Below are 55,250 nucleotides of genomic sequence, written 5' to 3'. Positions count from 1 at the left end.
GATGGTGTCGCTGATCGCCAGGTCGTCCAGCCCGGCCGCGCGCAGCGCCGCGATGTGCTCGGGCCCGAACTCCACGGGCGTGGCGGTCAGCGCGACCGAGGCGTCGACGACCGCCCGCCAGGTGCCGTCCTGCGGCGCGTCCACCCCCTCGTCGAGCAGGCGCTGCACGTCCTGGGGGCGCTTGGAGTGGTGGGCGGCGAAGCGGGCGTGCACCGACGCGCAGAACACGCAGCCGTTGCGCCGCGAGGTCGCCGTCGCGGCCAGCTCGCGCTCGGCGCGCGGCAGCCCGCCGTCGGCGTTGTAGAAGATGTCGTTGTCGGTCTTGGTGCGCGCGTGCAGGATCTCGGGGTCGCGGGCCAGCAGCAGGAAGTACGGCGACGACGCCCGCGCCCGGTCCACCAGCGCCTCGTAGTGGGCCTCGGTCAGCTCCTCCGGCGCGAGCGGCGGCAGCCAGGGCCGCCAGCCGAGCTGTTCCTGGGTGAAGCCGGTGCTCACGCCGCCACCTCCGCGTTGAGCAGCCGCAGGCCGCCGACCACCCGGACCTGGAAGGCGAGGAAGGCGACGAGCTGCGACAACGTCACCACGCCCGTCGGGCTCCAGCCGGCCGCGGCCAGTGCCTCCAGGGCCTGCCCGCTGGCCTCGCGGGGCCGGAACACCAGCAGGTGCGCGTGCTCGAACGCGGCGGTGAGCCGGACGCCCAGCTCGTCCGGGTTGCGGACCCGGTAGCGCAGGCCCTCGTCGCTCTCGGCGGCCAGCGGCGCGGGGTAGACGCCGTACGGGCCGGTGGTGGCGCCCGCCTCGACCTCGGTCGCGACGGCCTTCAGCAGGCCGGGGGCCAGCTCGGCGAGCCGGTCGGCGTAGAAGCCGGCGACGACGGCGTCGCGGTGCAGCCCGGTCACGAAGGCCGCGACGGCGTCGCGTTCGACGAGGGTGACCTCGCCCTCCTCGTCGGGGGTGAAGAGCGCGTCGAAGCCGCGCTGGGCGTGCTCGCGGGCGGCGGGCCGCAGGTCGCGCAGCTTGTCGAGACGGGAGCCCGGTCTTATCCCGGCCAGGTGGTCGATGACGTCGTTGATCATGTGGAGCTCATTTCGGTGGAGGGGAGCCAGCCGAGCGCGGGTGCGACCTCGGTCGCCAGCAACTCGGTCGAACGCAGGATCAGCGGGTGCGGCGGGTCCACCGAGTGCACCTGGAAGACCAGGTCGGTGACCCGTTCGAGGGTGGGATCGGCGCGCAGGCTGTCGATGACGTCCTGCGGGGTGCCCACGTGCACGTCGAAGGCGGCGATGCGGCTGTCCAGGTCGCCGCCGGGCAGCTCCCACGGCAGCCGGCCGCGCCCGAGGCCCTGCTCGGCCCAGCGCAGCGCCTCGGCGCGGCTGTCGGCCACGAACGCGGTCCGCGAGGCCACGATGCGCGGGGCGACGCCCGCGGGCAGGTTCTCGAAGTAGGCGTCCACGATCGGCCGTTGCAGGTCGGCCAGCGTCGCCTGGGGGTCGTCGGCCGGCCGGGGCTGCGTGCGCGAGAGCATGAGCCCGTTGCCCGCCCGGCCGGCGCGCGCTCCGCCGGCGGCCGAGAACGTCGCCTCCCAGATCGCGCCGGGCAGCCGGGGCGCGGGCGGGTAGAGCCGGTTGCCGCCGCCCAGGTCCTCCCCCGACCAGGCCCTGAGCAGGATCGACAGGTGCTCGGCGTACAGGGCGGCGCGGTCGCCGCTGTCGTGCCCGAACGGCCCGAACGACGACGGCGTCCCGCCGCTGCCGACCCCGATCTCCAGCCGCCCGCCGGTGAGCAGGTCGAGCACGGCGGCGTCCTCGGCCACCCGCACCGGGTGCTCCAGCGGCAGCGTGATGATGCCGGTGCCGAGCCGGATGCGGCTGGTCCGGGCCGCCACGTGAGCGAGGAACACCAGCGGCGCGGGCAGCCCGCCCTCCTCGCCGTCGAAGTGGTGCTGGGCCACCCAGGCGGTGTCGAACCCGAGCGACTCGGCGTGCGCGATCTGCTCGGCGGCCAGCCGGTAGCGCTCCGCCGGGGGCGCCTCGTCCAGGACGCGGGTGAAGAAGCCGAGCCTCATCGCACCGGCTCCGGGATGGCGGCGAGCAGCTCGCGGGTGTAGTCGTCGGCCGGGTCGGTGAAGACCCGCCGGGTGGATCCTGATTCCACGATGCGTCCTTTGTTCATGACGGAGACGGTGTGCGAGATCTGCCGCACCACCGCCAGGTCGTGCGAGATGAAGAGGTAGGTCAGGCCGAGGTCGCGCTGGAGCTGCCCGAGCAGGTCGAGGATCTGCGCCTGGACCGTGACGTCGAGCGCCGAGACGGCCTCGTCGAGCACGAGCACCTCCGGCCCCGCGGCCAGCGCGCGGGCGATCGCCACCCGCTGCCGCTGCCCGCCCGACAGCTCGCGCGGCCGGCGCGACGACACGTCCGCGGGCAGCGCCACCCGGTCGAGGAGCTCGGCGACGCGGGCCTTGCGGGCGGCCCGGTCGCCGAGCCGGAAGTTGCGCAACGGCTCCTCCACGATGTCGGCGACCGGCTGCCGCGGGTCCAGCGACCCGTACGGGTTCTGGTGCACGAGCTGGACGTGCCGGCGGAAGCCGCGGCCGTCGGGCGCCCCGGCGACGGTGACCGTGCCCGACGTGGGCTCGGCGAAGCGCACCACCATGCGCGCGGTGGTGGTCTTGCCGGACCCCGACTCCCCGACGAGCGCGTGCGTGGTGCCGCGCGGCACCTCGAACGAGACGCCGTCCACGGCCCGGAAGGCCCGCCGCCCCGACCGGAACTCCTTGACCAGGTCGCGCACCACGATCGCGGGCTCGGCGGCCACCGGCTCGCGGAAGGGGCGGGCCGTCAGCGCGGGGGCGTCGTGCAGCAGCCTGCGGGTGTAGTCCGCGCCGGGCGCCGCCAGGATCTCCCTGGTCGGGCCCTGTTCCTCGACGCGGCCGTCCTTCATGACGACCAGCCGGTCCGAGCGGCTCGCGGCCACGCCGAGGTCGTGGGTGACCAGCAGCACGGCGGTGCCGAACTCGGCGCGCAGGTCGTCGATGAGGTCCAGGATGCGCCGCTGCACGGTGACGTCCAGGGCGCTGGTGGGCTCGTCGGCGATGATCAGCCGCGGTTCGAGCGCGACGGCGATGGCGATCAGCACGCGCTGGCGCATGCCGCCGGACAGCTCGTGCGGGTACTGGCGGGCCCGCGTCTCCGGGTCGGGCAGGCCGACGCGGGTGAGCAGCTCGACCACCCGGCGCCGGACGGCGGCCCGGTCGCCGCGCTTGTGGATGCGCAGCACCTCGGCGATCTGCGCCCCGACCGTCTTGACCGGGTCGAGCGAGTTGGACGGGTCCTGCGGGACCAGCCCGATCTGGGCCCCGCGGACGGACTCCATCCGCCGCGGCGACCAGGTCGCCAGGTCGTTCTCCCCCAGCAGGACGCTGCCGCGGTCGAGCGAGGCGTTGCGCGGCAGCAGGCCGATGATCGAGTGCGCGGTCGTGGTCTTGCCGGACCCCGACTCGCCGACCACCGCGACCACCTCGCCCGGCTCGACGGTGAAGGAGACGCCGTGCACCGCCGGGCGGCCGTCGTAGGAGACCGCGAGGTCGCGGACGTCGAGCAGGCTCACGAGGACTCCTTGGCGATGGACCGGCTGATCCGGCCGGCGGCGAGCACGACCGCGACCACCACGGCACCGGGCAGCGTGGTCAGCCACCAGGACGTGGCCAGGTAGTTGCGGCCCTCGGCGATGAGCAGCCCCCACTCGGGGGTCGGCGGCTCGGCGCCGTAGCCGAGGAAGCCGAGCGTCGAGATGGCCAGGATGGCCACGCCGAACTGCAGGGCGGCCAGCGCGACGACGGGGCCGAGCGAGTTGGGCAGCACGTGCCGCCACAACACGGCGGTGAACCGGCCGCCGCTGCCGAACGCGGCCTCGACGTAGTCGGTGCGGCGCACCCGGACGACCTCCGACCGCGACAGCCGGGCGAACGCGGCCACCGAGCCGACGCCGACCGCGACGGCCACGTTCACCGTCCCCGGGCCGAGCAGGATGATCACGACCAGGGCCAGGAGCAGGCCGGGGACCGACAGCAGCACGTCCACGACCCGCATGACGGCGGCGTCGGGCACCCCGCCGAGCGAGCCGGCCAGCAGCCCGAGCAGCGTGCCGAGCAGCAGCCCGACCGCGACGGCGACGAACGCCCCCGACAACGAGTGCACGGCCCCGTGCACCACCCGCGCGAACACGTCCCGCCCGACGGCGTCGGTGCCGAACAGGTGCTGGGCGCTCGGCGCCTGGAGCTTCTCGACCGGCACGCCGGCGATCGGGTCGTACCCGGTGAACAGCCCCGGGACGACCGCCCACAACAGCGCCACGGCGATCACCGTCCAGGACAGGATCAGGCCCGCCCTCACGACGCCGCCTTCAGCCGCGGGTCGAGCACCGGGAACAACACGTCCACCACCAAGTTGACCAGGACGAACACCGCCGCGGCGAGCACCACCACGGCCAGCATCACCGGCGTGTCCTGGGCGGTGACGGCCTGCTCGGTGAGCCGCCCGACGCCGTTGCGGCCGAAGACGGTCTCCGTCACGACCGAGCCCGCGATCAGCTCGCCGAACGTCAGGCCGGCCACGGTCAGCGTCGGCAGGACGGCGTTGCGCGCCACGTGCCGCCACAGGATCCACCAGCGGGTGGCGCCCTTGGCCGCGATCACCGGCACGAACGGCTGCGCGTACACCTGGTCGATGCCGCGCGCCAGCACCTGCGCGATGGGCGCCGAGATCGGCACGGCCAGCGTCACCACGGGCAGGACGAGCTGCTGCAACTCGCCGCCGCCGATGACCGGCACCAGCCGCAGCCGGAAGGAGAAGACCTGGATCAGCAGGATCCCCAGCCAGAACGCCGGGACCGAGATGAACAGCGACGGCACCGACAGCAGCGCCCCGCGCAGCCACGACGTCCTGCTGTAGCTCGCCACGAACGCGATCACCACGGCGAGCAGCACCGCCAGGACGAACGCCGCCGAGGCCAGCCGGGCCGTCTCGGGCAGCGCCTCGCCCAGGCGCTCGACCACCGGGGTGCCGGTGTCGATCGAGTAGCCGAAGCCGCCGGTCAGGAAGCCGGTCAGGGTGCGCAGGTACTCGCCGATCGGCGAGCCGCCGCTGTAGTACGCCCGGATGTCGGCGATCTGCTGCGGCGACAGGCCGAGCTCGGGGTTCTGGAACTTGATCAGGATCGAGTCGCCGGGCAGCAGTTGCAGCAGCACGTAGCTCGCGGTGAAGGCGGCCCACAGCACGAGCACCGCCTGCCCGGCCCGCGTCAGGAGATACCTGGTCATTGCTGGGCCTTCCACGCCGAGTAGAACCACGGCCGGGCGACCGCCTCGAAGGCCACGCCCTTGACGTACGGCGCGCCGCCGTACACCTGGGGCTCCTCGAACAGGGGGATGGCGTAGCCCTGGTCGATCACGTACCGCTGGATCTCGCCGACCTTGGCGTTGCGCTTGGCGTTGTCGGGCTCGGCGGACTCCTCCTCCAGCAGGGTGTCGAGCTTCTTGTCCTTGGACAGGATGACGTCGCGGTTCTGGCTGTGGAAGTGGCTCTTGATGACGTCCTGGTCGGCGCGGCCGACCATGCTGTGCGCGACGGCGGTCTTCTCGGCGTCCTTGATGTCCACGGCCTGGGTGCCGGCGTCGGCGGGACGGATCTCCAGCTGCACGCCGAGCTTGGCCCACTGCTGGCCGACGAGTTCGAGCGTCTGCTTGGACAGCGGCTGCGGGCCGGCGACGAACACGCCCAGCCGCAGCTTGACGCCGTCCTTCTCGCGCACGCCGTCGGCGCCCCTGGTCCAGCCGGCCTTGTCGAGCAGCGCGTTGGCCCTGGCCGGGTCGTAGGCCAGGTCCTTGGACAGGTCGAGGTAGCCCTGGGCGAGGTGGCTGAGCACGGAGGTGGCCCGCGGGTAGCTCGCGGTGAACAGGGTGTCCACCACCTCCTTGACGTCGGTGCCCGCCTGCAGCGCCTTGCGCACGTCGAGGTCCTTCAGGATGCTGTTGGACGGCCGCAGGTACAGGCCGTTGTTCACGCCCCTGGTCGGCTCGGCGTAGATCTGGAAGCCGGCGTCCTTGACGGTCTTCTCGTCGTACGCCTGGACGTAGCGCACGAAGTCGGCCTGGCCGGAGGTCAGCGCGCCGACCCGGACGTTGTCCTCGGGCGTCACGATGATCTTGATCTCGTCCAGGTACGCCCGCCCCTGGTGCTTCGACGACGGCGGCGCCCAGTCGTAGTCCTTGCGGGCGGCCAGGTCCACCTCCTTGTCGACGATCTGCTTCTTCAGTGTGAAGGGGCCCGAGCCGACGATGTTCTTCAGCTGGCACTGCTGCTCGTACGGCAGCGAGATCGTCTTCTTCGACACCAGCCCGGCCCCGATGACCGAGGTGCCCTGGAGGAAGCCGGGAGAGGGCTTCTTGAAGTGGAACCTCACGGTCAGCGGGTCGACGACCTCGCTGCGCTCGTAGTTGTTGACGAACTCGGCGACCGGCAGCTTGAGCTCGGTGTTCCCGAGGCCGTACACGTCGAAGTTGGCGGCGACGGCGGCGGCGTCGAGCGGGCTGCCGTCGCTGAAGGTCACGCCCTGGCGCAGGTGGAAGGTGTACTCGGTGGCGTCCTCGTTCACCTCCCACTTGGTGGCGATCCAGGGCTCGATCTCCAGGGTCTGCGGGTTCTGCCAGGTCAGCTTGTCGGTGATCTGGTTGAGGATGCCGCCGTTGGGATAGAAGCCGGCGGCCGGCAGGTAGAGGCAGGTGGGCGGCTGGTGTTCCAGGTAGGTCAGCGTGCCGCCGTAGACCGGCTGACCGCTGGACGGCGCCGCGCCGGCAGCACCCCCTTGGCCGCCACAGGCGCCGAGGAGCCCAACGACGGCGAGCATGACGGCTGCGGTGCGCAGGCTGGATGAGGACATGGGGGTACTGCCTTTCAGACAAAACATACCTAAAAAGTAGGAAAAGGCTACAGCAAACGCGCGACCGAAGCCACCAGGGGCTTCGGCCGCAACGTCAGAGGCGTTTCCGGGTCACGGGCGGTCCCAGGCCTCGGCGAGCAGTTCGTAGGAGCGCACGCGGTCGGCAGGGTCGTGGGTGATGGTGGTGACCAGCAGCTCGTCGGCCCCGGTGACCCGGCGCAGCACGCGCAGCCCCTCGGCCACGGCCCGCGGCGTGCCGACGAACTGGGTGTCGATCCGGTCCTTGACCAGCGCGCGGTCGGCCTCGGTCCAGACGTGCCGGGCCGCCTCCCGCGGCGTCGGGTACGGCATCGCGCCCGCCCCCGTCCTGATGCTGCGCACCCACAACCCGTACGGCGAGGCCAGCTCGCGCGCCCTGGCCTCGTTCTCGGCCACCACCGCGTCGGCCGACACGATCACGTACGGCTCGGCCAGCTCGTCCGACGGCTTGAAGGCCTCGCGGTACGCCTCCACGGCCTCCAGCACACTCGACGGGCTGACGTGGTAGTTGGCCGCGAACGGCAACCCGCGCTCGCCCGCGACCCGGGCGCTCTGCCCGCCGCTGCTGCCCAGGATCCACACCTGGACGTCGGCCCCCTCGCCGGGCGTCACGTGCGCCTCGTGGGTGCCGCCGAGCAGCGCGAGCACCTCGTCGACCTGGTCGGCGAAGTCGGGCGTCACCGCTCCGGGCTGCTGCAGCAGGCTCGCCTGGAAGGCCAGGCGGGGGATCTTCGCCAGCCGCGACCAGTCGAAGGGCGGCGGGATGAGCAGCCCGTCCACCACCCTGGCCTCCGTGCTCGCGGGACGTGCGGGAGCCGGCTCGGCCCCGCGCCGCCCCGAGCGCCCGATGCCCAGATCGAGCCGGCCCGGATGCAGCGCGTCGATGATCCCGAACTCCTCGACCACGGACACCGGCGTCCGGTGGCCGAGCTGCACGGCTCCCGAGCCGACCCTGATCGTCGAGGTGGCCGCCGCCACCAGGCCGATCAGCACGGCGGGGGCCGAGCCGGCCACGCCCGGGGCGAAGTGGTGCTCGGCCAGCCAGTAGCGGGCGTAGCCGAACTCCTCCGCGCGCCGGGCGAGCTCGATCGTGTCGCGTAACGCCTGACCCGCGGTGCCGCCCGAGCTGATGGGGGCCAGGTCGAGGATGGACAGGGTCATGACGCGCTCCCCGGGAACGGACGGCTGGGGATCTCCGCGCGCAGCGCCGGCGCGATCTCGGTCTGGAAGAGCTCCAGCGTCTCCCGGTGCTGCCCCGGCGTCAGGCCGTCGGCGTCGGCGGGCAGGTGCATGACCTCGTGCCCGAACCGCTTGTGGTAGCGCAGCACCTTGTCGATGATCTGCTGCGGGCTGCCGACCAGGATCGAGCCGCGCTCGACGGCGTCCTCCAGGGTGGGGAAGACCGGCTGCACGCCGGCCCGCCGGAACGTCTCCAGGCGGGCCTGGTAGATCGGCCGGTACTCGGCCAGGGCCCGTTGCGAGGTGCGGGCCGCGTAGTAGCCCGCGCTGCCCGCCCCGACCAGGGCGTCGGCGGGGTCGTGGCCGTGATGGGCCCAGCGTTCGCGGTAGTGGTCGATCAGCTCGGCGTAGGGCTCGATGGGGTTGGTGACGTTGGCCGAGAAGAGCGGGTCGCCGTGGCGGGCGGCCAGCTCGACCGACTCCTTGCTGGTGGCGCTGCCGTGCCAGACCCTGATCGGCCGTTGCAGCGGGCGCGGCCAGGTCTCGGCGTCGGTCAGCGCGGGGCGGAAGCGGCCCTGCCAGGTGACCCGGTCCTCCCGCCACAGGCGGCGGAACAGCTCGTACGACTCGCGGTTGCGCTCCCACTGGTCCGCGGCGGTGACGTGGAAGAGCCTGGCCTGCGCCGCGCCGTTGCCCTTGCCGACGATCAGTTCGAGCCGGCCGCCGGACAGGTGGTCGAGCGTGGCGTAGTCCTCGTAGGCGCGCACCGGGTCGAGCAGGCTCAGCGTGGTGACCGCGGTGAACAGCCTGATCCTGGACGTTCTGGCGGCGATGTGGCTGAGCACGACCGGGGGCGAGGAGGAGATGAAGGGCCGCTCGTGCCGCTCGCCCACGCCGTAGCCGTCGAAGCCCAGTTCCTCGAAGAGCACGGCGGTCTCGACGACCTCGCGGAATCGTTCCGTGGGTGACCGGCCGTCGCTGTGGACGATCAATGTGATGCCCAGAAATTTCATGACACCTCCGCGTACCTGCTCGCCGGGCGCGGCAGGCCGAGCAGCCCGCGTAACGTCCGGGCTTCGTACCCGCTCCTGAAGGCCCCGCGCCCGCGCAGCTCGGCCGTCAGCTCCCGGCTGATCCGCTCCAGGTCGTACGGCAGCGCCCCCGGCCGCAGCCGGAAGCCCTCGATCCCGGCCCGCCGCCACTCCAGCAGCAGGCCGGCCAGCTGCCCGGCGTCGCCGGTGAAGATCGCCGCGTCGGAGGTCAGTTCGGCCCCGTCCAGCTCGTCGAGCCGCGCCTTGCGCCGGGCCGCGTCCGGGCCCAGGAAGACCAGCAGGTCGGCGAAGATCCGCAGGCCGCCGGAGAGCCCCCGGACCTCCTGGACGATCTCCCGCGCGTGCTCGGCCGAGCGCGGCGTGACGAAGACGACGTCCGCGCCGCCCGCCGCGAACTCGTACGGCAGCCGCGCGTGGGCCAGCGCGGCCACCACCGGCTGCCCCTGCGGCGACCTGGGCGTGATGGACGGCCCCCGCACCGAGAAGAACCCGCCCTCGAAGTCGATGTGGTGGAGTTTGCCGCGGTCGACGAACCGGCCGGTGGCCACGTCCCTGATCTCGGCGTCGTCCTCCCAGCTGTCCCAGAGCCGCCGGGCCACCTCCACGGCGTCGGCGGCCTCGGCGAACAGGGCGCGGACGTGCGGGTCGGCCGACAGGTCCACCCCGCCGGGCCGGTTCAGCACCTGGTCGAGCGGGGCGAACCGGCGGCGGCCGAAGTGGGCCGCCTCGCTCGCCCGCGCCGAGACCTGCGGCCGCCAGCCCGCCCGGCCGCCGCTGACGTGGTCGAGCGTGGCGATGCCGATGGCCACGTGGAACGGCTCGGTGTGCGTGGTGGTGGCCGTCGGCACCAGGCCGATCCGGGTGGTCAGCGGCGCCAGCCGGGCCGCGAGCAGCACCGCGTCGAACCGGCCGCGTACCTGGTCGGTGCGGTCGTCGGGGCCGTCGGGCCGGGTGGACTGCAGGCCCAGGGCGTCCTCGATGGTGACGAAGTCGAGCAGCCCGCGCTCGGCCTCGGCGACCAGCCCCGCCCAGTGACCGGCCGAGAAGAGCCGCGTGCCGGGGGCCGCGCGCCAGGCGGCGGGGTGCCAGCCGGCGCCGTCCAGGGCCACGGCCAGGTGCAGCGTCATGACAGCTCCAGGTGCTCGCGCAGGGTGGTGCCGGTGTACTCCGTGCGGAAGACGCCGCGTTCGCGCAGCGCCGGCACCACCCGGTCGACGAACTCGTCCAGCCCGCCGGGGGTCAGGTGCGGGACGAGGATGAAGCCGTCGGCCGCGCCGGCCTGCACGTGCTCGTCCATCTGCCGGGCCACGCCCTCGGGGGTGCCGACGAACGTCTGCCGCCCGGTGACCTCGATCACCAGCTCGCGGATGCTCAACCCCTTCTCCGCGGCCAGCGCCCGCCATTTGGCCGCCACCGCGGCGCGGTCCTTGATCGGCACCCGCCCCTGGGAGACGCCTTGGGACAGGTCCGGCTCGACGTCGGGGAACGGTCCATCGGGGTCGAAGGCCGACATGTCCCGCCCCCACACCTGCTCCAGGAACGCGATCGCGGTCTGCGGCCCGACCTGCTGCCGCCGGATCCTGGCCGCGTTCTCGGCGGCCTCCTCGTCGGTGTCGCCCAGCGCGAACGTCACGCCGGGCATGATCTTGAGCTGGTGCGGCCGGCGGCCGTACCGGGCCAGGCGGCCCTTGACGTCGGCGGAGAAGCGCCTGCCGTCCTCCAGCCCGCCGTGCGGGGTGAAGACCACGTCTGCGTGGGCGGCGGCGAACTCGCGGCCGTCGTCCGAGTCGCCGGCCTGGATGATCACCGGGTGTCCCTGCGGGGAGCGCGGCAGCGTGAACCGGCCCTCGACGGTGAAGTGCCTGCCCCGGTGGCTGACCGTGCCGATCGCGCCCTCCCGCAGGAAGCGGCCCGCGCCCTGGTCGGCGAGCACGGCGTCCGGCTGCCAGGAGTTCCACAACTCGCGCGACAGCCGGACGAACTCCTCGGCCCGGCGGTACCGGTCGGCGGGGTCGAGGAAGCCGCCGCGGCGGAAGTTCTCGCCGGTGAAGGCGTCGGAGGTGGTCACCACGTTCCAGGCGGCCCGGCCCTCGCTCAGGTGGTCGAGCGTGGACAGCCGCCTGGCCAGCTCGTACGGCTCGTTGAAGGTGGCGTTGACCGTGCCGGCGAGCCCGAGCCGCGAGGTCACCGCGGCCAGGGCGCTGAGCACGGTCAGCGCCTCGGGCCTGCCGACCACGTCCAGGTCGTGGATGCGGCCCTTGAGCTCGCGCAGCCGCAGCCCCTCGGCCAGGAAGAAGAAGTCGAACGTGCCGCGCTCGGCCGTCCTGGCGAGGTGGACGAACGAGGCGAAGTCGATCTGGCTGCCCGACCGGGGGTCGGCCCAGACGGTGGTGTTGTTCACGCCGGGGAAGTGCGCGGCGAGGTGCACCTGCCTCTTGCGCGTCACCGGCCCCGCCCGTGCGGCGTGCCCCAGGCAGCGGGCAGGCCCTCGATGGTCTCGCCGAACGCCGGGCGCTGGTAGAGGTCGCGGGCGTAGCCCCAGAGGTGCTCGAAGTCGGGCAGCTCGCGCTCGCTGATGAGGTGCTCGTGGTTGTGCAGCGCGTCGAACCTGACCAGCGTCACCCACAGCCGCACGTCCGCCTCGGTGATCGTGTCGCCGGTCAGGAACCGCTGCTCGGCCAGGCGTTCGTCCAGGCGTTCCAGGGCCGCGACGACGCGGTGGCGCTCCTCCTCGCGGGCGGCCTCGGTGCCGGCCGGGGCCACCCGGGTGACGCCGGTGTTGACGTCGTGGTAGATCCACGCGTTCAGCTTGTCGATCTCGCCGCGCAGGTGCTCGGGATAGAGGTCGACCGAGGTGTCGGCCCACTTCTCGAACTGGGTGGCCAGGTCGATCGTGATGTCGGGGAAGTTGTTGCTGACGATCCTGCGCCGCGCCCTGTCCCAGAGCACGGGCACCGAGATGTGGCCCGGGTAGCCCTTCTCGGTGGCGTCGTAGGCCTGCTCCAGGAAGGCGAACCCGTTGACCGGGTCCGGGCCCCTGCGCTCCCTGAAGGCCCAGCCCCGACCGTCGCGCTCGTCGTCCACGTACGACAGCGAGACGACGTCCTCCAGGCGCTTGAGCTTGCGGACGATCGCGACGCGCTGGGCGTAGGGGCAGGTCCAGGCGGCATAGACGTGGTAGCGGCCGGGCTCGGCGCGGTATCCGCTGGTGCCGTCGGCGGTGACGCGGTCCTGGAAGGGGTAGACCGGACGGTCCCAGCCGGCCGACAGGTGCAGGCGGCCGGGGCCGTAGCGGCCGTAGGCGACGCGGTCGAGCGGGCCGGCGTAGACCGGCGTGCCGGTGGTGGCGGTCACAGGTTCTCCTGGTGGGGTAGGAAGCGGCCGAACCGGCCCTGGTGGTAGAGCAGCGGGCGGCCGGCGTTGTGCGTGGCCGCCTCGGCCACCAGGCCGACGACCAGCACGTGGTCGCCGACCTCGACGGTCTCGTACGGCAGGCAGATCAGGTGGGCGGAGACGTCCTGGAGCAGCGGGGCGCCGAGCGGCCCCGCCCGCCACCGCGTGGGCGCGGCGAACCTGTCCACCCCCTTGCGCGCGAACCGCGCCGCCAGCTCGGCCTGGTCGCTGGCCAGGATGTTGACCGCGAAGTGGTCGGCCCCCCGCAGCCACGGCCAGGTGGTGGAGGACTGGTCCACGTAGAAGGAGACGAGCGGCGGGTCGAGGCTGACCGAGGAGAACGAGGTGGCGGTGAGCCCCACGGGGATGCCCTCGCTCTGCGCGGTGATCACCACCACTCCGCTGGCGTGCACGGCGAGCGCCTGGCGGAACACGTCGGCGCCGACGGCCTGCTGGTCGGGCAGGGTGTCGGTCATGCGCCGGCCTCCGCTCGGTACGGGCGGACGGGTCTGTTTGCGATCACGGAAAGGCTCCTCACGGGAGAGAGGGCGTGCGCACGCCGCTCCCGGCGGCCGGGCCGGGAGCGCCGGGAAGGGGGCACGCGAGGGTTCGTCAGCGGAGGCGTGGACGGCGTCGGCCACGCTGGTGCGCTCAGGGGAAGGCGGGCGGCTGCTGGTCCGTGATCAACGACACTGCGCGCTGGCGACGTGGCCGAAGTCCACGTGCGGGCGCCTGGTCAGGAGAGTGCCCTGGCTCATGCCAACGACGCTAGGCCGCCGCGAGCCTCAAGTCAATATTCCCTACTGGTTTTAAAGGGAATACCTATTGGGATGAATCGCGAAGTTTGGCGGGTGGCACCGGGATCGCCGGGAAGGGGTTGTCCGGCAGCAGGATGACCCGGCGCGCCTGCCGGGGCTGCATGGCGGCGTCGAGGTGGAGCAGGGCGGCCCCGATGCCGGCCGCGCCGACCATGTACCCGGTGTCCGCGCTCACCTCGCCCGGCCGCAGCCGCCGGTACGCCTGGTACCAGCGGAACCCCTGGCCGTCGTGGTTGTCGCCGCGCCCGATGAGGTGCCCGGCGAGCACCTGGGCCTGCGCGAGGCGGTTTTCGTCGCCGGTCGCCGCCCACAGGCCGACGAACAGTTCGAGCAGCCCGGCCGCGCCGCAACACTGGCAGGCCACGTTCCAGAAGCCGTCGGTCTGCCGGAGGGGGGCGCCGCTCTCGACGACGCCGTGCGCGAGCCGTTCGACCCAGTCGAGGTGGCCGGGGTCGCCGGTGACCCGGAACAGCTCGTAGAACATCCGGGCCACGCCCGCCGAGCCCGAACAGAAGCCCAGGTAGTGCAGCTCGCGCCCCTGCGGCACGTGGTGCGGGACGACGGCGCACCTGCCCGCCACCGCGCTCACCTCGCGCACGAAGCCCGCGCCGCGGGCGGCCGCCTCCAGGAAACGCCGCTCGCCCGTGACGCCGTAGAGCCTGGCCAGCAGGAAGGCGGTGCCCGCCGTGCCGGACAGGAAGCCCGGGGTGACGGCGTCGAGCGGCAGGTCGGCGCAGTCGCCGAAACGATGGCCGGGCACGGCGAGCCCGGCGATGCGCTCACCCGCCGCCACCGCCGTCTCCTCGTAGCCGCGCACGCCGAGCGCGGCGGCGGCCTGGAGCAGCCCGAGCACGATCCCGCCGTCGCCGCGCTGGGCGGGCTCGCGCGTCCAGCCGGGGCCGCCGTCCAGCGGGCGCGCGGCGCGGACGATCGTGTCGGCCACCGCGACGGCCTCCTCCTCGAAGACGCCGTCGCCGAAGGCCCAGCCGGCCTCGATCAGCGCGACGAGCGTGCCGGTCAGGCCGTGGTAGAGGGTCAGGTCGGCGCGTTCGCGCCAGGTGGCGGCCAGGTAGCGGGCGCCTCTGCGGGCGTCGTCCAGGTACGCCTCGTGGCCGGTGGCGGCGGCCAGTTCCAGGAAGAACAGCACGATGCCGGCGGCGCCCGCGTACAGGGAGGCGGAGTCGCCGGCGGCGGCCGACCTGCCACGGGGGTCGGGGTTGGCGCGCCAGTGGCGGCCTCTGCCGTCGTCGACGGCGGCGGTGCGGATCCAGCGGCCCGCCATGATCGCGGCGGTCAGCGGAGTCTCGGCGCGCTCACTCGGCGAGCGGGTCCGGTCCAAGCCCATACTCCATTCTCCCACACTTCCGGTAGGAAAATCGGTCTTTTCTCAAGGGTTCGCCTCCATCATCGCGGGTAACGGAACGGTGACGTCGAGTATCGAACGGGGAGGGCGTCGTGAAGCGTCCCATCATCTGTGCCGCGATCCTGGCCCTGGGCGTCACGGGCTGCACGAACACCGGATACGACACAGGGCAGCACCTGCCGCAGAACGAGGGCGCGAACGCCGACGCCAAGGGCGTCATCCACGTGCGCAACGCCTACCTCCGGCCCGCTCCCGGCCAGGCGGCCACCCCGTCCTCGCCCGCCTCCGAGCAGACCCTCTACGCCGTGCTGATCAACGACGGCCACAAGCCCGACCAGCTCCAGCAGATCACCGTCGACGGCGGCGGCTCGGTGCAGCTCTCCGGCGCCGCCGCCGACATCCGGCCCGGCCAGCCTGTGGGCGCGGGCGAGCAGCCGCTCGGCACGGTCACCGGCGTACGCGCCGCCACCGTGCCCATGACCTTCACCTTCCGCGACGCCGGGGCCGTGCGCGTGTACGTGCCCGTGAAGCAGAACGCGCCCCAGTCCCCCGCCGGTTCGACCGGCCCCGCGGCCACCCCGGCGGCGCCGGGCCACGCGCCGCCGCACGCGCCCCGGCACCGGACCGGGCACTCAACCGGCCACTCAACCGGCCACTGACGGCCGCAGCGCCGACAACAACCGGTCCAGCTCGGCGGCGATCAGCGGCAGGTCGGCGTCCGGGTCGGCGGAGCGGGCCAGCAGCATGCCGCCCTCGCAGACCGCGCCGAACACGAGCTGCGCGCGGGCGGGCGCGTTCCCGCCCGCGATCCGCCCGCCCTCGGCGGCCCGGCGCAGGCCGCCGGCCAGGACGCGCAGCAGGTGGTCGTACTCGATCTCGCGGGCGGTCTCCCAGCCCAGCACCGAGGGCGCGTCGAGCAGCACGATCTGCCGGAAGCCCGGGTCGAGGCAGTGCTCCAGGAAGGTGCGCAGGCCCCGGCGCAGCGCCGCCAGCGGGTCGCCCTCCTGGGCCCCGGCGTGCTCCAGGGCCGCCGCGACCTCGGCCAGCTCGCCGGTGAACGCCGCCCGGAACAGCGCCGGCTTGCCGCCGAAGTGGTGGTAGGCGGCCCCCTTGGTCACCCCCGCGCGGGCGGCGACGGCGTCGATCGAGGTGTCGGCGTAGCCGTGCTCGCCGAACAGCCGGCGCGCGGCGCCCACCAGCCGCGCCGTCGTCTCGTCCGTGCGTTCTGCCTGGGTACGGCGGCTCATTGACTTCCATACTCCTAGTACGTATGTTCGAATCACGTACCAGAAGTATGGAACACGGAGGCCGATCGTGTCCGCAGAACCCATCGCCGTCTACGGAGCAAGTGGTCATACCGGACGCCTGGTGGCGGCGGAATTACGCGCCCGCGGCCTGGAGGTGATCCTGGCGGGCCGCGACGCCGCCCGGCTCAAGGACGTCTCCGACGAGCTCGGCGGAGCCCGCGTGCACGAGGCCCCGCTCGACGACGCCGACGCCCTGCGGGCCCTCACCGCCGAGGCCGGTGTGCTGATCCACTGCGCCGGGCCCTTCACCGACACCGGCCGGCCCGTGGCCCGCGCCGCGGCGGCGTCCGGCTGCCACTACGTCGACCACGCCCTTGAGCAGCACCACACCAAGTGGATGTTCGACGCCATGTCCGAGCCCGCCGCGGCCGCGGGCATCACGATGATCACGGCCATGAGCTTCTACGGCGGCATGGGCGACCTGCTGGCCGCGGCCGTGTCCGCCGGGCTGACCGGCATCGACCGGGTGACCAGCGCGTACGCCGTGTCCGGCTGGCGGCTGACCACCGGCGCGCGCAAGACCGCCGAGCTGCTGTTCGCCGACACCCGCCGCATCACCTACAGCGACGGCGCCCAGCACGTCGGGTACGTCGAACCGCGCAACGCCGTCTTCCCCTTCCCGCCGCCGCTCGGACCGCGCACGATGATCGCGCCGATCCCGTCGTCGGAGGTCGTCACCGTGCCCAGGCACGTGCCGGCCCGCTGGGTCGAGGCGCAGCTCACCGCGCACACCTTCGAGGAGGAGGGCGCGTTCACCGGCGAGGCCGTCGACCCGGAGACCAGGGCGGGCTCGGAGTTCACCGTGGCCGTCCAGGTCGTCACCGAGGACGGCGGCGCGGCCGGCCGGATCACCGGCCGCGACCTGTGGCGGCTCAGCGCGCTCGCGTCGGTCGAGGCCGCCGTGCGGCTGGCCGCCGGGCACGGGCCGGGGCCCGGCGTCTTCGCCCCGGCCGAGGCGTTCCCCGCCGAGCCGTTCCTGCGCGACCTCGAAGCGCTCGGGCTGCTCAGGCTCACCCTGCCGGGAAGGAGCGGGCGATGATCCTGGTCACGGGCGCGGCCGGCGGCCCCCAGGGCGGCACCGGCCGGCAGGTCGCCGAACAGCTGCTCCAGCGCGACCAGGCCGTGCGCGCCTTCGTGCACTCCGACGACGAGCGCGCCGGCGAGCTGCGCAAGCTCGGCGCGGACGTCGTCGTCGGCGACCTGCGCGAGATCAGGGACGTGCGGCCCGCGATGCGCGGGGTGCGGCGGGCGTACTTCACCTATCCGGTGACGGCCGGGCTGCTCGACGCGACCGGCGCGTTCGCGGCGGCGGCCAGGGAGGAGGGGGTCGAGCGGGTGGTCGAGGTCTCCCAGCTCGACGCCCAGCCCGAGGCCGGGACGCCGCGCATGCGCCGCCACTGGCTGTCGGAGCAGGTCTTCGACTGGGCCGGGGTGGGCGCGGTGCACCTGCGCGCGGCGGTCTTCTTCGAGAACCTGGCCGTCGTGGCGGACGCGTACGGCGAGCTGGCCCTCCCGCTGGGCCCGCCGGACACGCTGCTCCCGCTCGTCGCCGCCGCCGACGTGGCGCGGGTGGGCGCGGGCCTGCTGCTGGACCCGGCGCCGGCCGACCCGGTCTGCCTGGTGACCGGCCAGATGGCGACGGCCGCCGAGGCCGCCGACGCCCTCGGCGTGCGCTACGCGGACCTGCCTCCCGAGGAGTGGGAGCGGCGGGCGCACGACGTGTACCGCGACCCGTACGCCGTCGAGCACCTGAGCCACCTGTGGGCGATCTTCCGCTTCATCGGCTCCGGCGACCACCCGCTCTACCGGGTCACCGAGAGCATCGAGCGCGTCGGCGGGCGACGTCCGGTGACCATCGGGGAGTTCGCCGCCGCCCGGCGCTGATCCCCGTACCGGCCGGCCTCCTCCACCAGGTCGGTCAGCGCAGGCCCGCGAGCACGCCGCGCGCGACGGCCTCCCGCCCGGCCTCCTCCTCGGCCGCCGCCGCCTGCTCGGCCGCCACCCGCACGTCGTAGGCGGCGCGGGCCGTGGCGATCTCGCCCTGGTGCTCCTCGGTCCAGGTGACCAGGGCGCGGATGGTGGCGTGCAGCGTGCCGCCGAGGGGCGTCAGCGCGTAGTCCACGCGCGGCGGCACGGTCGGGTGGACGGTACGGCTCACCAGGCCGTCGCGCTCCAGGTGCCGCAGGGTCCTGGTGAGCATGCGCTGGCTCACGCCGTCGATCATGCGGCGCAGCTCGGTGAAGCGCAGGCTGCGCCGGTCGAGCAGCGCGATCACCTGCAGCGACCACTTGTCGGCGATCCGGTCGAGGATCTGCCTGACCTCGCAGTCCTCCCGCTGGTCCCATTGCAGCACGTCGTAGTCGGTATCCCCGCAGTGACCGAGGGACATCGAAGTTCCGTCTTCCATGGCTCCTTATGGTGACCAAAAATGCTGCTGGTTACAAGAAGGAACCGACCATTGTGGAAGGAATGCACCATGTCTCCCTTGAACCACCCCCGCATGGGGGCGCGCGCGTGGAGCGCGCTGTTCGTCCTGGCGGGGGCCGTCTTCCTGGAAGGCATCGACGTGGCCATGCTCAACGTGGCGCTGCCGTCGATCCGCGCCGACCTCGGCCTGTCCACCGGCACGCTCAGCGGCGTGGTGAGCGCGTACGTGCTGGGTTACGGCGGGTTCATGCTGCTGGGCGGCCGGGCCGCCGACCTGCTCGGCCACCGCCGCATGTTCCTGACCTGGCTGACGGTGTTCCTGCTCTTCTCCGGCCTGGGCGGCCTGGCGACCGAAGGCTGGATGTTGCTGGTCGCCCGGTTCGTCACGGGGGTCGCCGCCGCGTTCATGGCGCCCGCCGGGCTGGCGCTGGTCACCGGCAACTTCCCCGAGGGCCCGCAGCGCACCAAGGCGCTCGGCGTGTACGCCGGGACCGCGGCGGGCGGCTTCTCGCTCGGCCTGGTCGCCGGCGGCCTGCTGGCCTCGATCGGCTGGCGCTGGGTGTTCTTCGCCCCCGTGGTGCTGTCGGCGGTGATCCTGCTGGCCGCCGTCCCACTGGTGAAGGACTCCGGCGAACGGGTGCGGGGCTCGTTCGACCTGGCCGGGGCGCTGACCATCACCGGCTCGATGTTGCTGCTCGTGTACGGCGTGGTCCGCCTGGAGGCGCCCGCGGACGGCTCCGGCGCCACCGTCGCGACGTTCGCCGCCGGGCTGCTGCTGCTCGCCCTGTTCGTGCTGATCGAACGCCGCTCGTCCAACCCGCTGGTCCGGCTGGACATCCTGCGCTCGGGGCCGCTCGTCCGGGCCAACCTGGGCGCGCTGCTCTTCCTGGCCTCGTTCGCCGGGTTCCAGTTCCTGGCCACGCTCTACCTGCAGGAGGTGCGCGGCTGGAGCACCCTGCAGACCGGCCTGGCCATGCTGGTGATCGGCATCGACACGGTGCTGGCCCCCACGCTCACGCCGCGCCTGGTGAACAGGTTCGGCAACGCCCGCGTGCTGTTCGCCGGGATCGTGCTGTCGGCGCTGGCGTACGCGCTGTTCCTGCCGGTCGGCCCGGACTGGACGTACGCCGCCATGCTCCCCACCATGCTCCTGCTCGGCCTGGCCTTCTCGCTGACCTACGGCCCGCTGACCATGGCCGCGACCGAGGGCGTGGCGGAGGACCGGCAGGGGCTGGCCGGCGGCCTGCTCTACACGGCGATGCAGTTCGGCACCGCGCTCGGCCTGTCGGCGGTCACCGCCGTGAACGTGGCCGCGCTCGGCGGCGGCGCCGCGCCGACCCTGGACTCGCTGCGGATCGCCCTGGCCGTCCCGGTGGCCGTCGCGGTGGCGGCCGTGCTGGTGACCGCGTTCGGCCTGCGGGCCCGCGCCGCCGCCGCGCCCGTCGAGAGCCCGGTGCCCGAGACCGTCGGCTAGGACGGGTCCGCTCCCGGCTCCCTGCGCACCCGGGAGATCTTGTCGGGGTTCGCGACCGTGTAGATGTCGCGCACCTGCGACCCGTCGGAGGTCAGATCGACGACCATGACGGCGAACGGCGCGTTCTCCACGAACACCACCGCCGACGGGTCCCCGTTGGTCTCCCGGTACTGGATGTCCAGCCCCTCCATCGGCTGGGCGGTGCGCGCGACGAGCAGCCGGGCCACCTTGTCGCGGCCCCGGACCGGACGCGGCCCGCCCACCACGGACTTGCCGCCGCCGTCGGCCCACAGGGTCACCTCCGGCGCCAGCAGCTCCATCAGCGCGTCGAGGTCGCCGCCGAACGCCGCCGCCACGAACCGCTCGGTCACCTCCTGCTGGACGCGCGCGTCCACCCGGTAACGCGGGCGCCGGGCCTGGACGTGCTCGCGGGCCCGGTGCGCGAGCTGGCGCACGGCGGCGGGGCTGCGGCCGAGCATGCCGGCGATCTCGGTGTGCTGGAAGGCGAACACCTCGTGCAGGACGAACACGGCCCGCTCCAGCGGGGTAAGCGTCTCCAGCACCACCAGCAGGGCCAGCGACACCGACTCGCCCCGGACCACGTCCGCCGCCCCGTCGGCCGCCCTGTCAGCCGTGGTGACCAGGGGTTCGGGCAGCCATGGCCCGACGTAGGTCTCGCGGCGGCGGCGCAGCGCCGACTGGTGGGCGAGCGCCTGGTTCACGGCGATGCGCACCAGGTAGGCGCGCGGGTTCCCGATCTCGTCCGGGTCCCGCGACGACCAGGCCAGCCAGGTGTCCTGGAGCACGTCCTCGGTGTCGGAGACGCTGCCGAGCATGTTGTAGACGATGGAGAACAGCAGCTCCCTGTGGCCGCGGAAAACGTCCGTCATTCCAGGCATCATGTCCTTTGAGAGCCTTTGGGGCCCCCGGGTGTGACATGAGCTGCGTCACACCAGGTAACGCAGCCACAGGTACGGCGTCGCCAGCGCGACCGTCGTCGCGGTGACGATCAAGCCGTACTTCGTGAACTGCCAGAAGCTGATCGGGGTGCCGTTGCGGGCGGCGATGCCGAGGATGACCACGTTCGCCGCCGCGCCCACGGCGGTGGCGTTGCCGCCCAGGTCGGCGCCGAGCGCCAGGGCCCACCACAACACCTGCGCCGGACCCTCGCCGCCGTTGGCCTGGACGAGGTCGGCGACGATCGGGCTCATGGTGGCCACGTACGGGATGTTGTCGACGATGGCGGAAAGGCCCGCCGAGGCCCACAGCAGGACCATCGTGGTCAGCCCGAGCCGGCCGTGCGTGGCCTGCGCGGCGGCCTGGGAGACCTGGGCGATCACCCCGGTCTCCACCAGCGCCCCGACCATGACGAACAGCCCCGCGAAGAACACCAGCGTGGGCCACTCGACCTCGGCGATCGCCTCCTCGGTGGTCACCTTGGTGAGCGCCACCAGCACGCCCGCGCCGAGCAGCGCCACCACCGACGGCTCGTAGTGCAGCACGGGATGCAGCACGAACGCCGCCATCACCACCGCGAGCACGGTCAGCGACTGCCACAGCAGCCTGCGGTCGGCGATGGCCTCGCGCTCGTCGAGCGTCATGATCTCGGCCGCCAGCTCGGGGTCGTAGCGGAACGACCGGCGGAACATCACCCGGCACAGCCCGATGAAGACCACGAGCAGCACCACGATCAGCGGGGCCAGGTGCGCGAGGAAGTCGTTGAAGGTCAGCCCGCCGCGGCTGGCGATGATGATGTTGGGCGGGTCACCGACCAGGGTGGCGGTGCCGCCGATGTTGGAGGCCATCGCCTCGGCGATGAGGAACGGCGCCACCGGCAGCGCCAGCCGCTCGCACACCAGGAACGTCACCGGCGCGATCAGCAGCACGGTGGTCACGTTGTCCAGCAGCGCCGACGCGCCCGCGGTGATCAGGATCAGCAGCACCATGAGCCGGAACGGGCGCCCCCTGGCCCGTTTGGCGGCCCAGATGGCCAGGAACTCGAAGACGCCCGTCTGTTTCAGCACGCCGACGATGACCATCATGCCGAGCAGCAGGAAGATGACGTTCCAGTCGATGCCGGTGTGCTCGTCGAAGAAGGCGGCGCCGCCGTCGGTGGCGTGCAGCACCAGCATGATCCCCGCGCCGCCGAGCGCCGCGGCGACCCGGTGGACCTTCTCGGTGGCGATCAGCGTGTACGAGACGAGGAAGACGGCGACCGCCAGCCACGCGGTGACGGTCATGGCGGACCACCCGGGAAAGCCTGCAAGGAGAACTCCGAGATCGACGACAGAATCGCCGACCAGACTTCCCGGCACACCTCAGGACAACTTACCAAGAGGCGCGGCCGGACGGGACCGGCGGACTGGCCGCCCGTACGGGGCCAGGCGCCGGTCGCGCCCGGTGGGGTGGCTGGTCAGCCGACGCTGAACTGCCCCTTGAAGCCCGCGTGCAGCACGCTGCCGGACGAGCCCGAGACGCACGTGCCCGAACCGCCGAGCAGGTAGGTGTCGAACCGGCCGGTGAACGTCCTGCCCCTGAACGGCCCGGACTGGATCGTCCCCGACACCTTGGCCGTGTCGCGCACGACCTCGACGATGCGCGCGCTGGCCTTGCTGGTCTGCCTGGCGCCCTTGATGGTCCAGTCGATGGTGACGGTGCCGGTGCCCCCGGGCGCGGCGGTCCCGGCGGCGGCGGCGCGGTCGCGGATGACGCCGTCGGACTGCCCCCAGCGCTCCCGGTCGTAGACGACGCGGTCGGCCAGGTTGCGCTCGTCCTGGTCGTGGACGATGCGGTCGGCCAGGCTGCGGCCCTCGCGGTTGTAGACGATGCGGTTGGACAGGCTGCGGTCCTCGGCGTCGCGGTCGCCGAACACGCGGTCGAAGGCGTTGCCCTCGCCGGCCGGGCGTCCCCTGGTGACGGTGCGTCCGCCGCAGCTCGGGTTCACGCCGTTGAAGCTGGCTCTGAGCCGGGCCGCGGTGACGCCCGTGCCGCTGTGGTCGACGCAGTTCCACGGCTCCCGGCGGCTGACGGAACGGTCGAGGTGCAGCAGCCGCTGCGCCCCGGGGATGTACTGCGCCTCCCCGGACACGGTGCAGGAGATCGCGGCCGCGGCGTGCGCGGCCCCCGGGACGACGGCCGGAGCCAGTACGGTCAGCCCGGCGGCGGCCAGGGCGGGCAGTGACGTGGCGAGAGTAGGCATGAGACTGCTCCTTTTCGAGGCAGGACGGGTCGGCGCATCGGGCCGACCTGTCACGACAGGACGGGTCGACGCGAGCCGGCCGGGCCCGCCATCGCTCTCCGGTGAGAGGTCCCGATCTCGGACGCTACGAGGCGAACCGCAAACCTCGTCCCAAATGGCCGCCCGTGGCGTCCCAGATGTACGGACTCACCCCTGCCTGTCCGCCCTCGGCCGCTCCGGCAGCGCAGGCGAGGAGGCCCGGCAGCCGGAGCAGGCGATCACAGGAGGTCCTGCGCGCGGGCCGCGGCGGCCGCCTGGGTACGGGTGGAGACCTCCAGCTTGGCCAGGATGTTGGAGACGTGCACGCTCACCGTCTTCTGCGCGATGAACAGCCGCCCGGCGATCTCCTTGTTGGTCAGCCCCTCGGCGACCAGCCGCAACACCTCGACCTCGCGCGCGGTGAGCCCACCCTCGGCCTGCCCGCCGCCGAACCTGGCCCGCCTGCCGAACTCCAGCAGCGCGGCCTCCAGCGGCGCGGCCCGCAGCCGGCCGGCCGCCTCCTTGGCGAGGGACCACTCCTGCTGCGCCGCCTCCCGCTCACCGGCCGCGAGCAGCGCCTCGGCCAGCCGCCAGCGCGCCCTGGCCACCTCGTAGACGAAGCCGAAGTCGAACGCCGCGACCACCCCGCGCCACAACTCGACGTCGAGCCGCCCGTGGAGGCGGTGCCAGTCGGCCTCCACCCGCAGCGCCCACGCCTGCCCCTCGGGACCGAGGTGACCGCCGTCGCCGGTCGGCCCGCTCGTCGCGGCGAACCGGGCGCGGACCAGCAGGTCGTCGGCCCCCTCTGTGGTGCCCAGCTCGGCCATCGCCCACAGGCTGACGGCGGCCAGCCGCAACGTGCCCGACTCGCCCTCGTCGAGGGTGGCCATGGCCGCGTGGGCGTGGTCGAGCGCGGCGGCCGGGTCGCCGTTCCACAGGGCGTGCTCGGCGGCCATGCCGCGCGACATGTACGTCGCCAGCGGGTCGTGCCAGAACGGGCGCAGCCACCCCAGCCGCGCCTCGACCGCGGGCAACCCCCGCCCCACCTCGATGAACAGGGCGAAGGACGACAGGATGGCCTCCGACAACGTGCCCACCCGCGCGCCGAACCCGGCGGCCACCGCCTCCGCGGCGTCCCACTCGCCCGCGACGTAGTGGATGAGCAGGCGCAGGAAGCGCAGGTCGGTGCCGTAGGTGCTCCAGTTGAGGCCGGTGTGGACGGCCAGCTTGATGCCGTCGTCGGCGACCTCGGCGGCCTGGGCCAGCAGGCCCTGCTCGTAGTGGATGCGGGCGTGGTGGAAGCGGGCCCGCAGGTCCATCGCCAGGTCGCCGGTCTCCCGGGCGGAGGCGCTCTCGACCAGCGAATGGGCGCGGGCGACGTCGCCCCGCTGCTCGACGTAGCTGGCCAGCGTGAGCAGCGCGCCCACCTCGGCGTCGACGGCGCCGCAGGCGCGGGCCGTCTCCAGGGCGCGCGTGGTCAGCGGCTCGACCTCGTGGTGGCGCGGCGTCCACAGCAGCGTGCGGGCCTGCGTGGCGAGGGCACGGGCCAGGCTCGGCTCGTCTTCGGCGCTCTCGACCGCGCGCTCGGCCGCCGCGATCGCGCCGGGCGGGTCGTTGGTCTCGTAGAGGTAGTACGCCAGCCGCTCCTCGACCTCGGAGGTGGAGGGCAGCGCGCGCAGCCGGTGGACCGCCCGGTGGTTGTCGCCGCTGTCGGCCGCCGCGACGGCGCTGCGGAAGGCCAGCGCGACCCGGCTCTCTCCGGCCAGCCCGGCGGCGCCCTCGACGCGGTCCCACAGGCCGAGCGCCTGGTCGTAGTGGTTGTGGGCCTCGGCGGGCGCGCCCAGTCGTTCGGCCTCGCGGCCCGCCTGCGCCGAGGCGGCGAGCGCCCCGGCCAGGTCGTGGCTGGCGAGGTGGTGGTGGGCCAGCTCGGCGGGCGAGGTGAGCAGCCGGGCGAAGTCGGCATGGAGCCGCGTGCGCTCGCCGGGCAGCAGGTCGGTGTAGACGGCCTCCTGCAGCAGGGCGTGGCGGAAGGCGTAGCCGTGGCCGTGCACCTTGAGCAGGCCGCGCGAGACGATCTCCCTGACCGCCTCCTCGAACTCGGCCAGCGGCAGCCCCGCCACCTCGCGCAGCAGGTCGTCCTCCACCCGGCGGCCGGCCACCGCGGCGGCGCGCAGCACCCGCTGCCCGGCCTCGGACAGCACCTCGACCCGCGACAGCAGCAGGCTGGCCAGCCCGTCGGGCAGGCTGTCGCCCTCGGACATGGCCGCGAACAGCTCTTCGGCGTAGAACGGGTTGCCCTCGGCGCGCGAGACGATGAGCCCGAGCTCCTGCGCGTCCACCTGCCCCAGGGTGGTGACATAGTCCGACATTTCGCCGGATTCCAGCGGGCCGAGCTCCACGTTCGTCACCGACGGCAGCCGCTTCAGCTCGGCCAGCACCGCGCGCAGCGGATGGCGGCGGTGGAGGTCGTCGGTGCGGTAGGTGCCGGCCACGCAGACGCGCTCGCTCTGGAGCATGCGGCTGAGGAAGACCAGCAGGTCGCGGGTGGAGCGGTCGGCCCAGTGAAGGTCTTCGATCACGAACAGCACCGGCTGGACGTCGGCCAGCAGCCCGAGCAGCGACCCGAACAGCCGCTGCTGGGTGAGCCCGGCCGACGGCGCCCCGCTCTCCCGGCCCGGCAGGAGCTGGCCCAGCATGGGATGGGCGGCGACGGCCTCGCGCACGCCGGGCTCGGCCCCGCGCAGCGCGTCGGCCAGCGGCAGGTAGGGCAGCGCGTCGCCCAGCTCGGCGCACTGGCCGACCATGACGTGGAAGCCGCGCTCGCGCGCCTCGGCGACCAGCTCACCGGCCAGGCGGGTCTTGCCGATCCCCGCGTCGCCGCCGACGAGCGCGACCCCGGCCGTGCCGCCGGCCGCGGACTCCAGCACACGCACGAGCCTGGACAGCTCGGCCGAGCGCCCGACGAGAAGACCGTTCACGCCAGCAAGTGTGCCACGCGCCTGTGACATTCCATTGGTCCGCCCGGCCGCCCCGGAATTGGCCCTCATCGTCGAACCGGACCCGCTCTACGCTGCTCTTTCGTGATCTCCTTGACGACATTCGTGCTCTTCGCGACGGCCTCGCTCACCCTGGTGCTCGTCCCCGGCCCCAACCACCTCTACATCACCGCCAGGGGCCTGGCCCAGGGCAGGGCCGCCGGGCTGGCCAGCGCGCTCGGCGTGGAGACCGGGACGCTGGTGCACATCGCCGCCGCCGCGGCCGGGCTCTCGTACGTGATCTCGCGGTCGGCGACGCTGTTCGCGGTCGTCAAGTGGGCCGGCGTGGCCTACCTCGTCTACCTCGGCGTGCGCGCCTTCACCGCCAAGGACGCGCAGGCCGGGACGCCGCCCGTGCAGCCGCTGGCCAAGGTGTTCCTCGAAGGGGTGCTGGTCAACGTGCTCAACCCCAAGGTGGCGCTGTTCTTCGTGGCCTTCCTCCCGCACTTCGTGGACCCCGACGCCGGCTCGCCGGCGCTGCAGATCGTCGTGTTCGGCCTGACGCTGCTGCTCCTGGGGCTCGTCTCCGACGTCGTGTACGCCCTCACCGCCGGCACCCTCGGCACCCGCCTGACCAGGGGCGCCAAGGCGCTGCGGTACGTCAGCGGCGTCGTCTACCTGGGGCTCGGCGTGGCCATGGCGTTCGCCGGGAGAAAATGACCTATGGCGCCGAGGAAGCAGCAGGAGATCTTCGACGCGACCCTGTGGATGGTCGCGGAGAAGGGCTACGACGGGCTCACCGTCGAGGGGGTCGCCGAGCGCTCGGGGGTCAACAAGACGACCATCTACCGGTGGTGGCCGTCCAAGGCGGCGCTGCTGGGAGCCGCGCTGGTCGAGTCCGACGTGCTGGCGATCGAGCCGCCGGACACCGGGTCGTTCCGCGGTGACCTGGTGGCGCTGGTCGAGCAGGTCGGGCGGCTGCTCACCGAGCCGCCCGGCAGCGACATCGCGGTCGCGGCGCTGGCCGCCGCCGTGCGCCATCCCGAGCTCGACGTCCGCCGGTTCTTCGCCGACCGGTTCGCGCGGGAACGCGTGGTGTTCGAGCGGGCGGTGCGGCGGGGCGAGCTGAGCGCGTCGGCCGACCCGTTGCTGATCATGGATCTGCTGGCCGGGGCTGTGTGGATGCGCACGGTCTTCCGCGGCCTGCCGCTGCCCGGCGGCTTCGCCGAGCAGGCCGTCTCGGCCCTGCTCGACGCCTTCTGAGCGGCTGCGCGTGATCGGGGGCCTGGGAGGTCAGCCCGCGGCGGCGAGGGCGGCCGGGATGCGGTCGAGCACCGGCTGCGGCACCAGACCGTAGGCGTAGAAGTCGACCGCCAGCGCGCCCGCCGCCTTCGCGCCCCTGGCCTTGGCCACCAGGCGGTCGGTCGAGTCGCTGTCGGGGTAGCCGGGCCGCAGCACCGCCCGCACCTCGCGGTCCTTGCCCACCGACCGCAGGTACGCGCCCACGTCGTCGGCCACCCGCGCCGCGTCCCGCGCGTACGCCAGCACGCCGAAGGCGGGCACCAGGTCGCCCAGCGCCACCAGGTCCACGCCGAGCTGCCAGGCGTCGTGGGCGGCCAGGCCCGGCGTCGGCAGGCCGTCCCGATAGCCCTTCACCGCCCCTGTCGAGTCGATGAAGACCAGCTTGGAGCCCTCTTCCGCGACCGCCGACGACACCTCGGAGACCAGCGTGGTGACGGTCTCCGAGCGCGCCCGCGCGTACGCCACCACCTCGGGCCCGGCGTAGGCGGTGAGCGCCGCCCTGGTCACCTCGCCCTGCGCGGCCGGGTCGCCGTCGAAGACGCCGCCCACGATCCGCGCGCACTCCTCGCGCGCCACCTCGGCGTTCACGCCCAGGTCGGTGGCCCGGCGCATGCAGTAGTCGCAGAAGCAGAGCCCGAACAGGAACGTGTCCATGGGGCCGAGCTGCACGAAGGAGCGCTGCGGCTCGACCGGCGTGAAGTGCAGCGCCTCGGCGACCACGCTCTCGACGCCCAGCCGGGCCACCGCCCTGGCCAGCGCGACGGAGTATGCGCGCACGTCGGGATGGGCCGGGCACAGGTCGACGAGCGAGCCGCGGTCGCCGAAGCAGTCGCGCACGGTCACGTCGGGGTGCTCGTTGCCGAGCGTGGCGTTGCGCAGGAAGACCGTCCAGCCGTGGAGCTTCAGGCCGCGCCCGGCGCACGCCTCGCGCAGCCCGTCGAGGGCGTGGACGTGGCCGGGCACGGGGGCGAGCCGGAGCCCGTCGAACAGCTCGGCCGGCGGGGTGAAGTGGGCGCCGTCGTGCCTGACGGTCAGCCGGGACAGTCCGTGCGGGGTGACGTCGCGCGCGGCGTGGTGGACGGCTCCGACCGTGACCCCGCCCACGCCGTACGCGCTGATCCTGTCGAGCACCCGCTCGACGCCCTCACCGTGCAGGTCCTCGGCGAAGACGTATACCGAACTGTCCACGTGCCGACCTTACGCGCTCTTGTGCGCGACGAAGTCGATCTCCACCAGGATGTTCATGAGCTGCGAGCCCACCGTCGTCCGCACCGGGTACGGCTGGGTGAAATAGGACTTGTACACCTCGTTGTACGCGGCGAAGTCCTCCTTCACGTTCTGGAGGTGGACCGTCGACTTGACGACGTCGTCGAAGCCGAGGCCGTGGGCGGCGAGGATGGCCCCGAGGTTCTTCATGACCTGGTGGGTCTGGGCGGCCACGTCGTCGCCGACGATCTCGCCGGTGTGCGGGTCGAGCGGGCCCATGCCGGAGGTGAAGACGAAGTCGCCCACCACGAGCCCCTGGGAGTACGCCCCGACCGGCGCGGCGCCCTCGGTGGTCTTGAGCTCTTTCTTCACGGAATCTCCCTAGAAATCGGTGTGGATCGTGCCGACGACACGGTAGTCCCGGTCCACCAACGGCAGCACGCGCCACTTGTCGAACGCGGTGCACGGATGTGAGATCCCGAAGGCCAGCAGGTCGCCCGGCTTGAGCCCGTCGGCCCGGACGACGGTGTGCTGGTCCTGCATCTTCGTGATCGTGACGCCGCTGCGGCGCGGCACCGGCAGGCCCTCGTCGTAGGGCGCGTCGCGCTTGCCCATGCCCACGATCGCGAGGCCCGGCTCGGGCGTGGACAACACGTGCGCCCACACCTCAAGGGCCGGCCGCAGCTCGCCCTCCATCCGGTTGAACGGCGTGCGCTCCCGGTAGTAGCCGTCGTCGTGGGTGACGTACGCGCCGCTGCGCAGCAGGATCCTGGCGTGCGTGGTGACCAGCTCGCGCCCGATCACGTCGAACCACTGGCTGCCGCCGATCGTCAGGATCGGGTTGCGCACGCGGACGTGCTCGACGGCCTCCTGCAGCCCGCCCAGGTACCGCCGCACCTCGTCGGCGCTCTTCAGCGCCCCTTCGTACCCGGCGACGCCGGCCAGCTCGACGCCGGGCGTCTCCTGCGCGTACGCGGCCACCTTCAGCAGCTCGTCGAGGGTGCGGCAGCCGGCTCGTCCGCCTTCGTGCCCGAGCTCCACCAGCACCCGGAACGGCCGGGTCGAGGCGTGCCGGGCGAGGATGTCCACCCCGGCCTCGGAGTCGACGAAGCTGAGGAACTCGAAGGCGGGGTCGCGGTCGAGCTCTCCGGCGGCCCAGGTCAGCCCGGCGGTGTCGACGACCTGGTTGGCCACCATGAGCCGGTCGCCGCCGTAGCCGCGGGCGATCCTGGCCTGCCGGGTCGTGGCGACCGTCAGCCCCCAGGCGCCCGCTTCGAGCTGCATCGCGGAGATCTCTGGCGACATGTGCGTCTTGACGTGCGGAGCCAGCTCCATGCCGTGGTCGCGGGCGAAGGCCGCCATCGTGGCCACGTTGTGCTCCAGCGCGTCGCGGTGCACGATCATCAGCGGAAAGCCGAGCTCGCCGTCGAGGACGGACTGCCCAAGGATCACCTGCACGACACCCCCTTTTATCCGCGTCTGACCTTATCCCAGGCGGGATCAGCGTGATCGAAGCGCCCGTCCGGGATTGGCCCCGGTCAGCTCGCCGCCGGTCAGCACCCGTACGCCGGAGACGAGCACGTCGTCCACGCCGTGCGCGGGGGTGCGCGGATCGGCGTACGTCGACCGGTCCGACACCGTGAGCGGGTCGAACACCACCAGGTCGGCGACGTGTCCGGGGCGTACCAGCCCGCGCCGGTCGAGGCCGAACCGCCGGGCCGGGTGGGAGGCCAGGTGCACGACCGCCTGCTCCCACGTCCAGTCGCCCAGCTCGCGGACGTGCCGGCCGAGGAACCTGGCGAAGGCCCCGAACCCGCGCGGATGCGGATGACCGCCCACGTAGATGCCGTCGGAGCCGCCGGTGTGGGAAGGATGGCGCAGGATCCGGCGTACGGACTCCTCACCCGCCGGGCCCTCGTCGGGACGCGCGGAGACGCACCCGGCCTCCAGCCGCGTCGCCACCAGCAGGTGGCGGCAGAACGCGGCGGGCGTCATGCCGGCCCGCTCCGCGGCGTCCGGCAGGGCGAGCCCTTCGGCCCATTCCAGGCCGGGCGCGTGGGAGACGGTCAGCCGGGGGTAGACCTCGCCGAGCCCCGCCCACCAGTCGTCCAGCTCGGGCGAGGCGATCATCTCCAGCGCCGCGCCGGTGTCGGCGCCCGGCACGGACGGCGGCAGCACCACCATGGCCAGGATCGTGCTGCCGCGCAGGTAGGGATAGGTGTCGAAGGTGAGGTCGACGCCGGCGTCGTGGGCTTTGCCGACCAGCGGCAGCAGCACGTCGGCCGGCCCGTGCAGGTGGGAGACGTGCACGGCCGCGCCAGAACGCCCGGCGATGTCCACGACCTCCGCCATGCCGACCCCGGCGTTCGCGCCGTAGGCCCGCATGTGGGTGACGTACGGCAGGCCGCCGAGCGGCGCGCACAGGGCGGCCAGCTCCGCGGCGTCGGCGTAGCGGCCCGGCAGGTACTCCAGCCCGCTGGACAGCCCGACCGCGCCCTCGGACAGCCCGCGCTCGACCCGCTCGACCATCGCGGCCAGCTCCGCCCGCGAGGCCGGCTCCGGCGAGGGCCCGAGGACGTCGTAGCGGATCGTGCCGTGCGGCAGCAGGTAGGCCGTGTTCAGCGCCACCGCGCGGTCGTAGCCGTCGAGCAGCTCGGCCACGCTCAGCGGGCCCTCGTGCAGGACGCCGTTGACGGCGGCGAAGTAGCGGGAGGCGTAGGCGACGGTCTCCGCCGACCCCGGCGCGAAGGACAGACCATCCTGTCCCAGGACGAACGTGGTCACCCCCTGCCGCAACGCTGCGAGCTGCACGGCCGGGTCGAACACGGCGGCGTCGCCGTGCGCGTGGCAGTCGACGAAGCCCGGCGCGACGAACCGGCCGGTCGCGTCGATCACCGTCCCGGCCTGCGCGCCGCCCAGCCTGCCGACCGCCGCGACCTCGTCGCCCGCGATGCCCACATCCGCCCGGTACGGCGGCGCGCCCGTGCCGTCGAGCACCCGGCCGCCGCTGATGACTACGTCGAACCTCACACCAAGATTCAATCAGAGCCGCGCGAGGACGCCGATGGGCACGTGGTCGAGCGGACGACGGGCCGCTCGGCCAGCAGGTTCCTGGCCCGCGCGCGGTCCAGGTTCCAGCCGTTCCACGGGTCGGGGCGGTCGAGCCCGTTGGCGCGGACCACGTCGGCCAGCACGCAACTGCGCTGCGGCTCGGGCAGCCGGTCGAGCGCGGGCACGGCCTCCGCGCCGAGGTCGCCCAGGTAGTCGGAGTCCATGTTGGTCACGCCGCGCACCTCGACCTGGGTCTGCGCGACCTGCAGATCGGGGTTCACCATCGCGAACGCCCCCAGGCCGAGCCCGGTGACCAGGACGATCGTGCGCGGCAGCCAGCCGGAGCCGCGGCCCGCCAGGCGTACCGCCCCGGCCAGCAGCACCAGCGCGAACAGCGCGCCCAGCCACCACACCGTCGCCTGCACCGAGATCCGCAGCCGGGACAGGCCGTAGGCGTCGGTGTAGAGGCTCATCCGGTGCAGGGCCGAGGCCAGCACCACCAGGGTCAGCCCGCACAGCACGCCGAGCATGACGGCCAGCAGCCAGCGCTCCCCGCGCTCGGTCCGCAGCAGCCCCCCGGCCACCGCGACGATGCCCAGCACGAACACGCTGACCACCACGAGCTGGAAGAACCCCTGCCTGGCGTACTCGGCGTAGGTCAGGCCCGCCGTCCGCAGCACCCAGCCGTCGCCGCCGAACAGCACCCTGATCTGGACCGCCACGAACGCCGTGAACAGCAGGTTCACCGCGACCAGCGGAACCAGCCACACGCTCCTGCTCACGCCGAACTTGTGCTCAGGACCGACCGGGTCGATCACCGGCCGCAGCGCGACCAGCACCGTGGCGGCCAGCAGCACCGCGACGAACCCGAAGACGAAGATCCGCGAAGGCGCCGAGTCGGCCCAGGCCGGGGTGCTGGTCAGGCGCTCGACGTACGAGGCGAACACCGCGTCGGCCGAGGCGAACAGCAGCCCGAACACCAGCACCAGCACGACCGTGATGCCGAGCCCCGCGAGCACCGGCAGGATCCGCCGCCTGGCGGTCAGCTTCCGCAACGGCCCGGCGAGGAACCACGGCACCGGGCCGAGCGCGAGCACCACGGACATGCCGCCCCTGATCACGCCCAGCCAGCCCGCCCCCGCCCCGGACACCGCCAGCGCGCCCAGCCCGGCCCCCGCCATGAGCAGGATCGCGACCAGCCAGTCCGCGTCGCGCACGGCCGTCATGGAGATCAGCCAGTACGCCGTCAGCCCGAACGCCAGCGTCCAGGGGGTCATCCTGCGCAGCACGGCCGGCAGCGCCGCCGCGCCGAGCACCATGGCGACGAGCACGATCCCCAGCCCGACCTGCGCGTCGGGCAGCGCCACGGCGGCGAACACACCCGCGCCCGCGGCGGCCGGCAGCAGCCAGCGCGGCGCGGCGGGCAGCTCGGGCCTGGGAAAGAGCGGCGGCGGCACGTACACCTGCCCACCCCCGCCCCCTGCCCGACTCGCCCCCTGTTGCGCGACGCCCTGTTGCGCAACGCCCTGTTGCGCGGCGCCCTGATAGGCGGCAGCCTGCGTGGTGGTCTGGTAGGCGGCACCTTGCGTGGCGGTCTGGTAGGCGGCCTGGTAGGCCGCCGTTCTGCGCGCTGAGCCCGCGCCCAGCGCCATGCCGAGCGCGCCGCCCAGGGCGGTCACCATGACGAGGGTGACGAGCGCGAGGCCGTCGCCGACGGTCATCGAGACCAGCACGGCCGCGAACAGACCGCCCAGGAACCCGACGATCACCCCGAGGACCCCGCCACCGACCATCCTGGCCAGCCCCCCGCTTCCTACCGCCACCGGAGCCGCCCCCACCGCCCCGAGCTGCCCCGGACCATCTGCCCCATACGCCCCAGACCACGCCGATACGCCGCCCCCTGCGGTGGCACCGGCCCCCACGGGCACGCCGACCCCTGTGGTGGCGCTGGCCGCTGTGGAAGCCCCAGACCCTCCGAGGGCGCCGGGCCCTGCGGGTACGCCGCCCCCTCTGGGGGTGCCGGACGCCGCGAGCGGGCCGGGGTCCGTCGTTGCAGGGGCGGGCGGCGGCGTGTCCTCCGCCGTGGTCGGCCGGGCCGTCGTTCCCGAGGCCGCCGCGCCCTCCCTCGCCGCCGCGCCCTCCCCGGTCGCCGCGCCCTCCCCCGCTGTCGCGCCCTCCTCCGCCGTCGCGCCCTGACCGGCCATCGCTACCGGAGCCGCCGTCGCGCCTTGAGCCGCCATCGCGTCCTGGCCCGCCGTGATGCCCTGACCCACCGTCGTTCCCGCACCGGCCAGGACGCCCTGACCCGCCGTCGTCCCGGGGCCCGCCGTGACGCCGTGCCCCACCGTCAGGTCCGGAACCGCCGTCATGCCCTGGTTCGCCGTCGGGCCCTGGGGCGCCGGGGTGCCGGGAGGCGGGGTGGTGGACTGGGGCGCCGGGGTCGGGGCGGCGTGGCTGCCGGGGGTGTGGGGGGCGTCGGCCAAGGGGAGTGGGTCTCTCAGGGGGTCGTCGTGGACCCGGTTTGCCCCCGTGTCGAACGGTGTGTCGGTCATCGTCGTCCTTCCTGGTAGATCGACGACCATGCGGCACCCCGCGCAGTCGTCGATGCGGATCGACCCCCCGTGCAGCTCCACGACCTCCTTGACGATCGCCAGCCCCAGCCCCGCGCCCCCGGAGTCGGCCGCGCGCCCCGCGTCCAGCCGGGAGAACCGTTCGAACACCCGCCCCCGGGCCGCCGCCGGGATGCCCGGCCCCTGGTCGGCCACCACCAGCCGAGCCCCGTCCCGTTCCGCGCCGCACGCGACCGTCACCACGCCGCCGGGAGGGCTGTGCCGTACGGCGTTGTCCAGCAGGTTGGCCAGCACCTGCGCCAGCAGGTCGGGATCGGCCCGCACCCCCAGCCCGGCGGGCGCCGACGCCTCGATCGTGACGTCCTCACGGGCCATCGACGCCTCCCGCACGGCCTGCTCGACCAGCGGCGCCAGCGCGACGGCCTCGGGCTCGATCAGCCGGACGCCGGAGTCGAGCCTGGACAGGTCGAGGAGCTGGGCGACCAGGCGGCCGAGCCGTTCGGTCTGGGCGAGCGCGGTCCTCATGGTGACCGGGTCGGGCGCGGAGACGCCGTCCACGACGTTCTCCAGCACCGCGCGCAGGCCGGTGATGGGGGTGCGCAGCTCGTGGCTGACGTTCGCGACGAGCTCGCGCCGCTGCCGGTCCACCTCGCCGAGGTCGGCGGCCATCGCGTTGAACGCCCTGGCCAGCTCGCCCACCTCGTCCCGCGAGGTGGCGCTGACCCGCAGGCCGTAGCTGCCCTTGGCGATCGTCTGGGCGGCCCTGGCCATCTGGCGCAGCGGCTTGGTCATGCCCATGGCCAGCACCTGAACCATGATCAGAGCGAGGATGACCGCGACCACGATCCGGACGTCCCGGGTGAACCCGGCGTTCAGCCCGACCTCGTTCACCACGAACGCGGTGCCCACCGCCAGCACGATGACGATGCCGAGCTTGACCTTGATGCGGCCGAGGAAGTCGAGCGGCCTCATTGCCGGACCAGGGCGTAGCCCACGCCGTGGACGGTGCGCACCACGTCGGAGCCGAGCTTGCGGCGCAGCGCGCGAACGTGGCTGTCCACGGTCCTGGTCGCGGCGGCCTCGGAGAAGCCCCACACGTCCGACAGCAGCCGGTCGCGCTCGAACACCTGCCCGGGCCGCTCGGCCAGCCGCCGCAGCAGGTCGAACTCGGTCCTGGTGAGCTGGGCCTCGATCCCGCCCACGAACACCCGGCGCGCGGCCGTGTCGATCTCCACCTCGCCCACCCTGATCACCGTGTCCTCGACGGCGAGCTGGGCGGCCCGCTCGACCCGGCGCAGCAGCGCGTGGATCCTGGCCACCAGCTCGCGCATGCTGAACGGCTTGGCCAGGTAGTCGTCGGCCCCCACCCCCAGCCCGACCAGCACGTCGGTCTCCTCGCCGAGCGCGGTCAGCATGAGGACGGGCACCGGGCGCGCCGCCTGCATCCTGCGGCACACCTCCAGCCCGTCCAGACCGGGCAACAGCCGGTCGAGGATCACCAGGTCGGGCTCCGCCTTCCCGTACTGGACGAGGGCGTCCTGCCCGTCGCCCGCCACCCGGACGTCGAAGCCCTCGGCGGCCAGCCTGTTCCGGACGGCCAGGGCGATCGTCACATCGTCCTCGACCACGAGGACGCGCCGCTGCTCTGCCACGTACGAAAGCCTAGAAGTGCGCTGTGCAGACGACACTCCATAATTTGTGCACATCTGGTGCAGACTTGCCGCGTGAACACCGCTGGCTACCTCAGCCGTCTGGGCCTGTCCCACCTGATAGACGCCCCCGCGAGCGCCGAGGGCCTGCGCGCCCTCCACGTCGCGCACGTCGAGAAGGTCGCCTACGAGGCGCTGGAGATCTGGCTCGGCCGCCCCACCTCCCTCGATCCCGTCGAGTCCGCCGAGCGCATCATCAGGGGCCGCGGCGGCTACTGCTACCACCTGAACGGCGCCTTCTCCGAGCTGATCAGGAGCCTCGGCTACGACGTCACCAGGCACGTCGGCGGCGTGCAGAACCCCGGCAGCGAGCCCGGCGTCACCGGCAACCACCTGGTGCTGACCGTGCGCGGCCTGCCGAGCGTGGACAACCCGGGCGGCGAGTGGCTGGCCGACCTCGGCCTCGGGGACGGCGTGCACGAGCCGCTGCCGCTGGTCGCGGGCGCGTACCGGCAGGGGCCGTTCACGTACGTCCTGCGGCCGTCGCAGGTCGCGCCCGGCGGGTGGCGGTTCGACCATGACCCGAGCGGTTCGTTCGTGGGGATGGATTTCGAGCGGACCCCGACAGAGATGTCCGCCTTCGCTGATATGCACAATCATTTGTCGACGTCACCGTCGTCCGGGTTCGTGCGCACCGCCGTCGTGCAGAGACGCGACGCCTCGGGCGTGGACACGCTGCGCGGGCTCGTCCTGACCCGCGTCGGCGCCGGGAGCCACTCGATCACCCTGGACACGGCGCGCGACTACTTCGCGGCGCTCGCCGACGTCTTCTCGCTGACCTTCGACGACCTGACCGACCAGGACGAGGAGCGGCTCTGGAGCAGACTGCACGACGCCCACGAGGCGTGGCTGACCGGCCGGACCGCGTGATGGCCGGGCGGGCCGGGCGAGCGCTATCGTGCACTCGACATGGCTGAGACCAGGAAGCTGGCCGGGCGCTACCGGCTGCTCAACCCCCTGGGCGCGGGGTCCGTACGGCTGGCCTTCGACGAGACGGAACACCGCGACGTCGCGGTCAGGGAGCTGCGCATCCCGCCCGAACTGCGCGAGTCCGCGCTGCACGAGGCGCGCAGGGCCGCGGGGCTGCGGCACGCCTCGATCGCCCGGGTGCTCGGCGTGCTGGTCGAGGACCGGGTGCCCTGGCTGGTCATGGAGTTCGTCTCGGGGGTGTCGCTGGAGCAGGCCGTACGCGCGCGGCAGCCGCTGCCCGTCGTCCAGGTGGCCAGGATGGGCGTCTGCGTGTTGTCGGCGCTGTCCGTGGCGCACGCGGCCGGGATCGTCCATGGGCAGGTCAGCCCCGGGAACGTGCTGCTGACCAGCACCGGGAGGGCGGTGCTCACCGGGTTCGGGGTGCCGAGCCTCAGCATGCGGCCCTCGGCCGACCTGTGGTCGCTGGCGGCCACGCTGCACTTCGCCGTCGAGGGCCGCCCGCCCGGCCAGGTGCCCGCCGAGGGCGCCGACCCGCTGCGGTCGCTGATCCGCGCCATGCTGCATCCCGCCGGGTCGCCGCCGGTGGAGGTGGTCCGCGAGACGCTGGAGAGACTGGCTCTCGACCAGCCGCTCGACCAGGTCGTCCGCGCCCTTGGACCGCTCCCGCCCGCCGAGGTGGCCGAGATCGGGCTCGCGCTGCTCGACCAGCTCCAGGCCATGGGCGGCCGGCACGGGGCGGTGCAGCCGAGCGGCGTGCTCATCTCCGACCAGGGGCGGGCCACGCTGGTCGCGCCGCTGCGGTCGGGCACGGTCCCGGCGTACACGGCTCCGGAGGGGGTGGCGAGCCCGGCCGCCGACCTGTGGTCCCTGGGGGCCACCCTGTTCATGGCCGTGGAGGGGGTGCCGCCCGCGCCGGGGGCGTCGCTGGCGCGGGCCGGGGCGCTGGCTCCCGTCCTGGTGCGCCTGCTGTCCGGCAATCCGGCCGACCGTCCCGCCCCCGAAGTTCTCCGGCACGAGCTGCGGGCGGTCATGGGCCCGCGCCGATGACCCGCGTGCCCGTCCTGCCGCGTCCCGTCGACGCCGCCACGCGGGACGCCGGCCGGTGGTGGCCGGTCGTGCCCGCGGCCGTCGCCGCGGCGGCCGGGTCCTGGGGGCTCTCGGGGCCGTCGTTGTGGCGGGACGAGTCGGTCAGCGCGTTGGTCGCGCGCATGCCGTTCGGCGAGCTGCGTCGTTTCCTCGCCGACCTCGACGCCGTCCACGCCCTCTACTACCTGCTCATGCGGCCCTTCGCCGCGCTTCCCTGGCCGCCGGAGATCGCCGTCCGGCTGCCCTCGGTGCTCGCCTTCACGGCCGCCGCGCTCGGGGTCGCGGCCCTGGGCCGCCGCCTGGCCGGCACCCCCGCCGGCGTGTACGCCGGTCTGCTGTACGCCCTCACCCCCATCGCGGCCCGGTACGCCCAGGAGGCCCGCTCGTACGCCCTGGTGAGCGCGGTCGCCGTGCTGGCCACGTGGCTCCTGGTCAAGCTGCTCGACCGTCCCGGCGCGGGGGTCTGCGCGGCCTACGGCGCGAGCGTGGCGCTGCTCGGCTGGCTGCACCTGTACGCCCTGCTGCTCGTCCCCGCCCACCTGCTCACCGCCTGGCTGCCCGCCCTCCGCCGCGGGCTCACCGCGAACCCGATGCCCGCCGTCGTGCGGTCGTCGGCGGCGGTCGGGGCGGCGGGAGCGGCGCTCGTGCCGCTGCTCGTCCTGGCCGCCGGTCAGCGGGACGCCCAGGTGTTCTGGCTCAGGACCCCCGGCTGGGCCGAGCTGGCCGCCTTCCCCGGCGAGGTCGCGGGGGGCGGGCGCGGTCGTGCTGTTCGCCGCCGCGCTGTGGGGAGCCGTACGCGCCCCGGCCGTGACGGTGTGGGCGGTGCTGCCGGTGGCGCTGTCGTTCGCGATCTCCCAGGTCCAGCCCGTCTACCATCCGCGTTACGTGCTCTTCGCGGTTCCGCTGCTCGCGGTGCTCGCCGGGATCGGCCTGGCCGGGGTGCGGTGGCGGGCCGTGCCGGTCGCCGTCCTGGCGCTGTTCGCCGTGCTCGTGTTTCCCGCGCAGGCGGCGATGAGGCAGCCCGCCGCGCGTCCCGACGACCTGCGCACGCTGGCCGCCACGCTGGCCGCGGAGGAACGTCCGGGCGACCGGGTGCTGTTCGTGCCGCAGCGCTTCCGGCTGTTCGTGGCCGTGTACGGCGGCCCGTACGACCGCCTGACGGACCTCACCCGCGCGCCCGGCGCGCCCGGCCCGCGCACGGCCGCCGAACTGGACGCGGCCCTGAAGGGCGTGAACCGGGTCTGGCTCATCTCCCCCAGGATCGGGACGAAGTACGCCGACGACGAGCGTTACCGCACCCTCAAAAGAACGCTCGCACCGGGACAGACGCGCACATACGGCTCGATCCACCTCACCCTCTGGTCCCGCAACGATTGAGATACATCGCGTCATGGAACCTCAGGCACGGGTCCACTCGTTGGACGGGCGACGCAGAATGTGGGAGAGGCGGGGCACGGGCTCCGCGTTCGGAGGAAGCCAGGGATGTCGCCAGTTCAGAAGTACGTCATCGGCGCAGGCGCCGCGGTTCTGCTCTCGCTGATCTTCTTGCCGGGCTGGATCACCCTGCTGGTGGTGCTCGGCGCGGTCGCGGCGCCGGTGGTCGGCTACCTCATGCTCGACCCGTCGCAGCGCGAGCGGCTCAAGCGGGCCCGCAGGCGCGGGATCGGCGGCTGAGGCCCGCGGGCCGCGGCGGGGGTCGTCAGGCCCTCGCCGCGCTCAGCTCCGACCGCACCCGGCCGTGCACCCTGCGCTCCACGTAGAACGACAGGAACGGGACCGTGCCGCCGAGCATGACCCCGAGCATGTACGGCCAGCTCCAGCGCGCCTTCATGCCCAGGTTCATGACGGTGATGAGGTAGATCATGTACAGGCCGCCGTGGATGGGCGCGACGATCTTCGACAGCTCGGCGGCGCCGAAGCCGTAGCGCAGCACCATCGCGACGCACAGGATGAGCAGCATGACGCCGACCACGTAGGCGAGCACCCGGAAGGGCTTGAGAGCCGATTCCACCGTTAACCTTCCAGAACCATCTCGGGGGACTTGTCGCGGTCCCGATCCGCCCGTACGGCGTCGCGTACGAAGTGGAACCACATGAAGACGGCGAATCCTGCGAAGATCCACCAGTTTGCGGCATAAGCCAGGTTACGCCAGGTCAGCGTGCCACCGACCTCCGGCGGCCGGATCTTCACCTGTGTGAGCGAGCCGGACGGCGGCTGCGCCACCATGAACCCGGTCCGCAGCTTCTGGCCGGTCCACAGGTTGATCAGCTCTCCGGTGGACACGGTCTGCACCTGCCCAGGAGGCAGCCCCTCGGCCCGCCGCTGGACGCTGTCGGTGCCCTGCTGGCCCCGCAGCCGCCCGTGCACCGTGACCCGGCCCTGCGGCACGGCGGCGACGCCCGGATCGTCCGCGTTGGCCGCCCAGCCGCGCACGACCGGCATCAGCGTGCCGTCGTCGAGCCGGATCGGCGTGAGCACCCAGTAGCCGTGGCCGCGCGAGACGTTGCCGCCGGGGGCGTCGACGTCGGGCCGCCGGTCGGCGACCAGGAGCTGCCGGTCGGCCTCGTACGTGCCCTCGGCGGCGACCCTGCGGCCGACGGCCTCGCCCTCCATCTGCCCGCCCACCTGGGCCAGCGTGGCGACCCCCACGGGAGCCGGATCGACGGCCGCGTGCGGCCTGCCGGAGTCCTGGAACACGCCGAGCTGCCAGCGGCCGAGCAGGATGAACGCGACGAGGACCCCGATCGTCAGCAGATGCAGCCCCACGACGCGGGGTGAGAGCAGGGTCCGGAGCATGCCTCAAAGCTATCCGCCAGGTGGAGTGGTCCCCTCATCAGCCCATGCCTATAGGTAGTGGCAAAGGGGTGCAAATGGACCATGCCATCGCGCTAGGCTGCTGGCCATGTCTGACCAGCATATCGATCCCGCGGGCAACACCCAGCAGTTCCGCGCCTTCGCGCAGCGCCAGGAGCAGGAGGAGGCGGCGGCCCCCAAGAAGTCGCCGCTGCTGCCGATCCTCGCGGTCGCCTTGGTGATCGTGATCATCGGCGTCGCCGCCTTCCTGCTGCTCCGCTAGCACCCAACCGCATACGGACACCCCACCCGCCCCGACGCCGTGGCGGGTCTTTGCCGTCTCCGCACACCCTGAGGCGCTTCCCGTCCGGACTGGACCGGCGGCTGGCGACTGACTACATTGGACGACATGTCCAATACACCGGACATCAAGCCGCGCCGGGAGGCGCCGCAGTACCTGCGGCCCGGCTTCCGTCCGAGCCGGGAGGGCGACCTGCGCCAGGCGCTGGACCACATCGCCGGCTCGCCCGCCCACGCGGAGTTCAGGAGGTTCAGTGGCTGAGCCAGGATTGGTGATCATCGGCACCGGCTTCGCCGGGATCGGCATGGCGATCAAGCTCAAGGAGGCGGGCTACCACGACTTCGTGATCCTGGAGAAGGCCGCCGACCTCGGTGGCACCTGGCGGGACAACACCTACCCCGGATGCGCGTGCGACGTGCCGTCGCACATGTACTCCTACTCGTACGAGCTGAACCCCGGCTGGTCGCGGATGTTCGCCCCGCAGGCCGAGATCCGGGACTACGTGCGCACGTGCGCGGACAAGTACGGAGTGACCCCCCACATCCGCTACAACAAGCACGTCACGTCCCTGGAGTACGACGACGACCGCAGGAACTGGACGGTCACCACGGACGACGGCACAACCATGCGGACGAACGCCATCGTTTCCGGCATCGGCGCCCTCCACATCCCGAAATTTCCGGAAATCGTGGGGAGGGAATCCTTCGCCGGCCCCTCCTTCCACTCCGCCGAATGGGACCACTCGGTCGACCTGACCGGCAAGCGCGTCGCCGTCGTCGGCACCGGCGCCTCCGCCGTCCAGTTCGTCCCCCAGCTCGCCCCCCGGGTGCGCGAGCTGACCGTCTTCCAGCGCACGCCGCCGTGGATCCATCCCAAGCCCGACTTCGCCTTCTCCCCCGCCGCCCGGCGCGTCCTGGCCCTGCCCGGCATGGCGCGGGCCCTGCGCGGGGCCATCTACTGGGCGCTGGAGAGCCGGGCGCTCGGCTTCGCGGTGCACCCGCGGCTGATGAAGGCGCACGAGGTGCTGGCGCTCAAGCACCTGGCGGCGCAGGTACCCGATCCCGGCCTGCGCCGCAGGCTGACGCCCGACTACACCATCGGCTGCAAGCGCGTGCTCGTCTCCAGCGACTACTACCCGGCCCTGACCAGGCCGGACGTCACCCTCGTCACCGACGCCATCGCCGAGATCCGGCCCCGCTCGATCGTCACCACGACCGGCGCGGAGCACCCGGCCGACGTGATCGTCTACGGCACCGGCTTCAAGGTCGTGGAGGCCCTCCAGGACCAGCGCATCACCGGCCGGAACGGCCTGAAGATCCAGGACGCCTGGCAGAACGGCATCGAGACCTACCACGGCATCACCACCACCGGCTTCCCGAACCTGTTCTTCCTGCTCGGCCCGAACACCGGCCTCGGGCACAACTCGGTCGTCTTCATGATCGAGTCGCAGGTCCGCTACGTCATCGAGTGCCTGCGCCTGCTCTCCAGGACCCAGGCCAGGGCGCTGGACGTCAGGAAGGACGCCCAGGACGCCTTCAACCGCCGGCTGCACGCGCGCCTGGACCCGCTCGTGTGGAACGCGGGCGGCTGCCGCTCCTGGTATCTGGACGAGCACGGAGTGAACCGGACGATCTGGCCGGGCTTCACCTTCGAGTACTGGGCCCGTACGCGGAAGGTGCGGCCGGAGGCGTACGAGCTCATCTACTGAGGACGGCGGGTCACCTGCGGCCCAGCGCCTTGAGCTGGACGGGGGTGAGCGCGGAGACGTTCTGGTCCACCGGCGCGTCGGCGTACTGGTGGATGGTCCAGGTCTTCCAGTCGGCGGGGGCGGTCACCTGGCCGGGGCCCTTGCCGTAGCGGGCCACCCACAGCGGGTACCGCTGGAGGCCGTGGCCGTACTCGTCGGCGAAGTTCCAGCCGCTGTAGAACAGCGGCGTGACGCCGGTCCTGGCCTGGACGTGCGCCAGCCACTTCTTGGCCCAGGCGTTCACCTCGGTCACGGACCGGCCGTCGGAGGTCTCCAGGTCGAGCGCGAGCAGGTCGCCCTTGGCGGCCGGCTGCCGGCCGACCACGGACAGGAAGTGGTCCGCCTCGGCGATCGGGTCGTTCGACGGGTGCCCGTAGTGGTAGGCGCCCCGCACCTTGCCCTTCGCGCCCAAATCGGCCCAGTGGCGGGCGAAGGAGGCGTCCACGCGGGTGGCGCCCTCGGTGGCCTTGACGATGCCGAACGCGGCGCCGCTGGCGGCCCAGTCGTGGTCCGGCTGGTAGTGGGAGACGTCCTGGCCGTAGGTGAGGCCGTCGGCGTGGGCGGGGGCGGACGTCAGGCCGAGGCCCGACACGGCGGCGGTGGCGGCCAGCAGGGCGCTCGCGCACAGCTTCTTGACGTTCGGCTTCACGGGGTTCCTCCTGAGGGCAGGCCGGAGCCGCCCACGGGTGTCTGTCGGATGCCGCGACGGCGGCTGATGAGCTGCGGCAGGCGGTTGCCGCCCGGCGGCATGGCGCGTCGCGATGCCCTTTACAACCCCGTGACCTGGGCAAACATTCCCTCATGCCGGAGTCAAGCCGGCGAGTGGCGGCGGCCCCGCGAGGGGGCCGCCGCCGTGCGCGCTCAGCGCGGGTCGACGACCAGGGCGCTGCCGCCGCCCCGCCGTACGGGCTCGGCGACGGCCTGGACCAGGCCGTGGCCGCGCAGTTCCAGCGCCGTGGCCGCGCCGATCTCGGGGTTCAGCACGAAGCCGTGCCCCTTGGCCTCCAGCTCGGTCCGGTACTTGTCGAGGAACGCCTGCTCGGCCTGCGTCTGGGCGGTGTTGCGCTGCGTGGCCCGCGGCGCGGCGAGGGCGTCGGGCAGGCTCATGCCGAATTCGTACCGGTTGACCAGGATCTGCAGCACGGTGGTGATGATCGTCGAGCCGCCCGGCGAGCCCGCGGCCAGCACCGGCCTGCCGTGGTCGAACACCAGCGTGGGCGCCATCGACGAGCGCGGCCGCTTGCCGGGGCCGGGCAGGTTGGGGTCGCCGGGGGCGGGGCCGAAGGTGAAGTCGGTCAGCTCGTTGTTGAGCAGCACGCCGCGGCCCGGCACCACGATGCCGTTGCCGCCGGTCGACTCGATGGTGAGGTTGTAGGCGACCACGTTGCCCCAGCGGTCGGCGACGACCAGGTGCGTGGTCTCCGGCCCCTCGTCCGCGATCGGGGTCGCGCTGCCGGTCGGGGTGGCGCAGGCGCCGTACGTGCCGTCGGGGCTGCCGGGGGCGACCGGGCTGGTCAGGGCCCTGTCGCCGATCAGGCAGGCCCGCTCCTTGGCGAACCCGTCGGACAGCAGCTCGCGCAGCGGCACGCCGGGGAGGTCGCCGACGTAGGCGTTGCGGTCGGCGAAGGCCAGCCTGGACGCCTCCAGGTACTCGTGCAGGCCCACCTTGGGCAGGGCTTCGAGGATGTTGAGCGCCTCGCCGACGGTCGAGCCGCCCGAGGACGGCGGGGCCATGCCGTAGACGTCCATGCCGTTGTAGGAGATCTTGGTGGGCTCGCGCAGGAGGGCGCGGTAGTCCCGCAGGTCCGACAGCTCCATCAGGCCGGGCCTGACGTTGCGGGTGCTGCCGGGGGTGACCGGCGGCTTCTTCACGGTGGCGACGATCTCCGCGCCGAGCCGGCCGCCGTACAGCCAGCCGGGGCCGCGCCGGGCCAGTTCCCGGTACGTGTTCGCCAGCTCCGGGTTCCTGAACACCGAGCCGACCGGTGGCGGGGCGCCGTTCGGCAGGTAGAGCCGGGCCGTCGAGGTGATGTCCTTGAAGCGGTCGGCGTTCGCGGCGGTCTGGTCGTGGAACGTCTGGTCCACGACGAAGCCGCGCGAGGCCACCTCGATGGCGGGCTGGAGCGCCTGGCCGAGCGAGAGGGTGCCGAACCGGCGCAGGGCCAGGTCCCAGTGCGCCAGCGTGCCGGGCACGCCCGCCGACAGGCCGCTGGTGACGCCCTCGTCGAACGGGATGCCCTCGAAGCTGGACGCGGTCATCGCGCGCGGGGCGGTCTCGCGGCCGTCGATGGTGACGACCTTGCGCTGCTTCGCGTCGTACAACACCATGAAGCCGCCGCCGGTCAGGCCGGCCGAGTACGGCTCGGTCACCCCGAGCACGGCTCCGGCGGCCACGGCCGCGTCGACGGCGTTGCCCCCGCGTCTCAGCACGGAGATCGCGGCCTTGCTGGCGTCGAGATCGACGGTGGCGACGGCGCCTCCGTACCCCTCGGCGACCGGGGCCTTCTGCTGGGGGCCCGCCGACGCGGGCGCGGCGGGCAGGAGTGAGATGAGGACTGCTGCTGCGGAGAAGATCACACGGCGCATGGTGTCCACGATGACCCAGCTACGCCCGTCGTGGTAGGGCCCCCTCGGACAAGGGGATGATGTCGTGCGCGCCGCGGGTGGCCTAGCGTGGAGGCGTGCGCTGGAAGTCCGGTTTCGACCCTTATCTCGCCCTCATCGTGGCGGTCGCCCAATTGGTGATCGCCCAAGGCGCGACGTGGGGCCAGCAGCGCCTCCTGAGGGAGCCGCTCGACCCCTACGCGTACGCGTTGCTGCTGATCGGGCCGCTGACCATCCTCTTCCGCAGACGGTTCCCGCTGCTGACGGTCTCCGTCGCCCTCGCCGCGATGGACCTGTTCCTCATCGGCGGCTACGCCTACGGCCCCGCCTTCCTCAGCCCGGGCGTCCTGCTGTTCCTCCTGGTCACGGGCGGCAGACGGCTGATGGCCTGGACGATGGCGACCATGACGGTGGCCTCGCTCCTCAGCTACGCCTGGTGGGTGGGCAACCGCGACCTGTTCCACAGCGTGGCGATCCTGGCGTTCATCCTGCTGTTCATGGTCGTGGCCGAGCTGGTCAGGATCGTCAGGGAACGCCAGGCCGAGCGCGAGCGCGTCGCGGAGGAGGAGGCCAGGCGGCAGGCCAGCGAGGAGCGCCTGACCATGGCCCAGGAGCTGCACGACGTGCTCGCGCACAACATCTCGCTCATCCACGTGCAGGCCAGTACCGCGCTGCACCTCATCGACGCCAACCCCGAGCAGGCCCGCTCGGCCCTGGCCACGATCAAGACGGCGTCCAAGGAAGTGCTCGGCGAGATGCGCTCGGTGCTCAACGTGCTGCGCGACGGCGCCCCGCGCTCTCCGACGGCCGGGCTCGACCGGCTCGACGACCTCGTCCAGCGTTCGGGGATGGAGGTCTCGCTCCGGCGGGTGGGGTCGCGGCCGCTGCCGCCGCAGGTCGAGCGGGCCGCGTACCGGATCGTGCAGGAGTCGCTCACCAACGCCGCCCGTCACGCGCCCGGCTCGCGGGTGTCGGTGCGCCTGGAGTACGGCGCCGAGGAGCTGGTCATCGTGGTCGCCGACACGGGGGCGACCAAGCCCGCCGTGCTGTCGGAGGAAGGCAGCGGCAACGGCATCCCCGGCATGCGCGAGCGCGCCTCCGCCCTGGGCGGCACGCTCGTCGCCGGCCCGTCGGGCGGCGGCTTCCAGGTCGAGGCCCGTCTGCCCCTACCCGAGGAGAACCCAACGTGATCAAGGTGTTGCTCGCCGACGACCAGGCGCTGGTCCGGGCGGGCTTCAAGGCCCTGCTGGACGCCCAGCCCGACATGACCGTGGTGGCCGAGGCGGCCGACGGCGCGGAGGCGGTGCGCCTGGCCGGCGAGCACGCCCCGGACGTCGTGCTGATGGACATCCGCATGCCCGGCACCGACGGCCTGACCGCCACCCGCCTGATGCCGCCCGGACCGCACATCATCATCCTGACCACCTTCGAGCTGGACGAGTACGTCTTCGAGGCGCTGCGCGGCGGCGCGTCCGGCTTCCTGGTCAAGGACACCGAGCCGGCCGAGCTCATCCAGGCCGTGCGGGTGGTGGCGGCGGGCGAGGCTCTGCTGTCGCCGAGCGTGACCCGGCGGCTGATCGCCGAGTACGCCTCCCGCGCCAAGGAGCCGGTCGCCACCCAGGGCCTCGACCAGCTCACCGAACGCGAGCGCGAAGTGCTCTCCCTGGTCGGCACGGGCATGACCAACGACGAGATCGCCGCCAAGCTGTTCATGTCGCCGGCCACGGCCAAGACCCACGTCAGCCGGGCCATGATGAAGCTGCACGCCCGCGACCGCGCCCAGCTCGTGGTCATCGCCTACGAGTCGGGCCTGGTCAAGCCGGGCTGGCTCTGACGGCGGCCGGTCCCGCGCCGAACCACGCCCGCGCGGCCTCGGCCAGGCCGCCGGTCCCGGCCCAGGCCACGTACCCGTCGGGGCGGACGAGCAGCACGTCGGCGGGCGGCTCGGCGCACCGCGCCCGCACCACGTCGATCCAGCCGCCCCCGGGCAGCACCGAGTCCGGCCCGCCGCCGGGCTCGCCGGGGAACCTCGGGTCCGGCCCGCCGCCGGGGCCGCCGGAGAGCGACGGGGCCGGGTCGTCGCGGAGGTCGAGCAGCACCGGGCGTCCGGCCCGCAGCAGCCCGGCGGCCCGCTGCTCCCCCGCCGCCGTGCTGAGCGGCAGGTCGGGGAGGAACCGGCCGGCGAGCGGATGCGGGTGCTCCAGCCCGCGCGCGGGCGGGTAGCGGGCGTCGGAGCCGTGCAGGAGCGCGGCGAGCCGGCGCAGCGGCTGCTCGTCGGCGAACAGCTCGGCGAGCAGCTCGCGCAGGGCGTCGCCGTCCTCGCCGGGGGCCCGTTCCAGCGCCGCCTGGGCGCGGGTCTGGGCGAGCGAGCGCGCGGCCACCGGACGGCGCTCCTCCTCGTAGGTGTCGAGCAGCCCGGCGGGCACCCGTCCGAGCAGCACGGCGGCCAGCTTCCAGGCCAGGTTGGCCGCCTCCGTCAGGCCGACGTTGAGCGCCGACCCGCCGGCCGGGAACAGGTGGGCGGCGTCCCCGGCCAGGAACACCCGCCCGGCCCGGTAACGCTCGGCGAGCCGGGCCTGGGCGACCGTGCCGGACAGCCAGATCGGCTCGCCCAGCGGCAGGTCCCGCCCGATCACCCGGCGTACGGCCGCGCGGAAGTCGTCCGGGGTCACCGGGCCGCCGGGCAGCGTGCCGCGCTCGCGCACGCCCGCGATGAGCACGCCGGGCCGCAGCGAGGTGAGCAGCAGGCGGCCGGCCGGGGTGCGGTTCCAGCCGGCTTCCAGGCCCTCGACCCGCGGCGCCTGGAACGGCCCCAGTTCGTCGCAGGCGAAGTGGCCGAGCCGCAGCACCTCGTCGTCGGTGGTGCCGGGGAAGCCGATGCCCGCCAGGGCGCGGACGGTGCTGTGCCCGCCGTCGCAGCCGACCACGTACCGGGCGCGGGCCCGGCCGGTGGACAGCTCCAGCGTGACGCCCTCCTCGTCCTGGGCCAGCCCGAGGACCTCGTGGCCGCGCCTGATCTCGGTCCCGAGCCGGACGGCCCGCTCGGTCAGCAGCCGTTCCAGCCGGGGCTGCTGGATCAGCAGCAGCCGCAGCGGCATGTCGTCGTGCCCGGCGAAGCGCAGCGGCACCTGCCCGAACGGGAACCCCGGGGCGGGGCCGGCGAAGCCGCTGCCCTCGGCGAGGACGCCGAGCAGGCCGCGGTGGCCGAGCAGCTCCACGATCTGCCCGGCGAGCCCGTTGGCCTTGGGCAGCTCGCTGGGCTCCGGGCGTTTGTCCAGCACGATCGGGCGTGATCCGGCCAGCGCCAGCTCGCCCGCAAGCATGAGCCCGACCGCGCCCGCTCCCACGATCATCACATCGTCCATGCCTGTCAGGCTAGATTGACAAATTCCCGCCTGTCAATCTAGCCTGACAGCGTGGACATGGAAGAGCTGTCTCAACGCATCAGGTCGAACGACCCCGCCCTCGGCCTGCGGGCGGTGGGCGCGCTGCACCGGCTGGCCGAGCAGGTCGAGGCGGCGTCGGTGGCGGCGGCCAGGGAGCAGGGCTGGACCTGGGAACAGATCGGCGACGCGCTCGGCATGTCGCGGCAGTCCGTGCACGCCAGATACGGAAAGTGAGGATCGCCATGTTCGGCAAGGAGAAGAGCCCCTTCGCGGCCGTCGTCAGCGCGGCGCTCGACGAGGCCAGACAGCGCGGCGACCGGCGGCTCGGCACCGAGCACCTGCTGCTCGGCCTGCTGCACGATCCGGCCGCCGAGCCGGCGCGGGCGCTCGGCGTCGACCTGGCCGGGGCGCGTGCCGCGCTCGACGAGCTCGACCGCGAGGCGCTGCGCTCGATCGGCCTCGACCTCGGCCAGGCCCCGCGCGCGACGCCCCGCCGGCATCCGCCGGTCCCCGGCACCGCGCTCACGTCGAGCGCCCGTGCGGTGATCAACGCCGCCATCGGGGCCACCCGGCGGAAGACCAGGCCGCAGGCGCCCCGCCACCTCCTGCTCGCCCTCCTGGAGCGCGACCGCCACGACCCGGTGGCCCGGCTGATCGACCAGCTCGGCATCGACCGGGCGGCCGTCCGCGCCCGGGTCGCCTGATCGGCGACACGGGAGAAATCCGGTTGAAGCCGCGGCCGGGACGCTGACATGGTCGGAGGATGCGGCGTACATACGATGACCTGGTCGAGGAGGCCGACACGGTGTCCGTGGCCGGCTGGGACTTCTCCTGGCTGGAGGGCCGGGCCACCGAGGAGCGGCCCTCGTGGGGCTACTCCCGCCTGCTGGCCGGGCGGATGGCGGGGGCGCGGGCGGCGCTCGACGTCCAGACCGGCGGCGGGGAGATCCTGGCCGGGCTGCCCACCCTGCCGAAGGTGACGGTGGCGACCGAGTCGTGGCCGCCCAACCTGGCGCTGGCCGCCGCCCGGCTGCGCCCGCGCGGCGCGTACGTGGTGGCCGACGACGACGAGCCGCGCCTGCCGTTCCGCGACGGCGTCTTCGACCTCGTGGTCAGCCGCCATCCGGTGGCTACCTGGTGGGCGGAGATCGCCCGGGTGCTGCGTCCGGGAGGCGCGTACTTCTCGCAGCAGGTCGGCCCGCGCAGCGTGTTCGAGCTGACCGAGTTCTTCATGGGCCCGCAGGACGGCTCGGCCCGCGACCCGCGCCAGGCCGTGGCGGAGGCGGAGGCGGCCGGGCTGGAGGTGGTCGACCTGCGGGCCGAGCGGCTGCGCATGGAGTTCCGCGACATCGGCGCGGTGATCTACTTCCTGCGCAAGGTGATCTGGATCGTGCCGGGCTTCTCGGTCGCCCGCTACGGCGACAAACTTCGCGAGCTGCACGACCTCATCGAGGCCGAAGGCCCGTTCATCGCCCATTCGTCCAGGTTCCTCATCGAGGCCCGGCGGCCCTGAGTCACACCCGTCCTTCGGACGATGAAACGCGCCGGCGCGCTACCTCCTCAGGCGTACGCCGGGCCCGCCCGAGCACTCCCCGGGGCGCAGCGGCGGCGGCTCCCGGGGGGCGATTCGCCGCGCCGTGCCAAGGCGGACCCTGGAGGCAGGACGAAGGAGGAAGTCATGCATCCGCATCTCTGGCCGGTCTTCCCGGTCTTCTGGGGCCTGTTCTGGGTCGCGCTCATCGCGCTCGCCGTCACCGCCCGCCGCAAGGGCTGGTGGGGGCGTCGCCCGGCGGCCGTCCCCGACCGGCCCACCGCGTCGGCGGAGCAGATCCTGGCCGAACGGTACGCCCGCGGCGAGATGGGCGACGACGAGTTCTTCGAGAAGATGTCCGTGCTCAAGGGCGCAACCACCTAAACATCACTAAGGGTACAAGAACTGTCACTGGCCGCATCCAGCCTGCCGCGTTACGTTTCCCCCGAAAGCATCGCGCGCGAGCGGGGAGGGCTGAGCGTGGAGGCGGTCACCCTGTTCGCCGGGGGCGTGGCAGCCGGGCTGGTGGCGGGCACCGCCTCGTGCACGGCCGCCCAGGGCGGGCTGCTCGTGGGCCTGGTCGGCCACCGCCCCGGCCGCGACCCGGCGCTGGTGGCCTGGTTCCTGGCCGGCCGGCTGGCGGCGTACACGCTGGTGGGGGCGCTGCTCGGGCTGCTCGGCTCGGCGGTCGGCCTGCCGCCGCGGGCGCGGGCCGTGCTCCTGGTCGCGGCCGGCTGCGTCGTGATCGTGTTCGCGATCCGGCTCATGCGCGGCGGGCGGCACGCGTGCGCCGAGCCCGTCCGGCCCTCCGGATACAAGGCGCCGCTGCTGGGGGCGGCCACCGTCCTCGTGCCCTGCGGGGTGACGATCGGCATGGAGATGCTCGCCGTCTCCAGCGGCTCGCCGCTGTCGGGCGCGGCGGCCATGGCGGGGTTCGTGGTCGGCACGGCACCGGCGTTCGCGCTGCTCGGTTACGTGCTGCGGCGGATCTCCCGCACCCGGCTGGCCAGGTTCGCCGGGGTCGTCGCCGTCGCCGCCGGGCTCTGGACCGTCGTGGCCGGGCTCAACCTGGGCGGCTGGACGGGTGCGGACGCACCGGCCGCCGCGGGGCCCGCCGCCCGGACCGTCACGGTCTACGCCACCCGCGAGGGCTACCGGCCCGCCGCCGTGTCCGTCCCGGCGAACGTACCGGTCGAGGTCATCTTCAAACTGGTCGATCCGGGCTGCACGGGCACCGTCACCATCGACGGGCGCGACGTGGCCCTGCCCGCCACCGTACGGCTGCCGCCCCACCGCCCCGGCTCGCTGCGTTACGTGTGCGGGATGGGGATGTATTCCGGGTTCATCAGGTTCTCCTAGGTCCGTTGTCGGCAATTACGGTTCGCGATCGTATGATCACGTGCCACTCTGTCGCCATGGCCTGGTGGCAGGGAGAGGTGGCGACGCCGGCCGTTCCGGCGCCACGGGTGGGTGACGAGCCGGAGTTGCTGGTGGCCGCGCAGCAGGGCGACGCCCAGGCGGCCCACCGGCTCGGCAAGCTCTACGCCCAGCGCGGCGACCGCGCGGCGGCCCGGCTCTGGTGGGAGCTGGCGGCCGCGGGCGGCAACGTCGACAGCGCGTACAACCTGGGCGTCTGGCACGAGAAGCACGGCAGCCTGGAGGAGGCGGTCATCTGGTACGAGACCGCCGCGGCCACCGGCGACGCGGAGGCCGCCGCCAACCTGGCCACGCTCCTGCTCGAACAGCGCGGCGACGCCGGCGCCGCGCGGGCCTGGTTCGAACGCTCGGCCCTGGCCGGGTCGCGCGCCGCGGCCCGCCGGCTGGCGCTGCTGTGCGAGGACACCGGCGAGACCGGCGTGGCCCGCGAGTGGCACCGCAGGGCGGCCGACGACGGCGACATGGCCTCGGCCCACGACCTCGGCTTCCTGGCCTACTCCGCCGGCGAGGACGAGGAGACCGTGCGCTGGTGGGAGTACGCCGCCAGGGGCGGCCACGCCGACTCCGCCCACTGCATGGGCCTCTACCTGCACGCCAGCCGCGACCCCGAGGGCGCCGAGGCCTACTACCGGCTGGCCGCCAAGAACGAGCACCCGGGCGCCGCCTCCCGGCTCGGCGCCATCGCCCTGTCCCGCGGCGACCTGCGTACGGCCCGCGCCTGGTACGAGCGGGCGGCCGCCGCCGGGCGGCTGGAGGACCAGCGCATGGCCGGGTTCGTCTGCGTGGAGCTCGGCGACACCCCGGCGGCCAGCCACTGGTTCGGCAGGGCGGCGGCGGGCGGCGACGCCGAGTCCGCCTTCAACTACGGCCTGCTGCTGATCGCCGAGTTCGGCGACCTGGCCGGCGGCCGCCACTGGTTCCGCCAGGCGGCGCGGGCGGGCCACCACGGCGCGGCGGTCGAGCTGGGCGGGCTGCTGACGGTGGCCGGCGAGCTGGGCGAGGCCGAGGAGTGGCTGGCCGACCCGCCGCCGCAGGCGTGGGCGCGCACCGCCGAGCCCGAGCTGGCCGCCCGCGCGGAGCTGGCGGCGGCGGCCACCGGCCGCAGGGGCGGCGTGCCGCTGTCGGTGCCCGACCTGACGGAGGTGCTGGGCACCTGGGACCTGGTGACCAGGCCGCTGCACGACCACTCCGACGTGATCGGCTGGCTGGTGGAGCGGAGCGGGGTGCACCGCAGCGCGGTCGAGCACCTGGCGTCGGTGCGCGGCACGCTGCTGCGCCCCGGCAGCGCGCCGTGGCCGGGCACGGGCGAGATCCAGCACGTTCTCGCCACCGCCCGTGACCTGCGGCGCCGTCTGGGCGTGTGTTAGGGGCGCGACCGCCGGCCGCGCCCCTGGAGGAGCATCAGAGAACGTCGGCGACCGGCGTGTACGCCAGCCCCAGCGCCTGGGCGACCGGCTCGTTGGTGAGCAGGCCGTCATGGGTGTTCAGGCCGCCCGCGAGGCCCTGATCGGCCTTCAGCGCGTCGCGCCAGCCCAGGTTGGCCAGCTTGACCGCGTACGGGAGCGTCGCGTTGGTCAGGGCGTAGGTGGAGGTGTTGGCCACCGAGCCCGGCATGTTGGCCACGCAGTAGAAGATCGACTTGTGCACCGTGTACGTCGGCTCGGCGTGCGTGGTCGGCCGCGAGTCCTCGAAGCAGCCGCCCTGGTCGATGGCGATGTCCACGAGCACCGAGCCCGGCTTCATCCGCGCGACCAGGTCGTTGGAGACCAGCGTCGGGGCCTTGGCGCCGGGGATCAGCACCGCGCCGATGACCAGGTCGGCCTGCAGGACCTCGCGCTCGATCGCGTACGAGGTGGACACGAGGGTCTTGAGCCGGCCCTGGTAGATGGCGTCGATCTGGCGGAGCCGGTCGATGTTGGTGTCGAGCACGGTCACGTCCGCGCCCATGCCGACGGCGATCTGCGCCGCGTTGAGGCCCGAGACGCCGCCGCCGATGACGACGACCTTGGCCGGGGCCACGCCGGGCACCCCGCCGGGCAGCACGCCGCGGCCGCCGTTGAAGCGCATGAGGTTGTAGGCGCCCACCTGCGGCGCGAGCCGGCCCGCGACCTCCGACATCGGGGCGAGCAGCGGCAGCGTGTGGCCCACCTGCACGGTCTCGTACGCGATGCCGGTCGTCCTGGCGGCGAGCAGGGCGTCGGTGCACGGGCGGGAGGCGGCCAGGTGCAGGTAGGTGAACAGGACCAGGCCCTCGCGCAGGCGGTGGTACTCCTCGGCGATGGGCTCCTTGACCTTCAGGACCATGTCCGCCCCGGCCCAGACGGCGTCGGCGTTGTCGAGGATCTTCGCGCCCGCGGCGAGGTACTCCTCGTCGGTGATGTGTGAGCCGAGGCCGGCACCCCGCTGGACGGTGACGTCGTGACCGTTCCGCACCAGCTCGTGAACACCGGCGGGGGTGACCGCCACACGGTATTCGTGGTTCTTGACCTCGGCAGGGACGCCGATCTTCATCGTAGGGATCCTTTCGGAGACCGGCACTTCGTCGTACCGGGTGGGGAGGGTGTTAGAGGCGCGCCCACGCTTCCGAGAGCACACCCCGCAGGATGGATCCGATCTCGTCGAACTCCCTCTGCCCCGCGATCAGCGGGGGCGCGAGCTGGATCACGGGGTCGCCGCGGTCGTCCGCCCGGCAGTAGAGTCCGGCGTCGAACAGCGCCTTGGACAGGAATCCGCGCAGCAACCGCTCGGACTCCTCGGCGTTGAACGTCTCCTTGGTGGCCTTGTCCTTGACCAGCTCGATGCCCCAGAAGTAGCCCGAGCCCCGCACGTCGCCGACGATCGGCAGGTCGCGCAGGTCGTCGAGGGTGGCCTGGAAGAGGGGCTCGTTCTTGGTGACGTGGCCGAGCAGGTCCTCGCGCTCGAAGATGTCGAGGTTGGCGAGGGCCACGGCGGCCGACACGGGGTGACCGCCGAAGGTGTAGCCATGGGCGAACATGTTGTCGCCCTGCTTGAACGGCTCGAACAGCCGCTCGTGCGCGATCATGGCGCCGATGGGCGAGTAGCCGCTGGTCAGGCCCTTGGCGCAGGTGATGATGTCGGGCACGTAGTCGAACTTCTGGCCGCCGAACATGGTGCCGAGGCGGCCGAAGGCGCAGATGACCTCGTCGGAGACGAGCAGCACGTCGTACTCGTCGCAGATCTCGCGCAGGCGCTGGAAGTAGCCGGGGGGCGGCGGGAAGCAGCCGCCGGCGTTCTGGACGGGCTCGGCGAAGACGGCGGCCACCGTGTCGGGGCCCTCCATCTCGATGGCGCGGGCCACGCGGTCGGCCGCCCAGATGCCGTATTCCTCCGGCGACATGCCGGGGATGCCGCTGATCTCGTCGGCGCGGTAGTAGTTCGTGTTCGGAACGCGCA

Annotated in this window: 56 protein-coding genes (2 of these 56 only partly in view); 21 read left to right on the top strand and 35 right to left on the bottom strand. The window is 73.3% G+C overall.

Annotated elements, in window-relative coordinates; genetic code table 11:
• From ABT158_RS01010 to ABT158_RS00945, 14 genes are all read right to left on the bottom strand, one after another.
• On the bottom strand, nt 1-495 hold the 5' portion of the coding sequence (locus ABT158_RS01010; RefSeq protein WP_352349522.1) for an alkylhydroperoxidase domain protein. Its footprint begins 72 nt before the window's first position; 495 of the gene's 567 nt are visible here — the first part of the coding sequence; the start codon lies at nt 493-495; its stop codon lies off the left edge, out of view.
• Nucleotides 492-1,076 (bottom strand): CMD domain protein, encoded by a 585-nt coding sequence (locus ABT158_RS01005; protein ID WP_352349520.1) that lies wholly within the window; start codon nt 1,074-1,076, stop codon nt 492-494. The genes ABT158_RS01010 and ABT158_RS01005 overlap by 4 nt, the downstream gene beginning before the upstream one ends.
• Entirely contained in the window at nt 1,073-2,065 is a 993-nt protein-coding gene (locus tag ABT158_RS01000; RefSeq protein WP_352349519.1) for a putative FMN-dependent luciferase-like monooxygenase, read from the bottom strand. The genes ABT158_RS01005 and ABT158_RS01000 overlap by 4 nt, the downstream gene beginning before the upstream one ends.
• Nucleotides 2,062-3,609, bottom strand: coding sequence for a dipeptide ABC transporter ATP-binding protein (locus ABT158_RS00995; protein ID WP_352349517.1), 1,548 nt, complete (start codon nt 3,607-3,609; stop codon nt 2,062-2,064). The genes ABT158_RS01000 and ABT158_RS00995 overlap by 4 nt, the downstream gene beginning before the upstream one ends.
• Nucleotides 3,606-4,394, bottom strand: coding sequence for an ABC transporter permease (locus tag ABT158_RS00990; protein WP_352349515.1), 789 nt, complete (start codon nt 4,392-4,394; stop codon nt 3,606-3,608). Before ABT158_RS00990 ends, ABT158_RS00995 begins: the two co-directional genes overlap by 4 nt.
• Nucleotides 4,391-5,320 (bottom strand): ABC transporter permease, encoded by a 930-nt coding sequence (locus ABT158_RS00985; RefSeq protein WP_352322613.1) that lies wholly within the window; start codon nt 5,318-5,320, stop codon nt 4,391-4,393. The genes ABT158_RS00990 and ABT158_RS00985 overlap by 4 nt, the downstream gene beginning before the upstream one ends.
• Entirely contained in the window at nt 5,317-6,939 is a 1,623-nt protein-coding gene (locus ABT158_RS00980; RefSeq protein ID WP_352349513.1) for a TIGR04028 family ABC transporter substrate-binding protein, read from the bottom strand. Before ABT158_RS00980 ends, ABT158_RS00985 begins: the two co-directional genes overlap by 4 nt.
• Nucleotides 6,940-7,050: 111 nt before the next feature.
• Nucleotides 7,051-8,139: an LLM class flavin-dependent oxidoreductase gene (locus tag ABT158_RS00975; RefSeq protein ID WP_352349511.1), complete on the bottom strand. Its 1,089-nt coding sequence runs from the start codon at nt 8,137-8,139 to the stop codon at nt 7,051-7,053.
• Nucleotides 8,136-9,170 (bottom strand): LLM class flavin-dependent oxidoreductase, encoded by a 1,035-nt coding sequence (locus tag ABT158_RS00970; protein ID WP_352349509.1) that lies wholly within the window; start codon nt 9,168-9,170, stop codon nt 8,136-8,138. The genes ABT158_RS00975 and ABT158_RS00970 overlap by 4 nt, the downstream gene beginning before the upstream one ends.
• Nucleotides 9,167-10,336: an LLM class flavin-dependent oxidoreductase gene (locus ABT158_RS00965; RefSeq protein ID WP_352349507.1), complete on the bottom strand. Its 1,170-nt coding sequence runs from the start codon at nt 10,334-10,336 to the stop codon at nt 9,167-9,169. Before ABT158_RS00965 ends, ABT158_RS00970 begins: the two co-directional genes overlap by 4 nt.
• Nucleotides 10,333-11,655, bottom strand: a complete 1,323-nt coding sequence (locus ABT158_RS00960) for an NtaA/DmoA family FMN-dependent monooxygenase (RefSeq protein ID WP_352349505.1) — start codon at nt 11,653-11,655, stop codon at nt 10,333-10,335. Before ABT158_RS00960 ends, ABT158_RS00965 begins: the two co-directional genes overlap by 4 nt.
• Nucleotides 11,652-12,563, bottom strand: a complete 912-nt coding sequence (locus ABT158_RS00955; protein ID WP_352349503.1) for a glutathione S-transferase C-terminal domain-containing protein — start codon at nt 12,561-12,563, stop codon at nt 11,652-11,654. The genes ABT158_RS00960 and ABT158_RS00955 overlap by 4 nt, the downstream gene beginning before the upstream one ends.
• Complete coding sequence (locus ABT158_RS00950) at nt 12,560-13,078, bottom strand: flavin reductase family protein (protein WP_352349501.1); 519 nt, start codon at nt 13,076-13,078, stop codon at nt 12,560-12,562. Before ABT158_RS00950 ends, ABT158_RS00955 begins: the two co-directional genes overlap by 4 nt.
• A gap of 346 nt (nt 13,079-13,424) precedes the next feature.
• Entirely contained in the window at nt 13,425-14,765 is a 1,341-nt protein-coding gene (locus ABT158_RS00945) for a lanthionine synthetase LanC family protein (RefSeq protein ID WP_352349499.1), read from the bottom strand.
• Between the two features lie 110 nt (nt 14,766-14,875).
• Here ABT158_RS00945 and ABT158_RS00940 point away from each other — a divergent pair, with 110 nt between their 5' ends.
• Entirely contained in the window at nt 14,876-15,442 is a 567-nt protein-coding gene (locus ABT158_RS00940) for a copper chaperone PCu(A)C domain-containing protein (protein WP_352349497.1), read from the top strand.
• On the opposite strand, the gene ABT158_RS00935 is transcribed toward ABT158_RS00940, so the two are convergent.
• Nucleotides 15,428-16,030: a TetR/AcrR family transcriptional regulator gene (locus ABT158_RS00935; RefSeq protein ID WP_352349495.1), complete on the bottom strand. Its 603-nt coding sequence runs from the start codon at nt 16,028-16,030 to the stop codon at nt 15,428-15,430. The two genes, ABT158_RS00940 and ABT158_RS00935, sit on opposite strands and share 15 nt — an antisense overlap.
• A 67-nt stretch (nt 16,031-16,097) precedes the next feature.
• On the opposite strand from ABT158_RS00935, the gene ABT158_RS00930 reads away from it, so the two are divergent.
• Both ABT158_RS00930 and ABT158_RS00925 read left to right on the top strand, forming a co-directional pair.
• Nucleotides 16,098-17,129: a saccharopine dehydrogenase NADP-binding domain-containing protein gene (locus ABT158_RS00930; RefSeq protein ID WP_352349493.1), complete on the top strand. Its 1,032-nt coding sequence runs from the start codon at nt 16,098-16,100 to the stop codon at nt 17,127-17,129.
• On the top strand, nt 17,126-17,974 hold the full coding sequence (locus ABT158_RS00925; protein ID WP_352349491.1) for an NAD(P)H-binding protein: 849 nt from the start codon (nt 17,126-17,128) through the stop codon (nt 17,972-17,974). The genes ABT158_RS00930 and ABT158_RS00925 overlap by 4 nt, the downstream gene beginning before the upstream one ends.
• Nucleotides 17,975-18,008: 34 nt before the next feature.
• On the opposite strand, the gene ABT158_RS00920 is transcribed toward ABT158_RS00925, so the two are convergent.
• The gene (locus tag ABT158_RS00920; protein ID WP_352322626.1) at nt 18,009-18,497 is read right to left on the bottom strand and encodes a winged helix-turn-helix transcriptional regulator; all 489 of its coding nucleotides are present in this window, start codon (nt 18,495-18,497) and stop codon (nt 18,009-18,011) included.
• A gap of 69 nt (nt 18,498-18,566) precedes the next feature.
• On the opposite strand from ABT158_RS00920, the gene ABT158_RS00915 reads away from it, so the two are divergent.
• The gene (locus ABT158_RS00915; RefSeq protein ID WP_352349489.1) at nt 18,567-19,991 is read left to right on the top strand and encodes an MFS transporter; all 1,425 of its coding nucleotides are present in this window, start codon (nt 18,567-18,569) and stop codon (nt 19,989-19,991) included.
• Here the strand turns inward: ABT158_RS00915 and sigJ are convergent.
• From sigJ to ABT158_RS00895, 4 genes are all read right to left on the bottom strand, one after another.
• The gene (sigJ, locus tag ABT158_RS00910; RefSeq protein WP_352349487.1) at nt 19,988-20,881 is read right to left on the bottom strand and encodes an RNA polymerase sigma factor SigJ; all 894 of its coding nucleotides are present in this window, start codon (nt 20,879-20,881) and stop codon (nt 19,988-19,990) included. The genes ABT158_RS00915 and sigJ overlap by 4 nt on opposite strands.
• A gap of 57 nt (nt 20,882-20,938) precedes the next feature.
• Nucleotides 20,939-22,231, bottom strand: a complete 1,293-nt coding sequence (locus tag ABT158_RS00905; RefSeq protein WP_352349485.1) for an ArsB/NhaD family transporter — start codon at nt 22,229-22,231, stop codon at nt 20,939-20,941.
• A 173-nt stretch (nt 22,232-22,404) separates the two neighbouring features.
• Entirely contained in the window at nt 22,405-23,190 is a 786-nt protein-coding gene (locus ABT158_RS00900; RefSeq protein ID WP_352349483.1) for a hypothetical protein, read from the bottom strand.
• Between the two features lie 257 nt (nt 23,191-23,447).
• Nucleotides 23,448-26,186: a helix-turn-helix transcriptional regulator gene (locus ABT158_RS00895; RefSeq protein ID WP_352349481.1), complete on the bottom strand. Its 2,739-nt coding sequence runs from the start codon at nt 26,184-26,186 to the stop codon at nt 23,448-23,450.
• Between the two features lie 102 nt (nt 26,187-26,288).
• Here ABT158_RS00895 and ABT158_RS00890 point away from each other — a divergent pair, with 102 nt between their 5' ends.
• Together ABT158_RS00890 and ABT158_RS00885 are read left to right on the top strand one after the other, a co-directional pair.
• Nucleotides 26,289-26,903, top strand: coding sequence for a LysE family translocator (locus tag ABT158_RS00890; protein WP_352349479.1), 615 nt, complete (start codon nt 26,289-26,291; stop codon nt 26,901-26,903).
• 3 nt (nt 26,904-26,906) lie between these two features.
• Nucleotides 26,907-27,446, top strand: a complete 540-nt coding sequence (locus ABT158_RS00885; protein WP_352349477.1) for a TetR/AcrR family transcriptional regulator — start codon at nt 26,907-26,909, stop codon at nt 27,444-27,446.
• Between the two features lie 30 nt (nt 27,447-27,476).
• On the opposite strand, the gene ABT158_RS00880 is transcribed toward ABT158_RS00885, so the two are convergent.
• From ABT158_RS00880 to ABT158_RS00855, 6 genes are read right to left on the bottom strand one after another with little or no spacing between them, the layout of a single operon-like run.
• The gene (locus tag ABT158_RS00880) at nt 27,477-28,673 is read right to left on the bottom strand and encodes a hypothetical protein (RefSeq protein WP_352349475.1); all 1,197 of its coding nucleotides are present in this window, start codon (nt 28,671-28,673) and stop codon (nt 27,477-27,479) included.
• 9 nt (nt 28,674-28,682) lie between these two features.
• A complete protein-coding gene (locus ABT158_RS00875; RefSeq protein ID WP_352349473.1) occupies nt 28,683-29,063 on the bottom strand; it encodes a RidA family protein in 381 nt (126 codons plus the stop codon).
• A 9-nt stretch (nt 29,064-29,072) separates the two neighbouring features.
• Nucleotides 29,073-30,149 carry an alanine racemase gene (locus ABT158_RS00870; protein WP_352349471.1) on the bottom strand — a complete coding sequence of 359 codons (1,077 nt, stop codon included), beginning with the start codon at nt 30,147-30,149 and terminating at the stop codon, nt 29,073-29,075.
• A gap of 42 nt (nt 30,150-30,191) precedes the next feature.
• Nucleotides 30,192-31,721, bottom strand: coding sequence for an N-acyl-D-amino-acid deacylase family protein (locus ABT158_RS00865; protein ID WP_352349469.1), 1,530 nt, complete (start codon nt 31,719-31,721; stop codon nt 30,192-30,194).
• A gap of 8 nt (nt 31,722-31,729) precedes the next feature.
• A complete protein-coding gene (locus tag ABT158_RS00860; RefSeq protein WP_352349467.1) occupies nt 31,730-35,284 on the bottom strand; it encodes a DUF4153 domain-containing protein in 3,555 nt (1,184 codons plus the stop codon).
• Entirely contained in the window at nt 35,281-35,964 is a 684-nt protein-coding gene (locus ABT158_RS00855; RefSeq protein ID WP_387668586.1) for a response regulator transcription factor, read from the bottom strand. The genes ABT158_RS00860 and ABT158_RS00855 overlap by 4 nt, the downstream gene beginning before the upstream one ends.
• Nucleotides 35,965-36,036: 72 nt before the next feature.
• Between ABT158_RS00855 and ABT158_RS00850 the strand changes: the two genes are divergently transcribed.
• Nucleotides 36,037-36,891, top strand: coding sequence for an arylamine N-acetyltransferase family protein (locus ABT158_RS00850; protein WP_352349465.1), 855 nt, complete (start codon nt 36,037-36,039; stop codon nt 36,889-36,891).
• Nucleotides 36,892-36,930: 39 nt separating this feature from the next.
• Nucleotides 36,931-37,998 (top strand): protein kinase domain-containing protein, encoded by a 1,068-nt coding sequence (locus ABT158_RS00845; protein ID WP_352322641.1) that lies wholly within the window; start codon nt 36,931-36,933, stop codon nt 37,996-37,998.
• On the opposite strand, the gene ABT158_RS00840 is transcribed toward ABT158_RS00845, so the two are convergent.
• Both ABT158_RS00840 and ABT158_RS51265 read right to left on the bottom strand, forming a co-directional pair.
• A complete protein-coding gene (locus ABT158_RS00840) occupies nt 37,979-38,161 on the bottom strand; it encodes a hypothetical protein (RefSeq protein WP_352349463.1) in 183 nt (60 codons plus the stop codon). The genes ABT158_RS00845 and ABT158_RS00840 overlap by 20 nt on opposite strands.
• Before the next feature lie 57 nt (nt 38,162-38,218).
• On the bottom strand, nt 38,219-38,458 hold the full coding sequence (locus tag ABT158_RS51265) for a hypothetical protein (RefSeq protein WP_502911461.1): 240 nt from the start codon (nt 38,456-38,458) through the stop codon (nt 38,219-38,221).
• A gap of 341 nt (nt 38,459-38,799) precedes the next feature.
• Here ABT158_RS51265 and ABT158_RS00830 point away from each other — a divergent pair, with 341 nt between their 5' ends.
• Nucleotides 38,800-39,414: a hypothetical protein gene (locus tag ABT158_RS00830; protein ID WP_352349461.1), complete on the top strand. Its 615-nt coding sequence runs from the start codon at nt 38,800-38,802 to the stop codon at nt 39,412-39,414.
• Between the two features lie 105 nt (nt 39,415-39,519).
• Nucleotides 39,520-39,711 (top strand): tail-anchor membrane protein, encoded by a 192-nt coding sequence (locus ABT158_RS00825; RefSeq protein ID WP_352322643.1) that lies wholly within the window; start codon nt 39,520-39,522, stop codon nt 39,709-39,711.
• 25 nt (nt 39,712-39,736) lie between these two features.
• Here the strand turns inward: ABT158_RS00825 and ABT158_RS00820 are convergent, their stop codons facing one another.
• Nucleotides 39,737-40,048 carry a DUF3817 domain-containing protein gene (locus tag ABT158_RS00820; protein WP_352349459.1) on the bottom strand — a complete coding sequence of 104 codons (312 nt, stop codon included), beginning with the start codon at nt 40,046-40,048 and terminating at the stop codon, nt 39,737-39,739.
• Nucleotides 40,049-40,050: 2 nt separating this feature from the next.
• A complete protein-coding gene (locus tag ABT158_RS00815) occupies nt 40,051-40,833 on the bottom strand; it encodes an SURF1 family protein (RefSeq protein ID WP_352349457.1) in 783 nt (260 codons plus the stop codon).
• A 106-nt stretch (nt 40,834-40,939) separates the two neighbouring features.
• Between ABT158_RS00815 and ABT158_RS00810 the strand changes: the two genes are divergently transcribed.
• The 3 genes from ABT158_RS00810 to ABT158_RS00800 all read left to right on the top strand — a co-directional run bounded on the left by ABT158_RS00810 (nt 40,940) and on the right by ABT158_RS00800 (nt 42,839).
• Nucleotides 40,940-41,113 (top strand): flagellar basal body-associated FliL family protein, encoded by a 174-nt coding sequence (locus ABT158_RS00810; RefSeq protein ID WP_352349455.1) that lies wholly within the window; start codon nt 40,940-40,942, stop codon nt 41,111-41,113.
• 126 nt (nt 41,114-41,239) lie between these two features.
• On the top strand, nt 41,240-41,392 hold the full coding sequence (locus ABT158_RS00805) for a hypothetical protein (protein ID WP_352349453.1): 153 nt from the start codon (nt 41,240-41,242) through the stop codon (nt 41,390-41,392).
• Nucleotides 41,385-42,839, top strand: coding sequence for a flavin-containing monooxygenase (locus ABT158_RS00800; protein ID WP_352349451.1), 1,455 nt, complete (start codon nt 41,385-41,387; stop codon nt 42,837-42,839). Before ABT158_RS00805 ends, ABT158_RS00800 begins: the two co-directional genes overlap by 8 nt.
• Before the next feature lie 10 nt (nt 42,840-42,849).
• Here the strand turns inward: ABT158_RS00800 and ABT158_RS00795 are convergent, their stop codons facing one another.
• Together ABT158_RS00795 and ggt are read right to left on the bottom strand one after the other, a co-directional pair.
• Nucleotides 42,850-43,527 carry a glycoside hydrolase family 25 protein gene (locus ABT158_RS00795; RefSeq protein ID WP_352349449.1) on the bottom strand — a complete coding sequence of 226 codons (678 nt, stop codon included), beginning with the start codon at nt 43,525-43,527 and terminating at the stop codon, nt 42,850-42,852.
• A gap of 212 nt (nt 43,528-43,739) precedes the next feature.
• Nucleotides 43,740-45,464 (bottom strand): gamma-glutamyltransferase, encoded by a 1,725-nt coding sequence (ggt, locus tag ABT158_RS00790; protein ID WP_352349447.1) that lies wholly within the window; start codon nt 45,462-45,464, stop codon nt 43,740-43,742.
• Between the two features lie 95 nt (nt 45,465-45,559).
• On the opposite strand from ggt, the gene ABT158_RS00785 reads away from it, so the two are divergent.
• Entirely contained in the window at nt 45,560-46,672 is a 1,113-nt protein-coding gene (locus ABT158_RS00785; RefSeq protein ID WP_352349445.1) for a sensor histidine kinase, read from the top strand.
• Nucleotides 46,669-47,316, top strand: a complete 648-nt coding sequence (locus tag ABT158_RS00780) for a response regulator (RefSeq protein ID WP_352349443.1) — start codon at nt 46,669-46,671, stop codon at nt 47,314-47,316. Before ABT158_RS00785 ends, ABT158_RS00780 begins: the two co-directional genes overlap by 4 nt.
• Here ABT158_RS00780 and ABT158_RS00775 read toward each other — a convergent pair.
• The gene (locus tag ABT158_RS00775; protein WP_352349441.1) at nt 47,297-48,847 is read right to left on the bottom strand and encodes an FAD-dependent monooxygenase; all 1,551 of its coding nucleotides are present in this window, start codon (nt 48,845-48,847) and stop codon (nt 47,297-47,299) included. The genes ABT158_RS00780 and ABT158_RS00775 overlap by 20 nt on opposite strands.
• 57 nt (nt 48,848-48,904) lie before the next feature.
• On the opposite strand from ABT158_RS00775, the gene ABT158_RS00770 reads away from it, so the two are divergent.
• The 6 genes from ABT158_RS00770 (at nt 48,905) to ABT158_RS00745 (ending at nt 53,203) form a co-directional block, all read left to right on the top strand.
• Nucleotides 48,905-49,102 (top strand): helix-turn-helix domain-containing protein, encoded by a 198-nt coding sequence (locus ABT158_RS00770; protein WP_352326953.1) that lies wholly within the window; start codon nt 48,905-48,907, stop codon nt 49,100-49,102.
• Entirely contained in the window at nt 49,099-49,572 is a 474-nt protein-coding gene (locus tag ABT158_RS00765) for a Clp protease N-terminal domain-containing protein (RefSeq protein ID WP_352349439.1), read from the top strand. The genes ABT158_RS00770 and ABT158_RS00765 overlap by 4 nt, the downstream gene beginning before the upstream one ends.
• 59 nt (nt 49,573-49,631) lie before the next feature.
• Nucleotides 49,632-50,381, top strand: a complete 750-nt coding sequence (locus ABT158_RS00760; RefSeq protein WP_352349437.1) for a class I SAM-dependent methyltransferase — start codon at nt 49,632-49,634, stop codon at nt 50,379-50,381.
• A 165-nt stretch (nt 50,382-50,546) separates the two neighbouring features.
• On the top strand, nt 50,547-50,783 hold the full coding sequence (locus tag ABT158_RS00755; protein WP_352349435.1) for an SHOCT domain-containing protein: 237 nt from the start codon (nt 50,547-50,549) through the stop codon (nt 50,781-50,783).
• Nucleotides 50,784-50,879: 96 nt separating this feature from the next.
• On the top strand, nt 50,880-51,758 hold the full coding sequence (locus ABT158_RS00750) for a sulfite exporter TauE/SafE family protein (protein WP_352349433.1): 879 nt from the start codon (nt 50,880-50,882) through the stop codon (nt 51,756-51,758).
• Between the two features lie 56 nt (nt 51,759-51,814).
• Complete coding sequence (locus ABT158_RS00745) at nt 51,815-53,203, top strand: tetratricopeptide repeat protein (protein ID WP_352349431.1); 1,389 nt, start codon at nt 51,815-51,817, stop codon at nt 53,201-53,203.
• 34 nt (nt 53,204-53,237) lie between these two features.
• On the opposite strand, the gene ald is transcribed toward ABT158_RS00745, so the two are convergent.
• Together ald and ABT158_RS00735 are read right to left on the bottom strand one after the other, a co-directional pair.
• A complete protein-coding gene (gene ald / locus ABT158_RS00740) occupies nt 53,238-54,347 on the bottom strand; it encodes an alanine dehydrogenase (RefSeq protein WP_352349429.1) in 1,110 nt (369 codons plus the stop codon).
• A 52-nt stretch (nt 54,348-54,399) separates the two neighbouring features.
• Nucleotides 54,400-55,250, bottom strand: partial view of an aspartate aminotransferase family protein gene (locus tag ABT158_RS00735; RefSeq protein WP_352349427.1) — the 3' portion only. Its footprint extends 532 nt past the window's final position; 851 of the gene's 1,383 nt are visible here — the last part of the coding sequence; its start codon lies off the right edge, out of view; it ends in the stop codon at nt 54,400-54,402.

Source organism: Nonomuraea sp. NPDC001636 (genome assembly GCF_040298265.1).
In the GTDB taxonomy this organism is placed as follows: Bacteria; Actinomycetota; Actinomycetes; order Streptosporangiales; family Streptosporangiaceae; genus Nonomuraea.
Note: the sequence above shows the minus strand (reverse complement) of the source record. Positions and strands in the feature narration are given on the sequence as shown.

Bases quoted from the DNA above. Each gene is read 5' to 3' on its own strand.
- ABT158_RS00840 (WP_352349463.1), bottom strand. From the start codon at position 38,161: ATGCGCGCGACCAACGCGCTGACCGACTCGTCCCGCCACAACGACGGC.
- ABT158_RS00965 (WP_352349507.1), bottom strand. From the start codon at position 10,336: ATGACGCTGCACCTGGCCGTGGCCCTGGACGGCGCCGGCTGGCACCCC.
- ABT158_RS00860 (WP_352349467.1), bottom strand. From the start codon at position 35,284: ATGAGGCCGCTCGACTTCCTCGGCCGCATCAAGGTCAAGCTCGGCATC.
- ABT158_RS00810 (WP_352349455.1), top strand. From the start codon at position 40,940: ATGTCTGACCAGCATATCGATCCCGCGGGCAACACCCAGCAGTTCCGC.
- ABT158_RS00745 (WP_352349431.1), top strand. From the start codon at position 51,815: ATGGCCTGGTGGCAGGGAGAGGTGGCGACGCCGGCCGTTCCGGCGCCA.
- ABT158_RS00825 (WP_352322643.1), top strand. From the start codon at position 39,520: ATGTCGCCAGTTCAGAAGTACGTCATCGGCGCAGGCGCCGCGGTTCTG.
- ald (WP_352349429.1), bottom strand. From the start codon at position 54,347: ATGAAGATCGGCGTCCCTGCCGAGGTCAAGAACCACGAATACCGTGTG.
- ABT158_RS01005 (WP_352349520.1), bottom strand. From the start codon at position 1,076: ATGATCAACGACGTCATCGACCACCTGGCCGGGATAAGACCGGGCTCC.
- ABT158_RS00970 (WP_352349509.1), bottom strand. From the start codon at position 9,170: ATGAAATTTCTGGGCATCACATTGATCGTCCACAGCGACGGCCGGTCA.
- ABT158_RS00975 (WP_352349511.1), bottom strand. From the start codon at position 8,139: ATGACCCTGTCCATCCTCGACCTGGCCCCCATCAGCTCGGGCGGCACC.
- ABT158_RS00755 (WP_352349435.1), top strand. From the start codon at position 50,547: ATGCATCCGCATCTCTGGCCGGTCTTCCCGGTCTTCTGGGGCCTGTTC.
- ABT158_RS00980 (WP_352349513.1), bottom strand. From the start codon at position 6,939: ATGTCCTCATCCAGCCTGCGCACCGCAGCCGTCATGCTCGCCGTCGTT.
- ABT158_RS00885 (WP_352349477.1), top strand. From the start codon at position 26,907: ATGGCGCCGAGGAAGCAGCAGGAGATCTTCGACGCGACCCTGTGGATG.
- ABT158_RS00935 (WP_352349495.1), bottom strand. From the start codon at position 16,030: ATGAGCCGCCGTACCCAGGCAGAACGCACGGACGAGACGACGGCGCGG.
- ABT158_RS00900 (WP_352349483.1), bottom strand. From the start codon at position 23,190: ATGCCTACTCTCGCCACGTCACTGCCCGCCCTGGCCGCCGCCGGGCTG.
- ABT158_RS00920 (WP_352322626.1), bottom strand. From the start codon at position 18,497: ATGGAAGACGGAACTTCGATGTCCCTCGGTCACTGCGGGGATACCGAC.
- ABT158_RS00770 (WP_352326953.1), top strand. From the start codon at position 48,905: ATGGAAGAGCTGTCTCAACGCATCAGGTCGAACGACCCCGCCCTCGGC.
- ABT158_RS00845 (WP_352322641.1), top strand. From the start codon at position 36,931: ATGGCTGAGACCAGGAAGCTGGCCGGGCGCTACCGGCTGCTCAACCCC.
- sigJ (WP_352349487.1), bottom strand. From the start codon at position 20,881: ATGACGGACGTTTTCCGCGGCCACAGGGAGCTGCTGTTCTCCATCGTC.
- ABT158_RS00760 (WP_352349437.1), top strand. From the start codon at position 49,632: ATGCGGCGTACATACGATGACCTGGTCGAGGAGGCCGACACGGTGTCC.
- ABT158_RS00775 (WP_352349441.1), bottom strand. From the start codon at position 48,847: ATGGACGATGTGATGATCGTGGGAGCGGGCGCGGTCGGGCTCATGCTT.
- ABT158_RS00905 (WP_352349485.1), bottom strand. From the start codon at position 22,231: ATGACCGTCACCGCGTGGCTGGCGGTCGCCGTCTTCCTCGTCTCGTAC.
- ABT158_RS00815 (WP_352349457.1), bottom strand. From the start codon at position 40,833: ATGCTCCGGACCCTGCTCTCACCCCGCGTCGTGGGGCTGCATCTGCTG.
- ABT158_RS00915 (WP_352349489.1), top strand. From the start codon at position 18,567: ATGTCTCCCTTGAACCACCCCCGCATGGGGGCGCGCGCGTGGAGCGCG.
- ABT158_RS00985 (WP_352322613.1), bottom strand. From the start codon at position 5,320: ATGACCAGGTATCTCCTGACGCGGGCCGGGCAGGCGGTGCTCGTGCTG.
- ggt (WP_352349447.1), bottom strand. From the start codon at position 45,464: ATGCGCCGTGTGATCTTCTCCGCAGCAGCAGTCCTCATCTCACTCCTG.
- ABT158_RS00805 (WP_352349453.1), top strand. From the start codon at position 41,240: ATGTCCAATACACCGGACATCAAGCCGCGCCGGGAGGCGCCGCAGTAC.
- ABT158_RS00945 (WP_352349499.1), bottom strand. From the start codon at position 14,765: ATGGGCTTGGACCGGACCCGCTCGCCGAGTGAGCGCGCCGAGACTCCG.
- ABT158_RS01000 (WP_352349519.1), bottom strand. From the start codon at position 2,065: ATGAGGCTCGGCTTCTTCACCCGCGTCCTGGACGAGGCGCCCCCGGCG.
- ABT158_RS00925 (WP_352349491.1), top strand. From the start codon at position 17,126: ATGATCCTGGTCACGGGCGCGGCCGGCGGCCCCCAGGGCGGCACCGGC.
- ABT158_RS00950 (WP_352349501.1), bottom strand. From the start codon at position 13,078: ATGACCGACACCCTGCCCGACCAGCAGGCCGTCGGCGCCGACGTGTTC.